Here is a 50,783-nt window from a genome sequence, read left to right as displayed (position 1 = left end):
ATCGACGAGGTCAAGGCGAAGCTGGCCGGCATGGGCCTGGCCCTCAAGGACAGCCCGCCCGGATTCGACCCGACCGCCGCCGCGGACGCCTTCGGTGCGGACGACGACGCGGACGCCGGGTTCGTCGAGACCGAGCAGTACTGACAGCTCGGACCCGACGGGTTCGATGTCGACTGCGGACCGGCCGTGGCCGGTCCGCAGTTCCCCGCGCTCCTCTGGGGCGCGGGGTCTCCGACGAGCAAACCCGCTCGCTCGGATACTGACCCCGGTACCTGATACGGCCGGGGCAGACACACAGGAGAAAGAACATGCCGAAGCCCACCAAGGGTGCCCGTCTGGGCGGCAGCGCCGCGCACGAGAAGCTCCTCCTCGCGAACCTGGCGAAGAGCCTCTTCGAGCACGGCCGGATCACCACCACCGAGGCGAAGGCCCGCCGTCTGAGGCCGTACGCCGAGCGTCTGATCACCAAGGCGAAGAAGGGCGACCTTCACAACCGCCGTCAGGTGCTCCAGGTCATCACGGACAAGGGCATCGTCCACACGCTCTTCACCGAGATCGGCCCGCGGTACGAGAACCGTCCGGGTGGCTACACCCGGATCACCAAGGTCGGTAACCGTCGTGGCGACAACGCGCCCATGGCTGTCATCGAGCTGGTCGAGGCGCTGACGGTCGCCCAGGAGGCCACCGGTGAGGCCGAGGCCGCCACCAAGCGTGCCGCCAAGGACTCCGAGGCCGCCGAGACCAAGGTCGACACGACCAAGGCCGACGAGGCTCCCGCCGAGGAGCCGAAGGACGCCTAGTCCGGGGCTGTTCGATCGCGGGTCCGTCCCTTCCGGGGGGCGGGCCCGCTTTCGTGTCGCTGAGAGGATCTACGGGTGAGTGACGAAGTGGGACCCGGATACGTACGGCTGCGCCTCGACCTGTCGTACGACGGCACCGAGTTCTCCGGGTGGGCCAAGCAGGCCGGCGGGCGACGGACCGTGCAGGGGGAGATCGAGGACGCGCTGCGGACCGTCACACGGTCCGGGGACACCACGTACGAGTTGACCGTCGCGGGGCGGACGGACGCCGGGGTGCACGCGCGCGGGCAGGTCGCGCACGTGGACCTGCCGCGCGCGGTGTGGGCCGAGCACAGCGAGAAGCTGCTCAAGCGGCTCGCCGGACGGCTGCCCAGGGATGTGCGGGTGTGGGCGCTGCGCGAGGCGCCCGCCGGATTCGACGCCCGGTTCTCCGCGGTGTGGCGGCGGTACGCCTACCGCGTGACCGACAACCCCGGGGGCGTCGATCCGCTGCTGCGCAACCACGTCCTGTGGCACGACTGGCCGCTCGACGTGGACGCCATGAACGAGGCGGCCCGGCGGCTCCTCGGGGAGCACGACTTCGCGGCCTACTGCAAGAAGCGGGAGGGCGCCACGACCATCCGCACCCTCCAGGACCTGAGCCTGGTGCGCGGGGACGACGGGATCGTCACGGCGACCGTGCGGGCGGACGCGTTCTGCCACAACATGGTGCGCTCGCTCATCGGGGCGCTGCTGTTCGTGGGGGACGGGCACCGGCCCCCCGACTGGCCCGGCAAGGTGCTCGCCGCCGGTGTCAGGGACTCCGCCGTGCACGTCGTACGGCCGCACGGGCTGACCCTCGAAGAGGTCGGCTACCCGGCGGACGAGCTGCTCGCCGCGCGGAACAAGGAGGCGCGCAACAAGCGGACGCTGCCCGGCGCCGGCTGCTGCTGAGCTCAGTCCCGGTCCCAGGTGGCCAGCGTGTCGACGAGGGCGTCGGCGGCGTCGTCGGCGTCGGGGCCGTCCCCGCGGGCGACGGGGGCGAGCTCCACGTGCAGGAACAGGGCGTGCCGGCGCTCGGCGGACCTGCCCTGCACGTTGGCGGTGCCCTCCAGCGGGCAGCGGGCCGACCAGCCGCGGCAGACCCGCAGGCCGTCGGCCTCCAGCCGGTCGGCCAGGGCCGTGGCCACGCCGGGCGCGCTGCCGGCCGCGCCGCCGGACACGATGGCCTCGTAGGGACGCTCGCGGTTCCGGGCGAATCCGTGCAGCTGGAGGCCGGGCACCCCGCGCTTCTGCAGTTCCTCGACGACCGTGTGGAAGGCGCTGTCCTCGCGGTGGGCCACGTCCGCGGCGCCGGAGCGGCCGGCCCTGCGGTGGGCGCCGGCCAGGACGAGCGCGCCGGACGGGGTGTCCTCCAGCAGCCGGACGCCCAGTTCCTCGGTGTCGCGGTCGGAGACCGGGTGGGGCACCTGGACGTTCCAGCGCAGGGTGGAGTCGGCGTTCAGATAGAGGCGTCCCCAGTGCGCGGCGTCGCCGTCCGGCCGGGTGGCGGCTATCTCGTCGTAGCGGCGGCCGGAGTCGGTGTCGGTGAGGCGGGCCACGGAGAGGCCGAGCGGGGCGAGCCGGCGCTCCGCCTCCGCGGCGTCCCCGTCGAGCAGGGCCCCCACGCCGTCCGCCAGCCGCTCGCGCTCGGCGTCGCCGGGCGGGGCGTAGTCGCCGTCGGGGGCGAAGTCCGCCGTGTACGTGAGGATGCGGCTGCGCAGATCGACGAGTTCGCGGGCCTGCGGAGCCGATTGTTCCGGGCGCTCGGCGGACGTTGAGTCGCAGGCGGCCAGTGCGAGCGTCAAAACCGCTGGAGCAAGAATGCGAGTGAAACGTGATGTTCTTGTGATGAACGAGAGCGATCGAGATGTGAGTGGCATGTGAGTATGTCGCGGTGACATTCCGTAAGTCTCTCCGTATAGGTCGCTCGGTGGCGGTTCTGGGGGCTTTGGCGGGCCTGGTGGCCGCCTGTACCTCCTCCGAGCCGTCCGGGGCCCAGGTGAAGCCGGGGGGCCGCTCGTTCACCGTCGCCGCCGCGGGTGATGTGCTCATCCACCCCGAGCTGATCGACCAGGCGGCCAGGGACGCCAAGAAGACCGGCAAGGGGCGGGCCGGGCTGGACTTCGGACCGCTGATGGCGGGTGTGAAGCCCATCATCAGCAAGGCCGACCTGGCCATCTGTCACATGGAGACGCCGGTCGGCACTCCCAGGGGACCCTTCGAGGGGTACCCCGAATTCCTGGTCCCGCCGCAGATCCTCACGACCCTCAAGGACGTGGGGTACGACACCTGCTCGACGGCCTCCAACCACACCTTCGACCACGGCCTCAAGGCCGTGAAGCGCACCCTGGACGCGATGGACAAGGTGGGTCTGGGACACACCGGGTCCGCGCGGACGCCCAAGGAAGCAGAACAGATCAACATCCGGGACGTCAACGGCGTCAAGGTCGCTCACCTGGCCTTTTCGTGGGAGTCGTTCCTGAACCCCACGCCCGAGAAGCAGAAGTGGGCGTTCAACCGGATCGGCATCGACGAGATCAAGAAGGCCGAGGCGCGGGCCCGCAAGAAGGGCGCCGAGGTCGTGATCCTCTCCGTGCACTGGGGTCTGGAGCACTACAACGAGCCCAGCGTGCCGCAGCTGAAGCTGGCCGAGCGGATCACCAAGGAGACCGGCGTCGACCTGGTGATCGGCCACCACGCCCACGTCGTGCAGCCCATCCAGAAGGTCAACGGCACCTGGGTCGCCTACAGCCTCGGCAACCAGGTGGCCCGCCACTCCTCGCCGACCGGCCTCACCGAGGAGGGCGCGATCGGCTGGTTCGAGTTCAAGGAGACGACGGACGGCTGGAAGGTCGACGCGCGCTACCGGACCACGCTGGTCGACATCCCGCCGGAGCTGGAGGCGGGGGAGAAGGCCCCCGAGGGCGCGGTCGTCGACCACCGGCTGGTGGACGTGCAGGACGCGCTCGACCATCCCCGAGGCCTGTCCGAGGACAGGATCGCCCGCTACCGGCTGGCCGCCGACCGGACGCGAGGCTTCCTCTACAACCGGGGCGCACCCGGCGGCGACGGTCTCGAGCCGCTGTCCCTCGGGAAGTGACGAGGGACACAACAAGCTCTTACGTGCCGGAGCCCAACCCCAGCGCGTGTCGGAAGTCTTTAAGAGGGACGGCGTCTCATGCCCGCGTCAGCGGTGGCTCCTGCGAGCGCCTGAGTAGTGAAGAGGCGAAGGAAACCACCGGTGACTCCAACCCAAGCATCCGCGCGTCCCGGACGCGGCGGTCGGCGGCGCATGCGCAGACGCGCTGACATGCCGCTGCTGGGCGGCGTTCGACCGCCGATCGCGCTGCTGTGCCTGCTGATCGTCGCCCTGGCCGGGCTGACCGCGAAGGTGCTGGGCCCGGGCGGCGACCCCGTCGTGCCGAAGGCGGTGCTGGGCTCCCAGCAGCACTTCGCGGAGGACGGCGCGATCGCCCTACGCGCGTCGATCGACGAGCGGGTCACCGACCTGGACCGCACCGCGGCCGTGCTGACCGCCGGCAGGTCCGCGGACCCGGAGCGGGTGCTGTCGGACCTGAGCAACACGTACCAGAAGTGGACCGGCACCACGGTGCTGGACCTGGAGAGCGGCAAGGTGCTCGCCGCCAGAGGGGAAACGATTCCTCTCGGCTGGCTCGACAAGGACGTGCTCCAGGGCGAGAACGCCCTCACCCCGCGCATGGTCCGGCTCAAGACCGGTGACGTCCGGCTGATGACCATGGCGCTCCTCGACTGGAAGGACCGCCCGCAGCAGCTCCTCATCGCCTCCAACAGCCTGTCCGTGCCCGCCATCAACCTGGGCCCCTTCCGCTCCATGGCGGTCGTGGCCCGGGGCGGCGAGGTCCTCGCCACGGCCGGTTTCGAGCAGGCCGAAGCGCTGAACTCCGACGCCGAGCGCGACGAACTGGTCTTCCTCCAGAAGCAGATGAGCCGCCTCTCCGAGGAGGCCGCCAAGGAGACCGAGCAGGACCCGGTCAGTGCCCGCGAGCCCGGCTCCCACGGCTACCCCGGCGTCAGCGGCACCCTGCTCGGCGACTCCTACAACGGCCGGATCGCCACCGCCGGCTACGCCTCCCTCGCCTCCGCCGACCCCGAGCAGCGCAAGAGCGTCGGCGCGGGCCTCGGCCTGACCGTCGTGGCCATGCTGCCCGTGGTGCAGGAGGAGGCCGCCGGTCAGGAGCGAGAGCTGTACGGGCTGATCACGGCGGGCGTGCTCGTCGTCGTCGGCCTGCTCGCGGCCGCCCTGCTCTGGAGAGCCGTGCAGCACCCCCTGCTCGCCCTCTTCCTGGAGTCCCGCCGGCTCGCCCGCGGCGATCTGACCCGGCCCGTCGCCGTGCCCCGCTGGGGCGAGGCCGCCCGGGTCGGCGCCGCCCTGGAGCGGCTGCGCGCGCAGCTCGCCGGCGGGGGCGTGGAGCCCTCGACGCAGCGCACCGGCCGCCGCGGCCGGTTCGGGCTGCGGGTGCCGCTCGCCCTGACGGCCGTCCTGCTCCTGCTGTGGTGCGTCCCGGTAGGCCTGCTGCTCAACCGCACGGACGCCTCGGTCAGCGTGCCCAGCACCATGGTCAACGACCAGCGCGACCGCACCGACCTCGTCGCAGACCGGGTCCGCCGGGCGCTGAACGAGGCCCAGGCCGACCTCGTGTCCATGACCCGGCTGATCGACCCGACCGACCCCCGCGCCGCCTCCGACGTGCTCTCCGGCGCCCTGCGCGAGCACACCCGCTACGGCTCCCTGTACGTCATCGACCGGGGCGGCGAGGTGATCGCGCGCGCCGGCGCCGATCCGCAGGCCGGCTGGGGCGGCGACGAGGAGACCGAGGGCCGGGACGCCCGGCTCATCCGTGTGACCGGCGAGGGCGGCAAGAAGCCGGTCATCCAGGCCGCGGCCGCCGTGCCGGACCAGAAGGGCATGACGCTCGTCGGCGAGATCCGCGTCGAGTTCCTGAACTCGCTGCTGGCCCGGCCGGGCCTCGGTGAGGTCCGCGTGGTCGACGCCCGGGCCAGGACCATCGCCGCGAGCGACGGCTTCCTCGCCTTCGAGGACCTGCCGCGCGACGCGCTCACCGACCTCGTGCGGGCCGGTGGCGTCAAGGTCGGCGCCGGACCCGTGGAGAACGGCCTGCTCATCCGCGAGGGCCGCTCCGTCACCGTCGCCGCGGCGGCGCCGTTCTCCGGCGGCGGTGTGGCCTCCGACGTCGGCTGGACCGTCGTGAGCTGGCAGAACGCCAAGCACTTCGAGATCGCCGCGTACGAGCGCGAGGACCGCAGCGTGCTCGCCGGGATGCTCGGGCTCGCCCTGATTGTGGTCTGCCTGGGCTGGATCCACCTGGTCGTGGTCCGGCCGCTGCGCGCCCTCGCGAGCAGCGCCGAGAAGCTGGCCGAGGGCGACCTCAAGACCGTGCTGTACCCCCGCTACCACGACGAGGTGGGGGCCGTCGTCCGCAGCCTCGAACTGGTCCGCCAGCAGTTGCAGGCCCGCAGGCAGAACCAGGCGCGCCGGAGTGCCGAGCCCCGGCTCGGCGCCGGAGGAAGGTGACCGGACGTGCTCTATCTCTACGTCGTGCTGCTGATCGGCGGGGTGTCCCTGCTGGTGGCCGGCATCATCGAGCAGCGCAGGCACTACGCCGCACTGCACACCATCCCCTCGCGGGTGCTGGTCAACGGCATCCGCGGCAAGTCCTCCATCACCCGGCTGTGCGCGGGCGCCCTGCGCGGCGGTGACCTGGTGACCGTGGCCAAGACGACGGGCACCGCGGCCCGCTTCATCCACCCGGACGCCACGGAGGAGCCGGTCTACCGCAAGTTCGGCATCGCCAACGTCGTCGAGCAGATCGGCATCGTCCGCCGGGCCGCCACCTACCGCCCCGACGCCCTCGTCATCGAGTGCATGGCGGTCATGCCGGCGCTCCAGGAGGTCAACCAGAGCAAGCTGATCCGCTCGACGATCGGCGTGCTGTGCAACGTCCGCGAGGACCACCTCGCCGAGATGGGCCCGACCCTGGACGACGTGGCGCGCTCGCTGTGCCGCTCCATGCCGGAGGACGGCATCTGCGTCACCGCGGAGAAGGAGCGCTTCCACATCCTCCAGGAGGAGGCGGACGCCCGGAACTGCAAGCTGATCTACGCGGACCCGGAGACCGTCAGCGACGAGGAGCTGCGCGGCTTCAGCTGGTTCACCTTCAAGGAGAACGTGGCGATCGCCCTGGTCGTCGCGGAACTGCTGGGCGTCGAGCGCGAGGTCGCGCTGCAGGGCATGTACGACGCCCCGCCGGACCCGGGTGTGCTCTCCGTGGAGCGCTATGTCGCCCCCGACGGCAAGCGGCTCGCCTTCGCCAACGTGTTCGCGGCCAACGACCCCGAGTCGACGCTGATGAACATCAACCAGCTGCTCGACCTCGGCGCGATCCGCCGCCCGCTGAACGTCGTGATCAACTGCCGCCCGGACCGGGTGGAGCGCAACGGGCAGATGGGCGAGATCATCCCGGACCTGCAGCCGGACAACGTCTTCGTCATCGGCCACCCGTCCAGGAGCGCCATCGACGCCATCCCCGCCGACTGGCGCGACCGCGCGGTCGACCTCGGCGGCGAGCGCCGCCCGGCGGACGAGTTCATGCCGGCCCTGCTGGACCGGATGGCCGACGGCTCCTCCCTGGTGGCCATCGGCAACATCCACGGACAGGGCGAGGAACTGCTGGAGTACCTGGCCGAGCTCCCCGCCGACGAGAGCGCGGTGGAGGAGGTCCCCGAGGCGGTGGCCAGCGCACCGCAGCAGGCCCAGCGCCTCGACCCGTACGCCTCCTACCCCACGGCCTACGAGGAGCGGTACCAGGCCTCGCAGACCCAGGAGATCCCGGTGGTCCGCATCCCGCAGCAGCCGGCCGCGCCGTACGGCGACACCGCGGCGGCCCACGCCGGCGCGCCCGGTCGGCAGCGGGCCGACGGCCGGCACGCGCGCGACGGGGCGCAGGGCGGACACGGCCCGGCGGCGCCGTACGGACAGCAGCCGGTCCAGCGGCAGCCGGGCCCCGGCGCGGAGCCCGTGCCCGGGCAGGCCGGCTGGTTCCAGTCCCCGCCGGTGCGCCGGCCGGGCGCGCCCCAGCAGCCCGCGCGTCCGCAGCTGCCGCAGGGCACCGGCCCGGACGGGCACCCCGGGCAGCCCTACGGCACGGGCCGGGCACCGCGGCAGCCGCACCCCGACGAGCACCAGGGCCGGCCACCGCGCCCGCCGGCCGGCGACGGCGGACACCACCCGCGCGCCTGATCCCGCGGGGCGGCCGCCCCGCAGGCCGCCCGCCCCGCCCACGAACCCGCACCCCTCTGTCCGGAGACCCCGTTGACCACCGCCGCCCTGACCCCCGAGATGGCCGCCCTGGGCATCGCCATCGGCCTGTTCTTCTCGCTGCTGTGCTATCTCACGACCAATCTGTCGCCCGGCGGAATGATCACCCCCGGCTGGATCGCGCTCACCCTCATCGAGGACCTCCAGCGCGCGGCCATGGTGGTCGGCGTCACCGCCCTCACCTACGGCGGCACCAAGATCATGCAGCGACTGGTGATCCTCTACGGCAAGCGGCTGTTCGCCGCGGTGGTGCTGCTCGGCGTACTCCTGCAGGCCACGGTGATGATCGTGCTCTCACTGGAGTTCCCGCTGCTCTACGGCAACCAGACGCTCGGCTTCATCGTGCCGGGCCTGGTCGCCTACCAGATGGTGCGCCAGCCCAAGGGGGCCACGCTGCTGGCCACCGGAACGGTGTCCCTGATGGCCTACATCGTCGTCGCCGCCGGCCTGCTGCTCGGCGTCATGCCGACCGTCTGAGATCCGAGGAGCAATCGATGGCAGGGAAGAAGAAGTCGAGGCCCGTCGTCACCGGCCTGGTGCTGCTGGCGCTGGTCGGCACCTCCGGCTACCTCACGGTGGAGCTGCGCAAGCAGGAGGACCCGGGCATCACCGAGGTGCGCAACGTCGGCGTCCTGGAGGGAGGCCGCAGCACGGGGGACAGTGAGGGCAGGACGACCTGGTCGCGGCTGGAGAACCCGGCGCGCTCGGTGCTGCGCGGAGCCGACGGCCAGATCAAGGCCGTCTTCACGGACGGCGCGCGCATGGCGACGCTGACCGGCCCGGCCCGCACCTTCCAGGAGCCCGCGTCGACCGCGTCCAAGGTCAGCACCACGGACTGGGTGCGGCTGATGCCGGAGCCGTGGACCAAGGGCGCGGAGAAGAAGAAGTGGTTCAAGGACTGGTACGCCGAGTACCAGGACAGCAAGGAGGACGACATCTTCGCGTTCGCCTTCCAGTACGTGGCGGGCGCCCCGGAGAAGAAGGACGAGCAGGGCGTCGTCTACGCCGGTGACGCCAACTTCGGGCCGCTGAACACCACCGGCGCCGAGGGCGGCGACCTGCGTCTGGAGCAGTCCGACTTCTACGACTACCTCCAGGTGCCCTACCCCTTCCGGGACGGCACCGTCGGGCAGCCGGAGGCGATGCGCACCAAGTCCATCGACTGCTCGGGCTTCATCCGCATGGTGCTCGGCTACCGGGCCCGCTTCCCGCTGATGTCCACCGACACCTCCGGCGACGGCCTGCCCCGCACCGCCAACGGCATGGCACGCTCCAAGGTGGGTGTCGACATCCTGCCGCTCACCGGAATCTCCGCGAAGGACCGGCCCTCCGCGATCGACCAGCTCCAGCCGGGCGACCTCGTCTTCTTCAAGCTGGACACCCGCACCGGCGAGCGTCTGGACCACGTCGGCATGGTCCTCGGTCACGACACCGAGGGGCACCTGATCTTCGTGTCCAGCCGCGAGGAGGTCAACGGACCCACCATCGGCGACGTCGGCGGTGTCTCCCGGCTCGACGGCAACGGCTACTACGCCAAGACGCTGCGCAGCGCCAAGCGGCTCTGAGCCGGGCCGGGGTCCCCGGCCCGGTGGAGCCCGCCGGTGCGGCGGCCGGTCACTCGCCGGCCGCCGCCGACGCCTGCGCCTCGCCGCGCCGGCGGATCTGACGGAAGGTGAACTCCGCGAGGTCGTCACCGGCCTTGAAGGCGGCGGTGTCCTTGTCCGTCATGTTCCGGCCGTTGGTGAACCCGGTGATGGTGAAGTAGGCGTACCGGCCGTAGGAGTTGGACGTCGAGCGGCAGACCGCCGCGGTGCAGAAGTCCTTGACGCCCTTGCCGGACAGCGACCGGACGATGTCCTTCTTCGTGTCGACCTTGCCCTTGACCTTCTGGGCCTTCGCCTCGGTGTCGAAGACGGCCACGCCGACGGTCACCGCGATGCCGTCCTTGACGTAGGAGACCCGCATGAAGCGGGTGCAGCCGCCCTCGGCGAGGAGCTTCGGCAGCCCGCCCTTGGTGGCGGCGGAACAGTTCTTCGTGTCGTCCGTCGCACCCTTCTTGTAGACCGTCTCCCCCATGGTCAGCTGGGTGCCGGGGAAGAGGATCTGGGCGCCGAGCGGGGCCGTGTCCTTGTTCTTGCTGGCGATGAAGTCCTTCGGGTCCAGCGGCGGCGGGGCGCTGGTCGGCGCGAACGACGGGACGGCCGCCGACTCACCCGGCAGGTCGGCCGTCGAGGGCACGCCGGAGGCCGGCTTGCCGGACGCCGAGTCGTCCCCGTTCGCCGACACCACCGCCACGGCGACGGCCGCGCCGATGGCGACGGTGGCCAGTGCGCCACCGCCGATGAACAGCAGCCGGCGCCGCTTGTTGCGGGTCTCCGACGCCTCGGCGAGCGCCGCCCAGTCCGGGGTCTGGTCGGTGCCGCCGTCCCACGGCTGCTGGGAATGCGGTTTCCAGGGATCCCACTGGGACGGGGGTCCCCCCTGCTGCCCGTAGCTCATGGGGCGCATCTTAGACGGACCTCGGGTGTGCCGGTCCGCCCCAAAGGGCCCTTCGGCACCTAGCGTTCAGGGCGTGAGCGAGCGCAAAAGCGACATCTCCGGGTGGTTGGTGCGACGGGCGTCCTGGCCGCTGTGGGTCGCACTGGCCGCCGTGCTGGGAGCCCTCGTGACGCGCACGGCCCGGCTGACCTCGCGCGGAGGGATGGACAACGCCATCGTCGTGCGGGCGGCGAAGGCGTGGCTGGACGGCGGCTCGCCGTATGACGACCCCCACTTCCTCTATCTGCCCAGCGCGGTGCTGGCCGCGGCCCCGCAGGTGCTGGTGCCGCGGGCCGTGCTGTGCGTGCTGGCGCCCCTCGTGGTGACCGGGTGCCTGGTGGGCGGGTGGATCTGCGCGCTGCGGCTGCACGGCGTCCCCCTGCGCAGCCGTTTCGCGGCCCTCGGCCTGCTCGCCCTCGCGGCGGGCTTCGCCCCCTTCGCCCACCTCGTCTGGCTGGGCAACTGGACGGCGACCGCGGCCCTGGCCCTGCCCCTGGCGCTGCTGCTCGCGGGGCGCGGGCGATGGGTGGCCGCGGCGGCGGTGCTCGGGGCGGCGGTGGCGCTGAAGCCGCTGCTCGCGCCGATGGGCCTGCTGTTCGTGTTCGCCCGGCGGTGGCGGGCCCTGGGCGTGCTGGTCGCGGTGCCGGTGGCGGCCTCGGCCGGCGCGGCCCTGACGTTGCCGGACCCCGCCGGGTTCTTCACCCGGACCGTGCCGTTCCTGCTCAGCGGCGACGACCGGTTCGTCCGGCTCTACGAGGCGTCCCCGGCGGCCGTGCTGCCCCGGCTGGGGGTGCCCGCGGCGCCGGCCGGCGCGCTGGCCCTCGCACTGGCCGCGGCGGGCCTGGTGTGCGCCCACCGGCGCTGGCGCGGCGGCGGGGGACCGCTGCGGTACGCGGAGACCGGGGCGCTGCTGATGCTCTCGGCGTTCCTGGTCTCCAGGCCGTCGTACGACCACTATCTGCTGGTCCCGGTGCCGCTGCTGCTGGCGGGGCTGCCCCACGCGGCGTCGGTGACCCGCACGGTCTGGTTCTGGATGGCCCTGGTGCCGCAGCTGCCCGGGGTGACCTGGCCCTATCTGGAGGCGGGGGAGCGGCGGGCCTTCCGGGACGCCGTGACGCTGTGCGCCCTGGCGGTGACGCTGGGCCTGCACTCCTGGCGCCGGGCCGGCCGGGAGGCGGCGCCGGCCGTGCCCGTCCCGTCCTCGCGGACGGCGGCGGCGCCGAGCGGCGCGTCCGGCGTGTGACCGGGCGGGCCCCGGGTCGTCTACTCTGGACCCGGAACAGTGGCGCCGGCCGCGGGCAACCCGTTTTGACCCGGCTGGGGCGCCGCAGGTATCCTGCATGTTCGTTGTGTATTGGCTTGCTCATTCTCACGGGACGGGCCCTTACACCGGTCCACCGGGCCGATGACCAGCAACCCCACGTACGCGGTATGCGTCGCCGCAGTGGCTCAGGCTGTCGTGATCGTTTCGGTGACCTGTTCAGGACCATTCACTCGAAGCGAAGGCTACGAACCGTGCGTACGTACAGCCCCAAGCCCGGCGATGTGACGCGCCAGTGGCACGTCATCGACGCTCAGGACGTCGTCCTGGGTCGTCTCGCCACCACTGCCGCGACGCTCCTCCGGGGCAAGCACAAGCCGATCTACGCGCCGCACGTCGACGCTGGTGACTTCGTCATCATCATCAACGCCGACAAGGTGCACCTCTCCGGCAACAAGCGGACCCAGAAGATGGCGTACCGCCACTCCGGCTACCCGGGTGGTCTGCGCTCCGTCCGTTACGACGAGCTCCTCGACAAGAACCCCGAGAAGGCCATCGAGAAGGCCGTCAAGGGCATGCTCCCCAAGAACACGCTGGGCCGTCAGATGCTCTCGAAGCTGAAGGTCTACAAGGGTGACCAGCACCCGCACGGCGCGCAGCAGCCGCAGCCGTACGAGATCACCCAGGTCGCGCAGTAAGTCCGGCCACCCCCTAAGACTGAAGAGAATCTGAGGAGAATCGTGGCCGAGACCACTGCCGAGCAGCCGCTCGAAGAGCTTGACATCGACAGCTACACCACCGAGTCCGAGGTTCCGGTGGAGGGCGAGTACACCTCCGAGTCCCTCGCCTCGCGCTTCGGTGAGCCCCAGCCGGCCGCCGGCCTGGGCCGTCGCAAGAACGCCATCGCCCGTGTCCGGATCGTCCCGGGTACCGGCAAGTGGAAGATCAACGGTCGCACCCTCGAGGACTACTTCCCGAACAAGGTGCACCAGCAGGAAGTCAACGAGCCCTTCAAGGTGCTCGAGCTCGAGGGCCGCTACGACGTCATCGCCCGCATCGCGGGTGGCGGTGTCTCCGGTCAGGCCGGTGCGCTCCGTCTCGGTGTCGCCCGTGCGCTGAACGAGGCCGACGTCGACAACAACCGCGGCCCGCTGAAGAAGGCCGGCTTCCTCAAGCGCGACGACCGTGCGGTCGAGCGCAAGAAGGCCGGTCTCAAGAAGGCCCGCAAGGCCCCGCAGTACAGCAAGCGCTAAGCGCCAGCTGCCTCTGCACGTACTCCGGTACTCCGAACGCCCCGGCGGCACGCCACTGTGCCACCGGGGCGTTCGTCTTATCACCGGACGCGGGCGTATAACGGCACAAGGCGTTCAAGGGCTTGTGTGATCCGATGCTCAGGCATGGAATGCCTGGAAGCGGGAGCCACCGGCGGCAGGCGGCAGGGCGCGCGCCGGCTCCGCTTCCCGGGTAGTGAAGTTTCCTCAGGAGGACAAGTGGGACGACTCTTCGGCACGGACGGCGTGCGGGGTGTCGCCAACGCGGATCTGACGGCCGAGATGGCTCTCGGTCTCTCCGTGGCGGCGGCGCACGTACTGGCCGAGGCGGGCACCTTTGCAGGCCACCGGCCGACCGCGGTGGTCGGGAGGGACCCGCGCGCGTCCGGGGAGTTCCTGGAGGCCGCCGTGGTCGCCGGCCTCGCGAGCGCCGGGGTGGACGTCCTGCGTGTCGGTGTGCTGCCGACGCCCGCGGTGGCGTATCTCACGGGCTCGCTCGGCGCCGACCTCGGTGTCATGCTCTCCGCCAGCCACAACGCCATGCCCGACAACGGGATCAAGTTCTTCGCCCGCGGCGGCCACAAGCTCGCCGACGAACTGGAGGACAGGATCGAGTCCGTGTACGACTCGCACCGGCACGGCGAGCCGTGGGAGCGGCCGACGGGCGCGGGCGTCGGCCGGGTGCGCGACTACGACGAGGGTTTCGACGACTACGTCGGGCACCTCCTCGGGGTGCTGCCCAACCGCCTGGAGGGCCTGAAGATCGTCCTCGACGAGGCGCACGGCGCCGCGGCCGGTGTGTCGCCGGAGGCGTTCCGGCGGGCCGGTGCCGAGGTCGTCACCATCGGGGCCGAGCCGGACGGGCTCAACATCAACGACGGCTGCGGGTCGACCCACCTGGACAAGCTGAAGGCCGCCGTCGTCGAGCACGGCGCCGACCTCGGTGTCGCGCACGACGGGGACGCCGACCGCTGCCTGGCCGTGGACCACACCGGTGACGAGGTGGACGGCGACCAGATCCTCGCCGTGCTGGCGCTGGCCATGCGGGAGCGGTCCGTTCTGCGGTCCGACACCGTGGTGGCGACCGTCATGTCCAACCTGGGCTTCAAACTGGCGCTGGAGCGCGAGGGCCTGAAGCTGGTGCAGACGTCCGTCGGCGACCGGTACGTGCTGGAGGAGATGAAGGAGCACGGCTACGCCCTCGGCGGCGAACAGTCCGGGCACGTCATCATCCTCGACCACGCCACCACCGGCGACGGCACGCTGACCGGGCTGCTGCTGGCGGCCCGTGTCGCGCAGACCGGACGCTCGCTGCGGGAGCTGGCCGGGGTGATGGACCGGCTGCCGCAGGTGCTGATCAACGTCCCCGACGTGGACAGGTCGCGGGTGAGCACGTCGGCGGAGCTCTCGGCGGCCGTCACCGAGGCCGAGCGTGAACTCGGGGCCACCGGACGGGTGTTGCTGCGTCCCTCGGGCACCGAACCGCTGGTGCGTGTGATGGTCGAGGCGGCCGACATCGAGCAGGCGCAGTCCGTGGCCGGACGGCTGGCCGACGTGGTGAAGTCCGCGCTCGGCTGACCCCGTGCCGGAGGAGTGCCGGACCGCGCGGCCACCAAGGGCCGCGCGGTACCGAGCGCCCAACGGGCGCCGTCCTAGACGGCGTTGACCTTGCGCGGCTGCCGCGACCAGGACCACTTCTGCAGCAGCAGCGTGAGCGTGCCTGCCAGGATGATGCCCAGCAGGTTCAGCAGGAGCTGTTGCGAGGAGCCCAAGGTCTGCCGGGTGTCGCCGTAACTGAGGGCGACGGCCGCGTTGGCGGCGGCCGGCACCGTCGTCACCGAGATGGCCACGCCCACCAGGGCGCCGGACTTGGCCGAGGTCAGCGAGAGGGTGCCGGCGATCCCGGCGAGGACCGCCACGATGAACGAGAACCAGTCGGGGGCGTAGACGAAGGCCGTGTTGGGCCGGTCGGCCTCCAACTGCCGTTCGGAGAACAGCCCCAGCGCGTCCATGAACCAGCTGAAGCCCACGGTGACCGCCATCGCGACGGCGAAACCGGAGATGAGCGCGATCACCGAGCGCAGGGCGAGCCGGGGCGCACGCTGCACCATCGCCGTGGAGATCCCGGCCAGCGGACCGAACTCCGGGCCGACCGCCATCGCGCCCACGATCAGCACCGCGTTGTCCAGCACGACACCGCAGGCCGCGATCATGGTGGCCAGCGTGATGAACGCCAGATAGGTCGCGGAGAGCGTCGACTCCTCGTGCGTCTCCTCCGTCAGGTGGTCCCACAGCACCGCGTCCGCCGCCTCGCCGGGCGCGTCCTTCTCGGCCTGTTCGGCCCGCCGGGACAGCGACAGGTCGACGTCCTCCACGGCGATGGCCCCGTCGTCCTCGATGCCCAGGCGCTGGAGCCCGGTGAGGAGCGCGTCGGCCGCCTCGCGCGCCACGTCGCACAGGACGAGGTCCCCGGCGGGGTCGCGGGCGGCACCGGTCAGGACGACGAGATGGGCCGTCCCCACCGTCCGCTCGATCAGCCGGACGACGTCCTCGGTCCGTTCGGGCGGCGTGATCAGCCGGAAGTGGAGCATGGGAGCAGCGTAGCCGTCACAGTTTGCGCAGGCTCAGCCGCTGCACCTTGTGGTCGGGGCCCTTGCGCACGACGAGGGTGGCCCGGCCGCGGGTGGGGGCGATGTTCTCCACCAGGTTCGGCTTGTTGATGGTCCGCCACATCGTGCGCGCGTAGTCCAGGGCCTCGTCCTCGGACACCTGGGTGTACTTGCGGAAGTACGAGGACGGGTTCTGGAAGGCGGTCTCGCGCAGCCGCTTGAAGCGGTGGAGGTACCAGCTCTCGATGTCCTCGGTGCGGGCGTCGACGTACACGCTGAAGTCGAAGTAGTCGGCGAGACCGACCCGGGTGCGGCCGTCCTTGCCCGGGAGGGCGGGCTGGAGCACGTTCAGGCCCTCGACGATCAGGATGTCGGGCCGGCGCACCGTGAGCCGCTTGTCCGGGACGATGTCGTAGATCAGGTGCGAGTAGACGGGGGCGGTGACCTCGCCCTTGCCGGCCTTGATGTCGGCGACGAACCGGGTGAGCGCCCGCCGGTCGAAGGACTCCGGGAACCCCTTGCGGGACATCAGGCCGCGCGCCTGGAGCTCCCGGGTGGGCAGCAGGAAGCCGTCGGTGGTGACCAGTTCGACGCGCGGGTGCTCGGGCCAGCGCGACAGCAGCGCCTGCAGCAGACGGGCCACCGTGGACTTGCCCACCGCGACCGAGCCGGCGACCCCTATCACGAAGGGGGTGCCGGACTGGGAGCCCTGCTCTCCGAGGAAGGTGTTCAGCGCGCCGCGGAGGCCGTCGGTGGCACCGACGTAGAGGTTGAGGAGGCGGGAGAGCGGGAGGTAGATGTCCCGCACCTCGTCGAGGTCGATGACGTCGCCGAGGCCGCGCAGCTTCTCGACCTCCTCCGCCGTGAGCGGCAGCGGGGTCTTGTCGCGCAGCGCGCTCCACTCCGAGCGGGTGAGGTCCACGTAGGGAGTCGCCTCCGGCCGCTGCCGGTGGGCGCTCCGGGGGATCGAGGAGACCGGAGAGATCACAGTCCATTGTTACGGCAGTACGAACGGACGGCAGGGTGGGATCCGTCACTCGGCGGCGATCCGGCTGCTTCCGGGCGCAGAAGGCGTTCGTACCACCGTAGGAATTTCCGAAATCGGGCACGATTCGACCCTTCGCGCCCAGGCCCCGGCCGTAAGCTGCCGCGCATGTGCGGAATCGTGGGTTACGTGGGGTCGCAGTCGGCGCTCGACATCGTGATGGCCGGACTGAAGCGGCTGGAGTACCGGGGGTACGACTCGGCCGGGGTCGCCGTGCTCGCGGACGGCGGGCTGGCGGCCGGGAAGAGGGCCGGGAAGCTCGTCAACCTGGAGAAGGAGCTGACGGAGCGGCCGCTGCCGACGGGCACGACGGGCATCGGGCACACCCGCTGGGCCACGCACGGCGGACCCACGGACGCCAACGCCCACCCGCACCTCGACAACGCCGGACGGGTCGCCGTCGTCCACAACGGCATCATCGAGAACTTCGCCGCCCTGCGCGCCGAGCTGGCGGAGCGCGGCCACGACCTGGTCTCCGAGACGGACACCGAGGTGGTCGCCCATCTGCTCGCCGAGGAGTTCTCGGCGACGGCCGATCTCGCCGAGGCCATGCGGCTGGTGTGCCGCCGGCTGGAGGGCGCCTTCACGCTGGTGGCCGTGCACGCCGACGAGCCGGACGTCGTGGTGGGCGCGCGGCGCAACTCGCCGCTCGTGGTGGGCGTCGGTGAGGGCGAGGCCTTCCTCGCGTCGGACGTCGCCGCGTTCATCACCCACACCCGCTCGGCGATCGAGCTGGGCCAGGACCAGGTGGTGGAGCTGCGCCGGGACGCGGTGCGGGTCACCGGGTTCGACGGGCGGCCTGCGGACGTGCGGTCCTACCGGGTCGACTGGGACGCCGCCGCCGCGGAGAAGGGCGGCTACGACTACTTCATGCTCAAGGAGATCGCCGAGCAGCCCAAGGCGGTCGCCGACACCCTGCTGGGACGCGTCGACGCGGCCGGCTCGCTCCGGCTGGACGAGGTGCGGATCAGCGCCTCCGAGCTGCGCGAGGTCGACAAGGTCGTCATCGTCGCCTGCGGCACCGCCTTCCACGCCGGGCTCATCGCCAAGTACGCCATCGAGCACTGGACGCGCATCCCGTGCGAGGTGGAGCTGGCGAGCGAGTTCCGGTACCGGGACCCGATCATGGACCAGCAGACCCTGGTCGTCGCCATCTCCCAGTCCGGGGAGACCATGGACACCCTCATGGCGCTGCGCCACGCCCGCGAGCAGGGCGCCCGGGTGCTGGCGATCTGCAACACCAACGGGTCGACGATCCCGCGCGAGTCGGACGCCGTGCTGTACACGCACGCCGGGCCGGAGGTGGCGGTCGCCTCGACGAAGGCGTTCCTGACGCAATTGGTCGCCTGCTATCTGGTGGCGCTGTACCTGGGGCAGGTGCGGGGCACCAAGTGGGGCGACGAGATCCGGGCGGTCGTCCGGGACCTCTCGCAGATCTCCGGCGCGGTCGAGCGGGTGCTGGAGACCATGGAGCCCGTGCGGGAACTGGCGCGCGGCCTCGCCGCGAAGAACACGGTGCTGTTCCTCGGCCGGCACGTGGGCTACCCGGTCGCCCTGGAGGGCGCCCTGAAGCTGAAGGAGCTCGCCTACATGCACGCCGAGGGCTTCGCGGCGGGCGAGCTGAAGCACGGTCCGATCGCCCTGATCGAGGACGACCTGCCCGTCGTCGTGGTCGTGCCGTCGCCGCGGGGCCGGTCGGTCCTGCACGACAAGATCGTCTCCAACATCCAGGAGATCCGGGCCCGGGGCGCGCGCACCATCGTCATCGCGGAGGAGGGGGACGAGGCGGTCGTGCCGTACGCCGACCACCTCATCCGCATCCCGGCCACCCCGACCCTGCTCCAGCCGCTGGTGGCCACGGTGCCCCTGCAGGTCTTCGCCTGCGAACTGGCGACGGCCCGCGGCAACGAGGTGGATCAGCCGCGCAACCTCGCGAAGTCGGTGACGGTGGAGTAGGCGGAAAACCCCCGGCGTGCGGGGAGCCCGCTGCCTACGCTCGTGGCATGACGATCACGTACGCGTGGCGGGGCGACTTCGAGGACGCGGCCGTCGACGCCCTGCACGCGGAGGCGTTCGGGCACGGTCCGACGGCCACGGACTGGCGCGCGCGGGTGGACCGGCACAGCCTCGGCTGGGTCTGCGCGCGCCGGGGCGGCCGGCTCGTCGGGTTCGTCGACGTCGTGTGGGACGGCGGCGCACACGCCTTTCTCCTGGACACCATGGTGGCCCTGGAGCTGCGGGGGAGGGGCGTCGGGACCTGGCTCGTGGCCGTCGCCGCCGAGGGGGCGCGCTCGGCGGGCTGCCACTGGCTGCACGTCGACTTCGAGGGACGGCTGCGCCCCTTCTCCTTCCAGGCGTGCGGCTTCAGGCCGACGGATGCGGGACTGATCGCCCTGGGCTGACCCGGCGGCCCTCCCCCCGGAGTCACCCCAGCACGTCCCGCCACGCCCGCGGGATGCCCTCCGCCACGTCATGCGCGGCCAGCGGGGCGCCGTCCGCCGCGAACCGGGCCGACAGCCCGTGCAGATAGGCCCCGGTGCTCGCGGCGTCCAGCGGGGCGAGGCCCGCCGCCAGCAGCGAGCCCGTGAGGCCCGACAGGACGTCGCCGCTCCCGGCCGTGGCCAGCCAGGAGGTGCCCGTGGGATTCACCCGGACCGGACCGGTGCCCCCGGCCCCGGCCACCAGGGTCGTGGACCCCTTCAGCAGCACGGTCGCCGTGTAGCGCGCCGCCAGCTCCCGGACCGACGTCAGCCGGGCCGCCTCGACCTCCTCGCGGGTGACACCGAGCAGCGCCGCCGCCTCCCCGGCGTGCGGGGTCATCAGCGTCGGCGCCGTCCGCTCCCGTACCGCCTCCGGGTCCGCCAGCCGCAGACCGTCGGCGTCGATCAGCACCGGCACGTCCGTCGACAGGACCTCGGCGACCGTCGCCGCGTCGTCCCCGGCGCCCGGCCCGACCACCCAGGCCTGCACCCGCCCGGCCTTCCGCGGCCCCCGGTCCGACACCAGGGTCTCCGGGAACCGGGCGATCACCGCGTCACCGGCCGGGCCGACGTACCGCACCGCACCGGCCCCGCCGCGCAACGCCCCCGACACCGCGAGCACGGCGGCCCCCGGATAGCGGGCCGAGCCGGCCGCGATGCCGACGACGCCCCGGCGGTACTTGTCGGACTCCGCCGCCGGCACCGGCAACAGCCGCGCGACGTCCGCGTGTTGCAGCGCCTCCAGCTCCACCGCGTCGTGCGGCAGCGCCAGCCCGATGTCGACGAGCCGCACCACACCGGCGTGTTCACGTGCCGGGTCGATCAGCAGCCCCGGCTTGTGCGTGCCGAACGTGACGGTGAGGTCCGCCCGCACCGCCGTTCCCCGCACCTCACCGGTGTCGGCGTCCACACCGCTCGGCAGGTCCACCGCGACCACCGGCACCCGGGCCCGCTCCGCCGCGTGTGCCAGCGCCGCCGCCTCCGGGCGCAGCCCGCCCTTGCCGCCGATCCCGACGATGCCGTCCACGACGAGGTCGGCGCGCTCGATCAACTCCCGGCCCGCGTCGGCGACGGCGCTGCGGCCGCCCGCCTTGCGCAGCGCGGCCAGGCCGCCGGGGTGCGCCCGCTCCGGAGAGAGCAGCACCGCCGTGACGCCCGCCCCGCGCCGGGCCAGCCGGGCCCCGGCGTACAGGGCGTCGCCGCCGTTGTCGCCGCTGCCGACCAGCAGCACGATCCGGCGGCCGTACACCCGGCCCATCAGGTCCGCGCAGGCGGCGGCGAGTCCGGCCGCCGCCCGCTGCATCAGTGTGCCCTCGGGGAGCCGTGCCATCAGCTCCCGTTCGGCCGCCCTCACCGTCTCCACGCCGTAAGCAGTCCGCATACGACCGAGTCTGACGCACAGGGCGCGGCCCGGCGCATCGAATCAGCCCTCGGCGATCACCACCGCCGAGGCGACCCCGGCGTCATGGCTGAGGGACACGTGCCAGGACCGCACGCCGAGTTCGGCCGCGCGGGCCGCCACCGTGCCGCGCACCCGCAGCCGGGGCCGTCCGCTGTCCTCGACGTAGACCTCGGCGTCGGTCCACAGCAGGCCCGCCGGCGCGCCGAGCGCCTTCGCGAGGGCCTCCTTGGCGGCGAAGCGCGCGGCGAGCGAGGCGATGCCCCGGCGTCCACCACCGGGCAGCAGCAACTCGCTTTCCAGGAACAGCCGTTCGGCCAGCCCGGGCGTGCGGCGCAGCGCCGCGTCAAACCTGTCGATCTCGGCCACGTCGATGCCGACCCCGATGATGCTCATGGCGAGCACCTTACGGTTCCTCCTTCGGGTGACCCCGCCGCGCGGCGCCTCCCACTGGGCCCGCCTCGCACGCTTCCCTGTGCGCATGATCAGCGGACGTATCGCCTGCCGGAGCATCGCCGTGATGCTCGCGGCGGCCTCCCTGCTGCCCGTTGGCAGCGCCTCGGCGGACCCCGAGCCCCCGGCCACCGGACCGGGTGCCGGCCTCGTACCGGGTGTCCCCCTCGACATGCTCCCGCTCGCCCCGGCCGACACCTCGGACCAGGCCCTGCCGCCGAAGGTGTACGAGCCGAGCGCCGAGGAGGACGCCGTCGAGCCGAAGGACGCCCCCGACGCGACGCACGACCTCGTCGAGTACGTCACCCCGATGGACGCCCTCGGGGGCGTCAAGTGCAGCGACGAGACGGGGCCGTACCAGCGGGAGGCCGAGCGGTGGCTCGGGCTGAAGGCGGACGGCGAGCAGTCGGCCGCCGACTGCCGTGCCGTCCGCCGCTTCCAGCTCAAGCACAAGATCAAGCCCGCCATCGGCTTCGCCGGGCCCGTCACCTGGGCCACCATGCGGCTGGAGTCCGCCCGCAAGAACCCCAACGCCGCCGGGAAGTGCCCGGTGCGGGCGTACCGGGTCGCCTGCGTGGACCTCGACCGGCAGATCGCCTGGGTGCAGACGGGCCGCGAGGTCGTCTTCCAGCCGGTGTCCGTGCGCAGCGGACGCAAGGGCTACGGCACCCGCACCGGATGGCACCGCGTCTACTGGCGGCACAAGAACCACGTGTCGACGCTCTACAACAGCCCGATGCCGTACGCGCAGTTCTTCGACGGTGGCCAGGCCTTCCACGGCGTCTACGGCAGCATCTTCACCGAGGTCGGCTCCATGGGCTGCGTCAACCTGCGCCTGGACGACGCCCGCGCGCTGTGGAAGCTGCTGAGGAACGGCGACCGCGTCTACGTGTGGGGCCACCGCACGGAGGGCTGAGAGGTGCCCGAGGGGGTCCGGCACGACGGCGTCGCCGGGCCCCTCTGAGACACTGGGGGCGCGATGACGAACACAGCACCACAGCGGACCGCGCCCGCGCGTGCCCGCGCCGAGATCGATCTGGCCGCCCTGCGGGCCAACGTGCGGACCCTGCGCGGCCGCGCCCCCGGCGCCGCCCTGATGGCCGTCGTCAAGGCGGACGCGTACGGCCACGGGGCGCTGCGCTGCGCCCGCGCCGCGCTGGAGGCCGGGGCGACCTGGCTGGGCACGGCCACCCCCGAGGAGGCCCTCGCGCTGCGGGCCGCCGGGATCCAGGGCGTGCGGATGATGTGCTGGCTGTGGACGCCCGGCGGACCCTGGCAGGAGGCGATCGAGGCCGACCTCGACGTGTCCGTCAGCGGTATGTGGGCGCTGCGCGAGGTCACCGAGGCGTCCCGGCGCGCCGGGACGCCCGCGCGGGTGCAGCTCAAGGCCGACACCGGCCTGGGGCGGGGCGGCTGCCAGCCGGGGGACGACTGGGCCGAGCTGGTCCGTGAGGCGCTGCGCGCCGAGGCCGACGGGCTGATCCGGATCACCGGGCTGTGGTCCCACTTCGCCTGCGCCGACGAGCCGGGCCACCCCTCCATCGCTCCCCAGCTCGACCGCTTCCGGGAGATGACCGCGTACGCCGAGGAGCGGGGCGTGCGCCCCGAGGTGCGGCACATCGCGAACTCGCCGGCCACGCTCACGCTCCCCGAGAGCCACTTCGACCTGGTGCGCACCGGCATCGCGCTCTACGGCATCTCGCCGAGCCCCGAGCTGGGCAGCCCCGCCGACCTGGGGCTGCGTCCGGTGATGACCCTCTCGGCATCCCTGGCCCTGGTCAAGCACGTGCCCGGCGGGCACGGCGTCAGCTACGGGCACCACTACGTCACCCCGGGCGAGACCACCCTCGGCCTCGTCCCGCTCGGCTACGCCGACGGCATCCCGCGGCACGCCTCCGGTGCCGGGCCCGTCCTGGCCGGCGGCAAGTGGCGGACGGTCGCCGGGCGGGTCGCGATGGACCAGTTCGTCGTCGACCTCGGCGGGGACGAGCCGGAGGCGGGCGCGCGGGCCGTGCTGTTCGGGCCGGGCGACGGCGGGGAGCCCACGGCCGAGGACTGGGCGCAGGCGGCGGGAACCATCGCCTACGAGGTCGTCACGCGCATCTCCGCGCGCGTTCCCCGCGTCTATGTGGACGAGGGCCGGTAGCCGCGGCCGCCGGTTCCGGGCGAACCGCGGGGTGTGCGGCCACGCGGTTGCTACCACTGAGTACATTCATGTGAAGGAGGAACGAGAGGGGTACCCCGTAGCGGGACCCCTCTCGGACCACGGGCACCGTCCACCACCGTCGCCAACCGGCACCGGACCCAGCGAAGAGGAGCGGTACGTGAGCGAGAGCAGCGCGGAGGCCGCCGTCGCGGCCGTCGCCTCCGCGACGGGGGCGGCCGCGAGCTGGCGCAGGGCGACCGGTCTCGCCGGCGCGGCGATAGGCGTGGTCGCGGCAGGCGCGGCCGCCGGCGTCGCCATAGAGCGGATGACCGTGGGCCGCGGCATGCGCCAGAAGGCACGCCTCGCACTGGACTCGGCGGGACCGTACGGCTCGCTGCGCGGCACGCCCGGCAAGGCGTACGCCGACGACGGCACCCTGCTCTACTACGAGGTCGACGACGTCGACCCCGAGTCCGCCCCCGCGCTCAGCCCCCGCCGGCGCCGGCTGTTCGGGCGCAAGGCGCCGGCCCCCGTCACCGTCGTCTTCAGCCACGGCTACTGCCTCAGCCAGGACTCCTGGCACTTCCAGCGGGCGGCGCTGCGGGGCGTCGTGCGCACCGTGCACTGGGACCAGCGCAGCCACGGCCGGTCCGGGCGCGGGGTCGCCCAGACGCAGGAGGGCCGGCACGTCGACATCGAGCAGCTGGGCCGGGACCTGAAGGCCGTCATCGACGCGGCGGCGCCCGAGGGACCCCTCGTCCTGGTGGGGCACTCCATGGGCGGGATGACCATGATGGCGCTGGCCGACCAGTACCCGGAGCTGATCCGGGAGCGGGTCGTCGCCACCGCCCTGGTCGGCACGTCGTCCGGGCGGCTCGGCGAGGTCAACTTCGGCTTGCCCGTCGCGGGGGTGAACGCCGTGCGCCGTGTGCTGCCGGGTGTCCTCAAGGCGCTGGGGCAGCGCGCCGAGCTGGTGGAGAAGGGGCGCCGGGCCACCGCCGACCTGTTCGCGGGGATCATCAAGCGGTACTCGTTCTCGTCGCGGGACGTGGACCCGGCCATCGCCCGGTTCGCCGAGCGGATGATCGAGGGGACCCCGATCGACGTGGTCGCCGAGTTCTACCCGGCCTTCACCGACCACGACAAGACCGAGGCGCTCGCCCTGTTCACCGAGATGCCCGTGCTCGTCCTCGCCGGCGTGGGCGACCTGGTCACACCGAGCGAGCACAGCGAGGCCATCGCCGACCTGCTGCCGGACGCCGAACTGGTGCTGGTGCCGGACGCCGGGCACCTGGTGATGCTGGAGCACCCGGAGGTGGTCACCGACCGCCTCGCGGACCTCCTCACCCGCGCGGGCGCCGTGCCCGCAGGGGCTACGGTTAGTGGCTATGGAAGCACCAGCAGCACCGCACAACGCGGGTGACCTACAGCTGACCGTCACCTCCCCCGAGCAGATGCGGGAGCTCGGCCGGCGACTCGCCAAGCTGCTGCGCGCCGGCGACCTCCTGATGCTCAGCGGGGAGCTCGGCGCGGGCAAGACGACCCTGACCCGGGGGCTCGGCGAGGGCCTGGGGGTCCGGGGCGCGGTGACGTCCCCGACCTTCGTGATCGCCCGGGTGCACCCGTCGCTCGGTGACGGCCCGCCGCTCGTCCACGTCGACGCCTACCGGCTGTCCGGCGGCCTGGACGAGATGGAGGACCTCGACCTGGACGTCTCGCTGCCCGAGTCGGTCGTCGTCGTGGAGTGGGGCGAGGGCAAGGTCGAGGAGCTGACCGAGGAGCGCCTCCAGGTCGGGATCCACCGGGCCGTCGGCGACACGACGGACGAGGTGCGGCACGTGACGGTGACCGGGCTCGGCGAGCGCTGGGCCGCCGTGGACCTGAGCGTGCTGTCCGCCTGACGCGCCCGGGCCGGGGCCGGCCCGCGAGGCCGTTCCGACAACGTGTCGGGAAAACGTTGCGTTCGAGGTCGTGGGCGTGGTCACATGGTATTCAGCCCGTGGTTAGGCGTGCCTAACCACACCCGCCCCCGACCTCAGGAGGCGTCCCATGCCGGCACCGGAGAACACGCCCCACGGTGAGGCGCGGCCGCACCCGCCGGCCCACGGCGCTTCGCTGTCCGTGCGCGACCTGCTGGCGGCCAACGCCGCAGCGCGGCTCGTCTCGACACCTCCGCGCGCGCCCGAGCCCCGCCCGGTCGCCGAACCCCGGCCCGAGGCGGCCTGACCAGGGCGGTCAGGGGACCACGACCACCGGGCGGCCGATCGTCGCGAACTCCCACATGGCGGTCCCGTCACCACGTGACTGGCGGATGCCGCCCGTCCGCGCGGTCGGGTCCGGCTGCGGGGTGCCGCCCGGCACGGCCGCGCTGAAGCCGATCGTCACGCCGTCCACCGCCGCGAACCGCACCACGTGCTCCACCGGCAGCCCGTCGGTCCCGGTGACCGAGCCGGAGCGCGACCCGACCGGGTAGATGCCCGGTGGCGGGTCGACCGATCCGGGGGTCACCCGGAACGTCCGCTTGACCTTGCCGCCGACCCCCACCAGCCACACCCGGTCCTCGCCCAGGGAGTAGACGACCCGCTCCCCGGTCCCGGAGAGGGCGGGCAGCGCCTCGGGGTCGCCGTCGTCCCGGGGGGCCTCGGAGGTACTCGCCGCGAGCGTGCCGCCGGGACGCTCGCCCAGGTCGGGCGGGACGTTCGCGGCGGCCTGGAAGGTGAGGAAGGCGACCGCGGCGAGGGCGGCCGCGCTCAGGCCCACGACGAATCCGGAACTGCTGCCCGCCACCGTCACCACCTCAGCGTTCGCTCGCGCCACGTGATCATGCCGACCGTAGCAGTCACCGCCCGCCCGACCGGGGCGGCACTTCCGGAGCCCCGGGCGCCGTAGGCTGTTTGCGTGCTCTTGCTCGCTCTGGATACCGCCACCCCCGCCGTCACCGTCGCGCTGCACGACGGCACGGACGTCATCGCCTCCTCGAGCCAGGTGGACGCGCGCCGGCACGGCGAGCTGCTGCTGCCGGCCGTCGACCGGGTCCTCGCCGAGGCCGGTGTGCGGCTGGACGCCGTCACCGGCGTCGTCGTGGGCGTCGGCCCCGGCCCCTACACCGGGCTGCGGGTCGGCCTGATGACCGCCGACACCTTCGGGTTCGCCCTCGGCGTCCCCGTGCACGGCGTGTGCACCCTGGACGGTCTCGCCTACGCCGCCGACATCGAGAAGGGCCCCTTCGTCGTGGCGACCGACGCCCGGCGCAAGGAGGTCTACTGGGCCCGGTACGCCGACTCCCGCACCCGGCTGACCGATCCGGCCGTCGACCGGCCCGCCGACATAGCGGCCGAGGTGGCCGGACTGCCGGCCGTCGGCGCCGGCGCGCTGCTCTACCCCGACACGTTCCCGTCGACCCACGAGCCCGAGCACGTGTCGGCGGCCGCCCTGGCCGCCCTGGCCGCCGAGCGGATGGCCGCGGGGGAGGAGCTGCCCGCGCCGCGGCCGCTGTATCTGCGCCGCCCCGACGCCCAGGTCCCCAAGAACTACAAGGTGGTCACCCCCAAGTGACCGGACCCGTGACCGCCCCCGGCGGCGCCGAGGGCCCCGAACTGCGCGAGATGCGCTGGTGGGACATCGACCCCGTCCTGGAGCTGGAGAAGGCGCTCTTCCCCGAGGACGCCTGGTCCCGGGGCATGTTCTGGTCCGAACTGGCCCACGCCCGGGGGGCCGAGGCCACCCGCCGCTATGTCGTCGCCGAGCAGGACGGGCGCCTGGTCGGCTACGCCGGGCTCGCCTCCGCCGGCGACCTGGGGGACGTCCAGACCATCGCCGTCGCGCGCGACCACTGGGGGACCGGCCTCGGCGGGCGGCTGCTGGCCGAGCTGCTGCGCGCGGCCACCGAGTTCGAGTGCGCCGAGGTGATGCTGGAGTGCCGGGTGGACAACGTCCGCGCGCAGAAGCTCTACGAGCGCTTCGGTTTCGAGGCCATCGGCTTCCGGCGCGGCTACTACCAGCCGGGGAACGTGGACGCCCTGGTGATGCGACTGACCACAGCGCCCGACAGCGGCAGTGCCGCGGGTGACGACTCCGTACAAGGAACTGAGATCAATGGCTGACTCGCGGGACGAACCCCTCGTTCTGGGCATCGAGACCTCGTGCGACGAGACCGGCGTCGGCATCGTCCGCGGCACCACCCTGCTCGCCGACGCCGTGGCCTCCAGCGTCGAGGAGCACGCCCGCTTCGGCGGCGTCGTGCCGGAGGTCGCCTCCCGGGCCCATCTGGAGGCGATGATCCCGACCATCGACCGGGCGCTGAAGGAGGCGGGCGTCAGCGCGCGCGACCTCGACGGCGTGGCGGTCACGGCCGGTCCCGGCCTCGCGGGCGCGCTGCTGGTCGGCGTGTCGGCGGCCAAGGCGTACGCCTACGCGCTCGGCAAGCCGCTGTACGGCGTCAACCACCTCGCCTCGCACATCTGTGTGGACCAGCTGGAGCACGGGCCGCTCCCGGAGCCGACGATGGCGCTGCTGGTGTCCGGCGGGCACAGCTCGCTGCTGCTGTCCTCCGACATCACCTCCGACGTCCGCCCGATGGGCGCGACCATCGACGACGCGGCGGGCGAGGCGTTCGACAAGATCGCCCGCGTGCTGAACCTGGGCTTCCCCGGCGGACCGGTCATCGACCGCTACGCCCGCGAGGGCGACCCGAACGCGATCGCGTTCCCGCGCGGTCTGACCGGCCCGCGCGACCCGGCGTACGACTTCTCCTTCTCCGGCCTGAAGACCGCCGTCGCCCGCTGGATCGAGGCGAAGCGGGCCGCGGGCGAGGAGGTGCCGGTGCGGGACGTCGCGGCCTCCTTCCAGGAGGCGGTCGTCGACGTGCTGACCCGCAAGGCCGTACGGGCCTGCAAGGACGAGGGCGTCGGCCACCTGATGATCGGCGGCGGCGTGGCCGCGAACTCCCGGCTGCGGGCACTGGCGCAGGAGCGCTGCGAGGCGGCCGGCATCCGGCTGCGGGTGCCCCGGCCGAAGCTGTGCACGGACAACGGCGCGATGGTCGCCGCGCTCGGCGCCGAGATGGTCGCGCGCAACCGGGCGGCCTCCGACTGGGACCTGTCGGCGGACTCCTCGCTGCCGGTGACGGAGCCGCATGTGCCGGGCGCCGGGCACGACCACGTGCACGAGGTGAGCAACGAGAACCTGTACTCGTGAGCGTCGTCGCCCTGATGTGGGAGGCGCGGGCGGTGCCCGGGCGGGGCGGGGACCTGCTCGCCTGGGCGCGGGCGCAGGAACTGCCGCGGCCGCCCCTGCGCCGGGAGACCCTCCGGGCGGCGCAGGACCGGGTCCTCGTCATCACGTGGTGGGAGGCGGACGCCGACGCCGAGGTCCCCGAACTGCCGGAACCGGACGGCGATCTGGTCACCCGGGCCGTGCACCGGTGGCGGTTCGAGTCGCTCGGTACGGAGGGTCCCGGCCGGTCCGGCGGCTGAGAGAACCGTCGCGGGGCGGTCCCGTGGCTCGAAGGTTTCGTGGTGCGTGCCGAATGTTCCGGCATACGGACTGGGCCGGAAAGGTTCGTCACCGGGCCGGGCGGGGTTACGATCGCCGCCATGACAGCCCGTGAGACCGCCGCATCCCGGACGGCCGAGCCGGAGAACCGGTCGGCAGCGACGACCGGCCGGTCCGGGCGGACGGCCACGCTCGCCGAGATCGCCCGCGAGGCCGGCGTCTCGGCGCCGACTGTTTCGAAGGTCCTCAACGGACGCGCGGACGTGGCCCCGGGTACCCGCAGCCGTGTCGAGGAGCTGCTGCGCGCCCACGGCTACCGCCGCCGGCGGACCGAGACCGGCCGCTCGCCCCTGATCGACCTGGTCTTCCACGAGCTGGAGAGCGCGTGGGCGATGGAGGTCATCCGGGGCGTCGAGAACGTGGCCCGCGACGCGGGGCTGAGCGTCGTGCTCAGCGAGAGCGCGGGGCGCCTCACTCCGGGCCGGACCTGGGCCGACCAGGTCGCCGCCCGCCGCCCGTACGGCGTGATCCTCGTGCTGTCCGACCTCGACGAGTCCCAGCGCGCGCTGCTGACCAGCCGTTCGATCCCGTTCGTGGTGATGGACCCGGCGGGCGACCCGGGCGCCGACGTGCCGTCCATCGGCGCGACCAACTGGCAGGGCGGCCTCGCCGCCACCCGGCATCTGATCGAGCTCGGGCACCGGCGGATCGGCGCGATCACCGGACCGTCCCGGATGATGTGCAGCCGCGCCCGCCTCGACGGCTACCGCGCCGCCCTGGAGACGGCCGGGCTGACGGCCGACCAGGACCTGGTCAGGACCGGCGACTTCCACCACGAGACCGGCTACCGGCAGGGCCTGGAACTGCTGCGCCGCCCCGACCGGCCCACCGCGGTCTTCGCCGGCAACGACCTGCAGGCGCTCGGGCTGTACGAGGCCGCGCGGGAGCTCGGCCTGCGGGTGCCGGAGGACCTGAGCGTGGTCGGGTTCGACGACCTGCCGGTCGCGCGGTGGGTCGGGCCGCCGCTGACGACCGTGCGGCAGCCCCTGACGGAGATGGCGGAGGCGGCGGCGAAGCTGGTGCTGGACCTCGCCCGCGAGCAGGGCACCCCTACGGCGACCAGGGTGGACCTGGCGACCAGCCTGGTGGTGCGGAGCAGCACGGCCCCGGCGCCCGGGCTGTGACGCCCGCCGGGGCTCGGCGCGAAACTTTCGGCTCCTTTCTGAGAGAAGTCTGAGAATTTCGCGAGAAAAGCCGCCCTGGGCTCCCTGGCCGTAATAATTCGGACGTACGTTCCTACCTATGAGGGGACGCGGGCGGGGAACGGGCGGGGACGACGGGGGACGCGGGGAACGCCGGGCGTCGGTGTCGCGAAGGGCGGGGATCGCCCTCGCGGCCTTACTGGCCCTGGCGATCGGGGCGGCGGCCTGGGCCTACCGGCATCTCGACGACAACATCACCGGTGTCGACATCGACCAGGCACTGGGCGACGACCGCCCGCCCCGGGCGATGACGACCCCGGCGCCGTCGGCGTCACCGCTGCCGACGGACGCGCTGAACATCCTGGTCCTCGGCTCGGACTCACGCAGCGGCGCCGCCAACAGGAAGCTCGGCGGGGGCGACAGCGGGGGCGCCCGCTCGGACACCGCGATGGTGTTCCACATCGACGCCGGCCGCACCACGGCCACGGTCGTGAGCATCCCGCGCGACACCCTGGTCACCCGGCCGTCCTGCCCGCTGCCGTCGGGCGGGTCGACCCGGCAGGCGTACCAGGCCATGTTCAACAGCGCCTACGCGCTGGGCGGTCCGGTCTGCGCCGTCAAGACGGCCGAGTCCCTGACGGGCGTGCGGATGGACCACTACGTCGAGCTCGACTTCTCCGGGTTCGCGAAGCTGGTGGACGCCCTCGGCGGGGTCACGGTCACCACGGACGAGGACATCCAGGACGAGGACAGCCATCTGGACCTCGCGGCCGGCACGCACCACCTGGACGGCGAGCAGGCGCTGGCCCTGGCCCGCACCCGGCACGGCATCGGCAACGGCAGCGACCTGGGCCGCATCGAGCTCCAGCAGAAGCTGGTGAAGGCGCTGCTCGACCAGATCTCCGCCACCGACCTGCTCACCGATCCCGCCCGGCTCTACCGGGTCGCCGACGCGGTGACCGGCGCCCTGACCACGGACACGGGACTGGACTCGCTGAGCGAGCTGACCGGCCTCGGGCAGAGCCTGCGGGGGCTGACGTCGGACGGCGTCAGGACCCTGACCATGCCGGTGGTGCCGGCGCCGTCCAACCACAACCGGGTGGTGGCGGACGAGCCGGAGGCGGGGAAGCTGTGGGAGTCGCTGCGCTGAGAGAAAACTTCTCACAGATCCCGGGGGACGTGTCGATCCGGCGGCCGGCCGTTCGACGCAGGGGTGAGAGGCCGGGAAGGGCCCGGCCACCGCAGCACGAGGAGTCACCATGCCCCGATACCTGTCGCTCGTGAAGATCGACGAGGCGTCCGCCCCCGCCGACGGCCCGAGCCCCGAACTGATGCGGCGCATGGGGGAGCTGATCGAGGAGGTCACCAAGGCCGGCGTCATGCTCGACACCGCCGGGCTGCTGCCGTCCGCGCAGGGCACCCGGGTGCACTGGGAGGGCGGCCGGATCTCCGTCACCGACGGGCCCTTCACCGAGGCCAAGGAGGTCGTCGGCGGGTACGCGATCATGCAGTGCAAGGACAAGGCCGAGGCCATCGAGTGGACCACCCGGTTCCTGAAGGTGCACGAGGAGTTCTGGACCGTCACCTGCGAGGTGCGGGAGATCGCCGAGGGGTGACCGCGCCCGCTGGGCCGCCGGACGGGCAGGGTGTTCGATGGTGGGCTGTGGAGACACCGCGCGCCATCGACACCCGGTCCACCCTGGAGACCGTCTTCCGGCTGGAGTTCCCCCGCGTCGTCGCCGCCGTCACCCGGGTCGTCCGGGACGTCGGCATCGCCGAGGAACTCGCCCAGGACGCCCTGGTCGCCGCGCTGGAGAAATGGCCGCGCGACGGCGTGCCCGACCGGCCGGGCGCCTGGCTCACCGCCGCCGCCCGCCACCGCGCCGTCGACCTGGTCCGCCGCCGGGAGAACTACGCCCGCAAGCTCCGGGAGATCGGCCGGAACCTGGAGGACGTGCCGCCGCCGGAGCCCGCCGACCCCGACGCCATCGACGACGACCTGCTCCGGCTCGTCTTCACCACCTGCCATCCCGTGCTGTCCCCGCAGGCCCGCACGGCACTCACCCTGCGCCTGGCCGGCGGTCTGACCACGGCTGAGATCGCCCGCGCCTACCTGGTCCCCGAGGCCACGGTCGCCCAGCGCGTGGTCCGCGCCAAGCGCACCCTGGCCGCCCGCAACGTCGCCTTCGAGGTGCCGTACGGACCCGACCGCGAGGCGCGGCTCGGCTCCGTCCTCGACGTCATCTACCTGATCTTCAACGAGGGGTACGCGGCGACCGCGGGCGACGACTGGCTGCGCCCCGCGCTGTGCGAGGACGCGCTGCGGCTGGCCCGGCAGCTGGCCGCGCTGATGCCGAAGGAGCCCGAGGTGCACGCCCTGGCCTCGCTGCTGGAGTTCCAGGCGTCCCGCACGTCCGCCCGCACCGCCCCCGACGGCACGCCCGTCCTGCTGCGCGACCAGAACCGGCGCCGCTGGAACCGCATGCTGATCGCCCGGGGCATCACCGCCCTGGACCGGGCGGGCGCGACGGCGACGGGCGCCCCCGGCCCGTACGCCCTCCAGGCCGCCATCGCCGCCTGCCACGCGCACGCGTTCCGCTACGAGGACACCGACTGGCGGTCCATCGCCACGCTGTACCGGCTGCTCGCCGCCCGGTCGCCGTCGCCGGTGGTGGAGCTGAACCGGGCGGTCGCCGTCTCGATGACCGAGGGCCCCGGGCCCGCCCTGGAGATCGTCGACGGCCTCGCGGGCGAACCGGCGCTGCGGGCCTACCACCTGCTCCCGAGCGTGCGCGGCGACCTGCTCCTGCGCCTCGACCGCAGGGCCGAGGCGCGGGCGGAGTTCGAGCGCGCGGCGGCGCTGACGCGCAACGAGGCGGAGCGGGAGATGCTGCGCCGACGGGCGGCGGAGGCCGGGCCGTGACTACGCGGGGTGCCCCACCAGCATCGTCGGCGCGCCTGCCACCCGGGTCAGGAACACGGTGGCCGCGTTCGGCCCCTGCGGCTTGACCTTGCGGCGCAGTTCCTCCGGCTCGACGGCCGAGCCGCGCTTCTTCACGGTCAGCGTGCCCACCCCGCGCTCCCGCAGCAGCGCCTTCAGCCGCTTCACGTTGAACGGCAGCCGGTCGGTGATCTCGTACGCGGTGGCGTACGGGGTGGGGCGCAGCGCGTCCGCCGTGATGTACGCGATGGTCGCGTCGACCAGCCCGCCGTCCAGCGACTCGGCGGCCTCGGCGACCAGATGGGCCCGGATGACGGCGCCGTCCGGCTCGTACAGATACCGCCCGACGGGCCGCACCGCCGGATCGGGCAGGCCGCGGGAGAGCAGCGAGCGCGGGCCCGGCAGCAGGGTGGCGCGGACGGCCCCGGGGGCCGTGCCGAACCACAGCACCGCCTCCTTGACGTCCCCGCCGTCGGAGATCCACTCGGCCTCGGCGTCGCCGGGGACCGCCTCGTGCGGGATGCCGGGCGCGACCTTCAGGGCGGCGTGGGGTGCGGTGCGGGCCGCCTCGACGGCCCAGGACAGCGGCGGCGAGTACGCCTCCGGGTCGAAGATGCGGCCGCGTCCGCCGCGCCGGGCCGGGTCGACGAACACGGCGTCGAAGCCGGCGGTCGCGACCTCGGTGACGTCGGCCTCGCGCACCTCGACCAGGTCCGCCAGCCCGAGCGCGGCCATGTTGGCCCGTGCCGCCGCCACCGTCACCGGGTCCCGGTCGACGGCCAGCACCCGGATGCCGGCCCGCGCGAGCGCGATCGCGTCGCCGCCGATGCCGCAGCACAGGTCGGCGACCGAGCCGATGCCCAGCTCCCGCATCCGGGCCGCCCGGTACGCCGCCACGCTCGCCCGCGTCGACTGCTCGACGCCGTTGGCCGTGAAGTACATGCGCCCCGCGTCCTCGGCGCCGAACTTCGCCGCCGCCCGCTGCCGCAGCCGGGCCTGCCCGAGGGCCGCGGACACCAGCCCGGCCGGGTGCTCGCGGCGCAGCCTGGTCGCGACGGCGAGCTCGTCGGCGGGGTCGGTGTCGCGCACGGCGTCGAGGAGGGCGCGGCCCTCGGGGGCGAGCAGGGCGGTGAAGGCGTCGAGGTGGTCGTTCACCGGGTCATTGTCGGCCAGTCGGAGGATGGTCGGCTCCATGGCGGCGCTGTCGGCCCGCTCCGGGCGGGGGCGCCTGTCAGGATCCGGCTCCATGCGACTTGTAGGACAAAATGACAAAAAGGGGCTGCTGGGGATCGCGGCCTGGAGCCGTCCCGTCGCCCGGGCGGTCCGGCGGACGCGGCTGCGGAGTGCCGTCGCCGGGCTCGCGGTCGCCGCCGTCGCCTCGGGCTGCGCGCAGGGCGGTATCGCCGACCCGGCGGTCGGCACCTCCCCGGCCGCGGGTCCCGTGCCGAGCCGCTCCGCCGCACCCGCGTCACCTCCGACCGCCACCCGGGCGCCGGACGGCAGGAAGCCGCAGTCCGCCCAGCAGGCCCAAGCCGCCCGGGTCGCCGCCGCCCGGCGCTGGCGGCTCGCCCGCGTCCCCCTGGTGCCCCCGCCGCCGCCCGCGGTCAAGCCGCGGATCACCACCCGCAAGGGCTTCGAGGTCGACGGGCACGAGGAGCTGGGCCTCCCGCCGGTCTTCACGACCGTCCCCACGAACCGGAAGGTCGTCTTCCTGACCATCGACGACGGCGCCGAGAAGGACCCCGCGTTCCTGCGCATGATGAGCGACCTGAAGGTGCCGTACACCGCCTTCCTCAGCGACTACGTGATCAAGGACGACTACGGCTACTTCCGGCGGCTGCAGCGCGCGGGGGCCGATCTGCAGAACCACACCCTCCACCACCGCTACCTGCCCGCCCTGTCCTACCGCCACCAGCAGTACGAGATCTGCGGCATGCAGGAGGTCATGGAGGAGCGCTACGGCGAACGCCCCGTGCTGTTCCGGCCGCCCTTCGGCAACTACAACCGCGACACCCTGCGCGCGGCCAGGTCCTGCGGGGTGCGGTACGTCGCCCTGTGGAACGAGGAGGTCTTCGTCGACCGCTGGGACCACCGGGAGGACGACCACCGGATCCGTCCGGGTGACATCGTGCTCAGTCACTTCCGGGGCCGGGACGAGTGGAAGGGCACAATGCCCGACATGATCCGCCGGTTCCTGGACAGGGTCACGGCCGAGGGGTTCGCGGTGGCCCGGCTGGAGGACTACCTGTGACGCCCCCGCCGCGGACACGTGCGCCCGTCGCCGTGGCCCTGGCGACCCTCCTGCTCGCCGGATGCGCCGCCGGCACCTCCGCCACCGGCCCCCGCGCCGGGACCGCGCACGAAGCGACGCGCTCGGCGAAGAACGCCACGCACGCCGCGCAGCCGTACCGCCGCTGGGGCCTGAGCGACCCGCTGCCCGCGCCGCCCCCGTCACCCGCCCGGCGGGTGGCGCGGCGCCCCGGCGGCCCGCCGCCCGTCCTGCACCGCGTCCCCACCCGCGACCGGGTCGTCTTCCTCACCTACGACGACGGCGCCGAGAAGGACCCCCGGTTCATCGACATGGTCCGCGAACTGCGGCTGCCGGTCAGCATGTTCCTCACGGACAGCGTCGTCGGCCCCGGATACGGGCACTTCGCGCGGCTCCGCGCGGTCGGCGCGTCCCCGCAGAACCACACCCTCGACCACGCCGCCCTGCGCGGACTGCCCTACGCCGGCCAGCGCGCCGAGATCTGCGGCCAGCAGGACAAGCTGCACGCCCGCTTCGGCGTCCGCCCCCGGCTCTTCCGGCCGCCCCACGGCACCTACGACGCCACCACGCTGCGCGCCGCCGCCGACTGCGGGGTCACCGCCGTCGTGCTGTGGCGGGCGGCGATGGCGGGCGACGGCCGGCTGACGTTCGCGAAGGGGCCCGCGCGGCTGCGCCCCGGCGACGTCGTCTCCGTCCCCTCGGGCGAGCCGGGCGGGCTGCCGCTGCGGGAGCGCACCACCCTGCTGCTGCGGGCGGTTCAGGAGCGGGGGCTGACCGTGGGCCGCCTCGAGGACTACGTCTGACTCCGCTGTCCGCGGCGCGCCGCGCCACGGCGAATTGGCACTCCGCTTGACCGAGTGCTAACCGCGGTCATAGTCTCGGTCCTGGCACTCCCCACTGGAGAGTGCCAACCACGCGACGGGCAGGTCCGGCACCCGCGACGACGGATCGACCTGGTCGCCACCTCAGACAGTTAACCCCGTGAGATCTCCGAAGGGGGAGGTCGGATCGTGACGACCACCAGCTCCAAGGTTGCCATCAAGCCGCTTGAGGACCGCATCGTGGTCCAGCCGCTCGACGCCGAGCAGACCACCGCCTCTGGCCTGGTCATCCCGGACACCGCGAAGGAGAAGCCCCAGGAGGGCGTCATCCTCGCCGTCGGTCCGGGCCGCTTCGAGAACGGCGAGCGTCTTCCGCTCGACGTGAAGGTCGGCGACATCGTGCTGTACAGCAAGTACGGCGGCACCGAGGTGAAGTACAACGGCGAGGAGTACCTCGTCCTCTCGTCCCGCGACGTGCTCGCGGTCATCGAGAAGTAAGACACCTCGAAGCTCTTGCTTCCAGCTGCGCCCCTGGCCCCCGCGACCACATAAGAACCGGGCGCCCGGGGCGCAGTGTCTTTTGTTGAGAACCCACAGAATCCGAGAGGGCTCCCGCTGTCATGGCGAAGATCCTGAAGTTCGACGAGGACGCCCGTCGCGCCCTCGAGCGCGGCGTCAACAAGCTTGCCGACACGGTCAAGGTGACGATCGGCCCCAAGGGCCGCAACGTCGTCATCGACAAGAAGTTCGGCGCTCCCACCATCACCAACGACGGCGTGACCATCGCCCGTGAGGTCGAGGTCGAGGACCCGTTCGAGAACCTCGGCGCCCAGCTGGTGAAGGAGGTGGCGACCAAGACCAACGACATCGCGGGTGACGGCACCACCACCGCCACCGTGCTCGCCCAGGCGCTGGTACGCGAGGGCCTGAAGAACGTCGCCGCGGGCGCCTCCCCGGCCCTGCTGAAGCGGGGCATCGACGCCGCCGTCGCCGCCGTCTCCGAGGACCTCCTCGCGACCGCGCGCCCGATCGACCAGAAGTCCGACATCGCCGCCGTCGCCGCGCTGTCCGCCCAGGACCAGCAGGTCGGCGAGCTCATCGCCGAGGCGATGGACAAGGTCGGCAAGGACGGTGTCATCACCGTCGAGGAGTCCAACACCTTCGGTCTGGAGCTGGACTTCACCGAGGGCATGGCCTTCGACAAGGGCTACCTGTCGCCGTACTTCGTGACGGACCAGGAGCGCATGGAGGCCGTCCTGGAGGACCCGTACATCCTCATCAACCAGGGCAAGATCTCCTCCATCGCCGACCTGCTGCCGCTGCTGGAGAAGATCATCCAGAGCAACGCCTCCAGGCCGCTGCTGATCATCGCCGAGGACGTCGAGGGCGAGGCCCTGTCGACCCTGGTCGTCAACAAGATCCGCGGCACCTTCAACGCGGTCGCGGTCAAGGCCCCCGGCTTCGGTGACCGCCGCAAGGCGATGCTGCAGGACATCGCGATCCTCACCGGCGCCACGGTCATCTCCGAGGAGGTCGGCCTCAAGCTCGACCAGGTCGGCCTCGACGTGCTCGGCTCCGCCCGCCGCGTCACCGTCACCAAGGACGACACCACGATCGTCGACGGCGCCGGCAAGTCCGAGGACGTCCAGGCCCGCATCGCCCAGATCAAGGCCGAGATCGAGAACACCGACTCCGACTGGGACCGCGAGAAGCTCCAGGAGCGTCTCGCGAAGCTGGCCGGCGGCGTGTGCGTCATCAAGGTCGGCGCCGCCACCGAGGTGGAGCTGAAGGAGAAGAAGCACCGTCTGGAGGACGCCATCTCCGCGACCCGCGCCGCGGTCGAGGAGGGCATCGTCTCCGGTGGTGGCTCCGCGCTCGTCCACGCCGTGAAGGTCCTCGAGGACAACCTCGGCAAGACCGGCGACGAGGCCACCGGTGTCTCCGTGGTCCGAAGGGCCGCCGTCGAGCCGCTGCGCTGGATCGCCGAGAACGCCGGCCTGGAGGGTTACGTCATCACCTCCAAGGTCGCCGAGCTCGAGAAGGGCCACGGCTTCAACGCCGCCACCGGCGAGTACGGCGACCTGGTCAAGGCCGGCGTCATCGACCCGGTCAAGGTCACCCGCTCCGCCCTGGAGAACGCCGCCTCCATCGCCTCCCTCCTGCTCACGACCGAGACCCTGGTCGTCGAGAAGAAGGAAGAGGAGGAGCCGGCCGCGGCCGGCCACGGGCACGGCCACGCCCACTGAGTGAGCGGCTCCCAGGACGACGCACGAGGGCCCGGCACCCCCGCCACGGGGGTGCCGGGCCCTCGCCGCACCCTGCCCGGTGCGACCCCGGCCCAGGACGCGACGCTCACCCCTCGGACCGACAAAGGCCCCGCCCCGTCCTCAGGACGGGAGCGGGGCCTTCCCCTTCGCGGTCATGCGCCGAGTACCCCCAACTGCTCCATCAGTCCCGCGCGGTCGTAGATCCAGTGGCCCTCGCGGATGCGGCCGTCCCGGAAGCGCTGCCAGGTCATGCCCTGCATCCTCACGTCCTGGCCGGTCGGCGGGATGCCCAGGAACTCGCCCTTGTGGTGGCCCGTCAGGGTCCAGCGGCTGCACACCCGCTCGCCCTCGGCCACCTGGTCGTCGATGCGGAACGTGAAGTCGAAGGCGCCGTACCAGCCCTCCAGCACCGCCCGCATCCCGTCCAGGCCCTGGACGGGGCGCGGGGAGGACGGGTCGTGGTCGACGTAGTCGTCCGTGAGGTGCTCGATGATGTGCTCCGGGGGCCTGCGGCCCAGCGCCGTGAAGAAGGCGCGCGCGGTGAGGACGTTCACCTGCTCGTCCCGCACCACGTCCAGGTCGGTGAAGACCGGCGGCCCGTCGCACAGCGCCACCATCTCCTCGTAGATCCGCCCGGTCTCGGGGAGGTGGGAGTTGCGCATCGCCTCGTCGTACGACGGGAACTCCACGATCTCCACGAAGTGCGAGGCGTCGGACCGGTCCCGGGCGATGACGTCGTGCGTGGCCGTCCGCTTCCCCCTGGTCTGCTCGACCCACCTGTCCATCAGCCGGTTCATCTCGTCGAACCGGTCCGTCCTGCAGTCGATGAGCTGTAGGAAGGTCATGACGCCGGCGCCTCCCGGTCCTCCTGGGTGCGGCTGGACAGCATCATTCTCCTCGCCGGGGCCGCCCGGCGCCTCCCGCCGGGACCGCCCGCTACTGCGGCCCGTACTTGCGGCCCGTCCGCGACGAGATCGTGCCGAGCATGCCCCGCGGCACCAGCTTCGCCGCGCCCAGCAGCACCTTGTAGCGCGGGTCCGGGACGGACAGCGTCCGCCCCCGCGCCAGGTCCTCCAGCGCGGCGGCCGCCACCTTGTCGGCGTCCAGCCACATCCACCCGGGGATGTTGTCCGTGCCCATGCCCGCGCGCTCGTGGAACTCGGTCCGTACGAACCCCGGGCACAGCGCCATCAGCCGCACCCCGCTCCCGGCCAGGTCCCGCGCCGCGCCCTGGGTGAACTGCACGACCCACGCCTTGGACGCGCCGTACGTCCCGCGCGGCACGAAGGCGGCCACCGAGGCGACGTTCACGACACCGCCCCGGCCCCGCTCGCGCATCGCCCCGGCCGCCGCCGAGGTCAGCCGCAGCACCGCCTCGCAGTGCACCTTCAGCATCCGCAGCTCGTCGGCCATGGACACGTCGAGGTAGCGGCCCTTGTTGCCGAACCCCGCGTTGTTGATCAGCAGGTCGACCGGGTTGCGGCGGTCGCCGAGGCGGGCGGCGACCGACTCGATGCCGGAGTCCTCGGCGAGGTCCGCCGTCAGCACCTCCGCCTCGACGCCGTGCCGGTCGTGCAGTTCGGTGGCCTGCTCGCGCAGCCGCTCGGTGTCCCGGGCCACCAGGACGAGGTCATGTCCGTCGGCGGCCAGCCGTCGCGCGAACGCGGAGCCCAGGCCCGCCGTCGATCCCGTGATCAATGCCGTTGTCATGGCGCAAGGTTAGTGACCCGGACCGGCCCGTTCCGCTCCGCGGCCGCCCGGCGGGCCATCGGCCGCGGCCGTACCCGGCGGCAACCCGCTCCCGCGGCCCTTCACGCGGCGTCGCGTCAGGACCCGTGCGTCGCCACGTACTTCCTCGCCGTCCGCACCGCCTCCGGGTGCAGCCACTCGGCCGCGGCCAGGACGCGCGGCAGCAGCGTCCGCTCGGTCGTGACCGCCCGGAACTGGAACGCCACCGTCACCTCGTGGTCCGGCCGGTGGACGATCTCGATCGCGTCGCCCGCCCGGATCTCTCCCGGCTCGATCACCCGCAGATACGCCCCCGGCGCGGCCTGTGCCGTGAACCGCTTGACCCACTGCCGTTCACCCAGATGGCCCTGGAAGGTGCGGCAGGGGATACGGCCGCTCGTGACCTCCAGCAGCAGATCGGGCCCCACCCGCCAGCGCTCGCCGATCAGCGCCCCGGAGACGTCCACCCCGGACGTCGTGAGGTTCTCGCCGAACACGCCGTTGCGCAGCGGGCGCCCCAGCTCGCGCTCCCAGGCGTCGAGGTCCTCCCGCGCCACCGCGTACACGGCCTGGTCGTCTCCGCCGTGATGCTGCCTGGCGCACACCGCGTCCCCGGCCAGACCGCTCCCGCCGACGCCCTTCGCGCCGGGTGCCGTCACCCGCACCGGGCCCTCGACGGGGCGCTTGTCGATGCCGGTCACACCCTCGGCATGGTCCGTGTACGGCACCGCCTGAGGGCGGCCGAGATTGACTGACAGAAGCTTCATGGCGGCACGGTAGGCGACCGGTGGTCAAAGTGTCGATGCGATATTCGGTGCGCTCTCCAAGCGCGGCTTATGCTCGATGACGTGCTCGAAGCCCGTCACCTCCGTGTCCTGCGCGCCGTCGCGACCACCGGCTCCTTCTCGGCGGCCGCCCGCGAGCTGGGCTGCACCCAGCCCGCCGTGAGCCAGCAGATGAAGGCGCTGGAGACGGCCGTCGGCACCCCGCTGCTGATCCGCACCGGGCGCGCGATGCGGCTGACCCAGGCCGGCGAGGCGCTCGTGCGGCACGCCACCGGCATCCTGGCCGGACTGACCGCCGCCGAGGAGGAGGTCGCCGCCATCGCCGGTCTGCGCGCCGGACGGGTCCGGCTCGTCTCCTTCCCCAGCGGCAGCTCCACCCTCGTCCCGACGGCCCTCGCCGCCCTGCGCGCCGCCCACCCCGGCACCCGTGTCTCCCTGGAGGAGGCCGAGCCGCCGAAGTCGGTCGAGATGCTGCGCGAGGGCGACTGCGACGTGGCCCTGGCCTTTCGGTACGAGAGCGCCGCCGGCGTCGAGGAATGGGACGACCTCGTGGTCCGCCCGCTGCTCACCGACCGCCTGGTCGGGCTGGTCCCGGAGCGGCACCGGCTCGCCCGCGCGGCGTCACCGGCGTCGGTCGCCATCGGCGATCTGGCGGCCGAGCCGTGGATAGCCGGGTGTCCCCGCTGCCGCGGTCAGCTGGTCGAGGTGTGCGCGAGCGCCGGCTTCACCCCGCGCATCGACTTCGCCACCGACGACTACCCGGCGGTGGTCGGCCTGGTCGGCGCCGGTCTCGGCGTGGCGGTCCTGCCCCAGCTGGCCGTGGAGTCCGTACGGCCGCGGGGCGTGCGCGTGGTGGCCCTGGAGCCGGCGGTCCGCCGCGAGATCGTCGCCCTCACGCTGCCGGACCTCGCCCAGGTGCCGGCCGTGGCCGCGACCCTGGACCAGCTCGCCCGCGCCGCCGGAGGCCCGGGGGAGCCCCGGGCATGAGAGAGGGCACGCAGTGCGTGCCCTGATCGGAGAAACGTTCCTTCAGCGGTCTGGACCCGCGTCCCCGCCGGTGGTCGACGCCGACACCAGCCGGTTGCGTGCCCGCCCCATGAGCTCTTCGCGCTCGTCCTCGGTCAAGCCGCCCCATACGCCGTACGGTTCGCGTACCGCCAGCGCGTGCGCCGCGCACTGTGCGCGCACGGGGCACCTCATGCAGACCTCCTTGGCCGAGTTCTCTCGAGCGCTCCGGGCCGCCCCGCGCTCGCCCTCCGGATGGAAGAAGAGGGAGCTGTCCACCCCGCGGCATGCAGCCAGCAGCTGCCAGTCCCACAGGTCCGCGTTCGGTCCGGGAAGGCGGGAGAAATCTGCCATTGCGTGACCCCTTGTAGCCGTTCTGGGCGGATACGGTGTCTACGACCGTACATCTACGATCTAAGAAGATGAAAATATGACTCATTGCGAATCTAGCCCCAAACGCTGTGAAACAGGAAGAAAAAGGGCTAAATGGGGCACCGCTTGTGATGAAACGGGGAGGGTCCGCCCCGCATGTGTGCCCTGTATCCGCCCCCTCACGTAGAGTGCTGAAGACGACACATGCCCCCGTAACTCTTTCGAGTGACCGTCGTTGAGAGGGCGGAGGCGGTTGAAAGAAGAAGCGCTCGGGCAGGCGTCCGAGACGGTCGACCGCACAGGTGACATTTCGTACCAGCCTGGAGGCTCAAGGTGACGTGCATCAGCTGCGGAGGGCGGCCATGACATCCGTCCTCGTCTGCGACGACTCCCCGCTTGCCCGAGAAGCGCTCCGTCGCGCGGTCGCGACCGTGCCCGGCGTCGAGCGCGTGACGACGGCGGCCAACGGCGAGGAAGTCCTCCGCCGCTGGGGGGCCGACCGCTCGGACCTGATTCTGATGGACGTACGCATGCCCGGACTGGGCGGCGTCGAGACGGTCCGGCGGCTGCTGTCCGCCGACCCCGGTGCGCGCATCATCATGCTCACCGTCGCCGAGGACCTGGACGGCGTGGCCCTCGCGGTCGCCGCCGGTGCCCGCGGCTATCTGCACAAGGACGCCTCCCGCGCGGAACTGCGCGCGACGGTGACGCAGGCACTGGCCGACCCGACCTGGCGGCTCGCCCCGCGCCGGCTGCGCTCCGCCGAGATGGGCGCCGCGCCGACGCTGACCGCACGGGAGATCCAGGTGCTGGAGGGCATGAGCCACGGCCGCTCCAACGCCGAGATCGGCCGCGAGCTCTTCCTGTCCGAGGACACCGTGAAGACCCACGCCCGCCGGCTGTTCAAGAAGCTCGGCGCCTCGGACCGGGCCCACGCGGTGGCGCTCGGGTTCCGATGGGGCCTGGTGCGCTGAGCGTCCCGCCGTGGGGCCGGCGTCGCATCGCCGGTGACCCCGGGTTCGTCGTGGCTGGTCGCGTGCGCGCGGCACGGCCGCACCATGTCTCGGCCCGCGCCCCCGTGGGGGCGCGGCTTCGAGGCCGGGCAACGGGTCCGGTCGGTGCCCGGTGCTCGTTTCGCCGCGGATGCCGCATCCTTGAGGTGTGGAGTCTCTCGGGGACGAGTCGGTCGAGCGGAAGGGGAGGGCGCAGGAGATGAGTTCCGGCGCACCTGCTCATAACGCTTCGGTGCACAACGACGGCCGCGATGCCGCGGACGCCGCGGCCGCAGGGCACCATGGACCGATGCGCGACGACGAGGCGGCTCACGCCGCAGGGGCGATCGGTGCACTCGTCCATCGCGCGGTGGACGGGGACGAGCAGGCCACCCACGACCTTCTCGCGCATGTCCACCCGCTGGCCCTGCGGTACTGCCGCACCCGGCTGTCCCGCCTGCCGGGGGACGCCCGGCACTTCGTCGAGGACCTCGCCCAGGAGGTCTGCGTCGCCGTCCTGCTGGCGCTGCCGCGCTACAAGGACACGGGCCGCCCCTTCGAGGCGTTCGTCTTCGCCATCGCCGCGCACAAGGTCGCGGACCTCCAGCGTGCGGCGATGCGGCACCCCGGCTCCACGGCCGTCCCCTCGGACGAGATGCCCGAGCGGCCGGACGACTCGCTGGGCCCCGAGGAGCGCGCGCTGCTGAGCAGTGACGCCGAGTGGGCCAAGAAACTCCTGGCCAACCTGCCCGAGAACCAGCGGGAGCTGCTGCTGCTGCGGATCGCGGTGGGGCTGACCGCGGAGGAGACCGGCCAGATGTTGGGAATGTCACCCGGGGCCGTCCGGGTCGCCCAGCACCGGGCCCTGAGCAGACTGCGGGCACTCGCCGAGCAGTAGTCCCGTCGGGTGAACGGGCATTGCCCGGATTCCGTACGAACATACGAAGCCGACGGCCGCCCGGAACCGTGGAATTTGCCACGGCGGCTTCCCGTTAGCATGGACATCCGCACCGATCAAGGCCATTTGGGGAAGGTGTCATGACTGCCAACGTCGACGGAGTGCCCGCCAAATTCGCGACACTCGGGCTTACCTACGACGATGTGCTGCTGCTGCCGGGCGCCTCCGAGGTCCTGCCCAACGCGGTCGACACCTCGTCCCGCATCTCCCGCAATGTACGGGTCAACATTCCCCTGCTCTCCGCCGCCATGGACAAGGTCACCGAGTCCCGCATGGCGATCGCGATGGCCCGCCTGGGCGGCGTCGGTGTGCTGCACCGCAATCTCTCCGTGGAGGACCAGGTCAACCAGGTCGACCTGGTGAAGCGGTCCGAGTCCGGCATGGTCACCGACCCCATCACGGTGCACCCGGAGGCGACCCTCGGCGAGGCGGACGCCCTGTGCGCCAAGTTCCGCATCAGCGGCGTCCCGGTCACCGACCCGGCCGGCAAGCTGCTCGGCATCGTCACCAACCGCGACATGGCTTTCGAGTCGGACCGCTCCCGCCAGGTGCGCGAGGTCATGACCCCGATGCCGCTGGTCACGGGCAAGGTCGGCATCTCCGGCGTCGAGGCCATGGAGCTGCTGCGCAGGCACAAGATCGAGAAGCTGCCGCTGGTCGACGACCAGGGCACCCTCAAGGGCCTGATCACGGTCAAGGACTTCGTCAAGGCCGAGAAGTACCCCAACGCCGCGAAGGACGCCGAGGGCCGCCTCCTGGTCGGTGCCGCCGTCGGCGCCAGCCCCGAGGCGCTGGAGCGGGCGCAGGCGCTCGCCGAGGCGGGGGTGGACTTCCTCGTCGTGGACACCTCGCACGGCCACAACAGCAACGCCCTCAGCTGGATGTCGAAGATCAAGTCCAGCGTCTCCGTCGACGTGATCGGCGGCAACGTCGCCACCCGCGACGGCGCGCAGGCCCTGATCGACGCCGGTGTCGACGGCATCAAGGTCGGTGTCGGACCGGGCTCCATCTGTACGACCCGTGTCGTCGCCGGTATCGGCGTCCCGCAGGTCACCGCCATCTACGAGGCCTCCCTCGCCGCCCGCCCCGCCGGCATCCCGCTGATCGGCGACGGCGGCCTGCAGTACTCCGGTGACATCGGCAAGGCGCTCGCCGCCGGTGCCGACACCGTGATGCTGGGCTCGCTGCTCGCGGGCTGCGAGGAGTCCCCCGGCGAGCTGCTCTTCATCAACGGCAAGCAGTTCAAGTCCTACCGCGGCATGGGCTCGCTCGGCGCCATGCAGTCCCGCGGCCAGGGCAGGTCGTACTCGAAGGACCGCTACTTCCAGGCGGAGGTCTCCTCCGACGACAAGCTGGTGCCCGAGGGCGTCGAGGGCCAGGTGCCCTACCGCGGCCCCCTGGCCAACGTGCTCCACCAGCTCGTCGGCGGTCTGCGCCAGACCATGGGCTACGTCGGCGCGGCCACCATCGACGAGATGGAGTCCAAGGGCCGCTTCGTCCGCATCACCTCGGCGGGTCTGAAGGAGAGCCACCCCCACGACATCCAGATGACGGTCGAGGCGCCGAACTACAGCAACAAGTAGCCGCCGGCTCCCGCGACAGGGCGGCTCCGGACGTATCCGGGGCCGCCCTCGTCGTGCCCGTCGGCGATACTGGAAGACGCTGCAACGCATCAGGGAAAGGCCACAGACGTGACTGAGATCGAGATCGGGCGCGGCAAGCGCGGCCGCCGGGCGTACGCCTTCGACGACATCGCCGTCGTCCCCAGCCGCCGTACGCGGGACCCGAAGGAGGTCTCGATCGCCTGGCAGATCGACGCCTACCGCTTCGAGCTGCCGTTCCTGGCCGCCCCCATGGATTCGGTCGTCTCCCCGGCCACCGCCATCCGCATCGGCGAGCTCGGCGGCCTCGGCGTGCTGAACCTCGAGGGCCTGTGGACCCGGTACGAGGACCCGCAGCCGCTGCTCGACGAGATCGCCGAGCTGCCCACGGAGGCCGCCACCCGCCGCCTCCAGGAGGTCTACGCCGCTCCGATCAAGGAGGAGCTGATCGGGCAGCGCATCAAGGAGGTGCGGGACTCCGGCGTCGTCACGGCCGCCGCGCTCTCTCCGCAGCGCACCGCCCAGTTCTCCAAGGCGGTCGTCGACGCGGGCGTCGACATCTTCGTCATCCGCGGCACGACGGTCTCCGCGGAGCACGTCTCGTCCTCGCACGAGCCGCTGAACCTGAAGCAGTTCATCTACGAGCTCGACGTCCCGGTGATCGTCGGCGGCTGCGCCACCTACACCGCGGCCCTGCACCTGATGCGCACCGGCGCGGCCGGCGTCCTGGTCGGCTTCGGCGGCGGCGCCGCGCACACCACACGCAACGTCCTCGGCATCCGCGTCCCGATGGCCACGGCGGTCGCGGACGTGGCCGCGGCGCGGCGCGACTACATGGACGAGTCCGGCGGCCGGTACGTCCACGTCATCGCGGACGGCGGAGTCGGCTGGTCCGGCGACCTCCCCAAGGCGATCGCCTGCGGCGCCGACGCCGTGATGATGGGCTCCCCGCTGGCCCGTGCCACGGACGCGCCGGGGCGCGGCTGCCACTGGGGCATGGAGGCCGTGAACGAGGAGCTGCCGCGGGGCCAGAAGGTCGACCTGGGCACGGTCGGCACGATCGAGGAGGTCCTGACGGGCCCCTCGCACACCCCCGACGGCTCCATGAACTTCTTCGGCGCCCTGCGCCGCGCCATGGCCACGACCGGCTACAGCGAGCTCAAGGAGTTCCAGCGGGTCGAGGTCACGGTGGCGGACTCCCAGCACCAGCGCTAGCCGACACCCGTACGCCCGGAGGGGCCGGTCGCCCGAGCGGCGACCGGCCCCTTTCGCATGCGCTGAGCGCCACCCGGGCCACCGGCCGCGGGTCGGCGTCCGCCTGTGCTGTGCGCCCCTCCTCACAACCGGTGCGCCGCCCCTGTGGGGGCCGCGCCCCGGGTGTCGAGGAGTAGCTGGGCCTTCACCGACAGGCCCTGGAGGTCGTAGGTGCGGTGCTGCTGGAGCAGGATCGTCAGGTCGGCGTCGGCGGCGGCCTCGTAGAGGGAGTCGGCGCGGGGGACCGGGCGGTCCAGGACGCTCCAGGACGGCACGTACGGGTCGTGGTAGCTGATGGACGCGCCCAGTTCCAGCAGGCGGACGGCCACCTCCTGGGCGGGGGTGGACTGCTGGTCGGCGAGGTCCGGCTTGTACGTGACGCCGAGGAGGAGGATGCGGGCGCCGCGCGCGGACTTGCCGTGCTCGTTGAGCAGGGTGGCGGCGCGCTGGACGACGTAACGGGGCATCTGGCTGTTGACCTGCTGAGCCAGTTCGACCATGCGCAGGGAACGGCCCGTGTGGGCGGTCAGTCCCTGCGGTACGGCGTGCCCGCCGACGCCGGGGCCGGGACGGAACGCCTGGAAGCCGAAGGGCTTGGTCTCCGCGCAGCGCACGACGTCCCACAGGTCGACACCCAGGTCGTGGCAGAGCACGGCCATCTCGTTGACGAGGGCGATGTTCACATGCCGGAAGTTGGTCTCCAGCACCTGCACGGTCTCCGCCTCGCGCAGGCCCCGCGCGCGGACCACCTTGTCGGTGAGGCGGCCGTAGAAGGCGGCCGCGGACTCGGTGCAGGCGGGGGTGAGGCCGCCGATCACCTTGGGGGTGTTGGCGGGATGGAAGTCGCGGTTGCCGGGGTCGACGCGGCTGGGCGAGTAGGCCAGGTGGAAGTCGCGGCCGGCGCACATCCCCGAGCCCTCCTCGAGCAGGGGCCGCAGCACGCTCTCCGTCGTGCCGGGCGGGACCGGCGACTCCAGGATGACCGTCGAGTGCGGCCGCAGCCGGGCCGCGAGGGCGCGCGCGGCGGCCTCCACCTCGCTCAGGTCCAGCGTGCCGTCCGCCCCGAGCGGCGTCGGCGAGCAGATGACGGCGGTGCGGACCCGGCCGAGGTCGGCCGGGCCGGTGGCGTGCCGGAAGCCCCCCGAGAGCATCCGGCGCAGTTCGGCGGGACTGAGAGAGGCGGCCTCCGGACCGGTGCGGTAACCGAGTGTGGGGATGCCGGCGGCGACGGCGGCCTTGGCCAGGGGCAGGCCGTACGGGCCTAGTCCGATGACGGCGAGATCTGCGGGCATACGTGGGCCGTCCTTCCCAGTAACCGACATGGGGCTGGTGCGCAACCCCGGTGGACAGGACGAGGGAGCGCAATGTCAGACTAGGAGTAAATATGACCGATTTGCCGCATTGAATGATCGCGTTTCCGGGAGTGTTGTCCACAAGCCGGGGTACATGGTGGCCGAACTCGGGCAACCCGGTCAGAATTCTGGGCAGGGGGAACGAGACGGGCTTCGCCCCACGGGTGCGGCTTACCGACCGATCATCGGGAGGCAGCGGTGAGGACAGCGACACTGGGGCCGGAGGAGCGGGCCGCGTCCCTGGCGGACATGACCGAGCACGAGCTGGACCTGCTGGTCGTGGGCGCCGGAGTGGTCGGCGCGGGCACGGCTCTCGACGCGGCGACCCGCGGACTCTCCACCGGGCTGGTCGAGGCCCGCGACTGGGCGTCCGGCACCTCCAGCCGGTCCAGCAAGCTCATCCATGGCGGCCTGCGCTATCTGGAGATGCTCGACTTCGCCCTCGTCCGGGAGGCCCTGAAGGAGCGCGGGCTGCTCCTGGGGCGGCTGGCCCCGCACCTGGTGAAGCCGGTGCCGTTCCTGTACCCCCTGCAGCACAGGGGCTGGGAGCGCCTGTACGCGGGCGCGGGCGTCGCCCTCTACGACGCGCTGTCGATGGCCAGCGGCTATGGCCGGGGCCTGCCCGTGCACCGGCACCTGACCCGCCGTCAAGCCCTGCGCGTGGCCCCCGCCCTGAAGAAGGACGCACTGGTCGGCGCCCTGCAGTACTACGACGCCCAGATGGACGACGCCCGCTATGTGGCCACCCTGGTGCGGACCGCGGCGGCCTACGGTGCGAAGGTCGCCAACCGCGCGCGGGTCACCTCGTTCCTGCGGGAGGGCGAGCGCGTCGTCGGGGTCCGCGTCCAGGACGCCGAGGGCGCCGGGGAGTACGAGATCCGTGCCAAGCAGGTCGTCAACGCCACCGGGGTGTGGACCGACGACACCCAGGCGATGGTCGGGGAGCGCGGCCAGTTCCACGTCCGCGCCTCCAAGGGCGTCCACCTGGTCGTGCCCAAGGACCGCATCCACTCCACGACCGGGCTGATCCTGCGCACCGAGAAGTCCGTGCTGTTCGTCATCCCCTGGGGGCGGCACTGGATCGTCGGCACCACCGACACCGACTGGGACCTCGACAAGGCGCACCCGGCGGCGTCCAGCGCCGACATCGACTATGTGCTCGACCATGTGAACTCGGTGCTGGCGGTCCCCCTGACCAGAGCCGACGTCGAAGGCGTGTACGCGGGACTGCGTCCGCTGCTCGCCGGTGAGTCCGACGCCACCAGCAAGCTCTCGCGCGAGCACACCGTCGCCCACCCCGTGCCGGGCCTCGTCGTCGTGGCCGGCGGCAAGTACACGACCTACCGCGTGATGGCCAAGGACGCCGTGGACGCGGCGGTGCACGGCCTCGACATGCGGGTCGCGGAGTGCGTGACGGAGGACATCCCGCTGCTGGGCGCCGAGGGCTACCGCGCCCTGTGGAACGCCCGGGCGCGCCTCGCGGAGCGGACGGGTCTTCATGTGGTGCGCGTGGAGCACCTGTTGAACCGGTTCGGGTCGTTGACCGAGGAGATCCTGGAGCTCATAGCCGCCGACCCGGCCCTCGGTGAACCGCTCCAGGCCGCCGACGACTATCTGCGGGCCGAGATCGTCTACGCCGCCTCCCACGAGGGCGCGCGGCATCTGGACGACGTCCTGACCCGGCGCACCCGCATCTCCATCGAGACCTTCGACCGGGGCACCCGGAGCGCCCGCGAGGCGGCCGAGTTGATGGCGCCGGTGCTGGGCTGGGACGCGGAGCAGATCGAGCGGGAGGTCGAGCACTACCACAAGCGCGTGGAGGCCGAACGCGAGTCGCAGCGCCAGCCCGACGACCTGACCGCGGACGCGGCCCGTCTGGGAGCGCCGGACATCGTGCCGCGGTAGGGGAGGGGGCCGGGCCCGAAGTCGCCCTCCCTCCGCACGTCGTGGGCGGTCCGGCCACTCCGGCCGGCGCCGCCCCACCGTGCGGGGGGAGCGCGCGGTTCGGAGGGCTCCGCCTCCCTGGGCTCCCGGCGCCCGGGTGCATTCGAACAACTTGCGGCACGAGGGGCACCCTGGGCGTCGGGCGCTTGTCGGGTGAGGGACAATGAAGGCTCTGTCAGGGCGGGTTGTATGAGGGGACGCATGTCGGAGGCGGAGCGGGCGGGCACATCTCGTCAGGAGACTCGTCAGGACGACCACGAGCGTCTCCTCGCGGGGCGGTATCGGTTGGGAGGCGTGCTCGGCAGGGGCGGCATGGGCACGGTGTGGCGTGCCGTCGACGAGACGCTCGGGCGGACCGTCGCCGTCAAGGAGCTGCGCTTCCCGTCGAACATCGACGA

The 50,783-nt window shown here is 72.6% G+C and carries 50 protein-coding genes and 1 pseudogene (1 of these 51 cut by a window edge); 38 read left to right on the top strand and 13 right to left on the bottom strand.

Annotation, left to right across the window (positions count from 1 at the left end):
- The 3 genes and pseudogenes from ABZ899_RS20095 to truA form a co-directional block, all read left to right on the top strand.
- A pseudogene (locus ABZ899_RS20095) lies at positions 1 to 144 on the top strand (DNA-directed RNA polymerase subunit alpha); the annotation flags it as partial.
- Between the two features lie 164 nt (positions 145 to 308).
- A complete protein-coding gene (gene rplQ, locus ABZ899_RS20090) occupies positions 309 to 800 on the top strand; it encodes a 50S ribosomal protein L17 (protein ID WP_361347729.1) in 492 nt (163 codons plus the stop codon).
- A gap of 75 nt (positions 801 to 875) precedes the next feature.
- Positions 876 to 1,733, top strand: coding sequence for a tRNA pseudouridine(38-40) synthase TruA (gene truA, locus ABZ899_RS20085; protein ID WP_361347726.1), 858 nt, complete (start codon positions 876 to 878; stop codon positions 1,731 to 1,733).
- A gap of 2 nt (positions 1,734 to 1,735) precedes the next feature.
- Here the strand turns inward: truA and ABZ899_RS20080 are convergent, their stop codons facing one another.
- Positions 1,736 to 2,626: a hypothetical protein gene (locus ABZ899_RS20080; RefSeq protein ID WP_361347723.1), complete on the bottom strand. Its 891-nt coding sequence runs from the start codon at positions 2,624 to 2,626 to the stop codon at positions 1,736 to 1,738.
- Positions 2,627 to 2,751: 125 nt separating this feature from the next.
- Here ABZ899_RS20080 and ABZ899_RS20075 point away from each other — a divergent pair, with 125 nt between their 5' ends.
- From ABZ899_RS20075 to ABZ899_RS20055, 5 genes are all read left to right on the top strand, one after another.
- Positions 2,752 to 3,921 carry a CapA family protein gene (locus ABZ899_RS20075; protein WP_361347720.1) on the top strand — a complete coding sequence of 390 codons (1,170 nt, stop codon included), beginning with the start codon at positions 2,752 to 2,754 and terminating at the stop codon, positions 3,919 to 3,921.
- A gap of 210 nt (positions 3,922 to 4,131) precedes the next feature.
- Positions 4,132 to 6,396 (top strand): HAMP domain-containing protein, encoded by a 2,265-nt coding sequence (locus tag ABZ899_RS20070; protein ID WP_361347763.1) that lies wholly within the window; start codon positions 4,132 to 4,134, stop codon positions 6,394 to 6,396.
- 6 nt (positions 6,397 to 6,402) lie between these two features.
- Positions 6,403 to 8,121, top strand: coding sequence for a poly-gamma-glutamate synthase PgsB (gene pgsB / locus ABZ899_RS20065; RefSeq protein WP_361347717.1), 1,719 nt, complete (start codon positions 6,403 to 6,405; stop codon positions 8,119 to 8,121).
- A gap of 72 nt (positions 8,122 to 8,193) precedes the next feature.
- The gene (locus tag ABZ899_RS20060; RefSeq protein ID WP_062664017.1) at positions 8,194 to 8,676 is read left to right on the top strand and encodes a poly-gamma-glutamate biosynthesis protein PgsC/CapC; all 483 of its coding nucleotides are present in this window, start codon (positions 8,194 to 8,196) and stop codon (positions 8,674 to 8,676) included.
- A gap of 17 nt (positions 8,677 to 8,693) precedes the next feature.
- Complete coding sequence (locus ABZ899_RS20055) at positions 8,694 to 9,764, top strand: NlpC/P60 family protein (RefSeq protein ID WP_361347714.1); 1,071 nt, start codon at positions 8,694 to 8,696, stop codon at positions 9,762 to 9,764.
- Positions 9,765 to 9,813: 49 nt separating this feature from the next.
- On the opposite strand, the gene ABZ899_RS20050 is transcribed toward ABZ899_RS20055, so the two are convergent.
- Entirely contained in the window at positions 9,814 to 10,698 is an 885-nt protein-coding gene (locus tag ABZ899_RS20050; protein ID WP_361347711.1) for a hypothetical protein, read from the bottom strand.
- A 73-nt stretch (positions 10,699 to 10,771) separates the two neighbouring features.
- Here ABZ899_RS20050 and ABZ899_RS20045 point away from each other — a divergent pair, with 73 nt between their 5' ends.
- The 4 genes from ABZ899_RS20045 (at position 10,772) to glmM (ending at position 14,847) form a co-directional block, all read left to right on the top strand.
- Positions 10,772 to 11,980, top strand: a complete 1,209-nt coding sequence (locus ABZ899_RS20045; protein WP_361347708.1) for a glycosyltransferase 87 family protein — start codon at positions 10,772 to 10,774, stop codon at positions 11,978 to 11,980.
- A 272-nt stretch (positions 11,981 to 12,252) separates the two neighbouring features.
- A complete protein-coding gene (rplM, locus tag ABZ899_RS20040; protein ID WP_010036634.1) occupies positions 12,253 to 12,696 on the top strand; it encodes a 50S ribosomal protein L13 in 444 nt (147 codons plus the stop codon).
- 42 nt (positions 12,697 to 12,738) lie between these two features.
- On the top strand, positions 12,739 to 13,251 hold the full coding sequence (rpsI, locus tag ABZ899_RS20035) for a 30S ribosomal protein S9 (protein ID WP_103812805.1): 513 nt from the start codon (positions 12,739 to 12,741) through the stop codon (positions 13,249 to 13,251).
- 237 nt (positions 13,252 to 13,488) lie between these two features.
- On the top strand, positions 13,489 to 14,847 hold the full coding sequence (glmM, locus tag ABZ899_RS20030) for a phosphoglucosamine mutase (protein WP_361347705.1): 1,359 nt from the start codon (positions 13,489 to 13,491) through the stop codon (positions 14,845 to 14,847).
- Between the two features lie 74 nt (positions 14,848 to 14,921).
- Here glmM and ABZ899_RS20025 read toward each other — a convergent pair whose 3' ends face one another.
- Positions 14,922 to 15,860 (bottom strand): DUF389 domain-containing protein, encoded by a 939-nt coding sequence (locus ABZ899_RS20025; protein ID WP_361347702.1) that lies wholly within the window; start codon positions 15,858 to 15,860, stop codon positions 14,922 to 14,924.
- A 16-nt stretch (positions 15,861 to 15,876) separates the two neighbouring features.
- The gene (coaA, locus tag ABZ899_RS20020) at positions 15,877 to 16,866 is read right to left on the bottom strand and encodes a type I pantothenate kinase (protein WP_361347699.1); all 990 of its coding nucleotides are present in this window, start codon (positions 16,864 to 16,866) and stop codon (positions 15,877 to 15,879) included.
- 165 nt (positions 16,867 to 17,031) lie between these two features.
- On the opposite strand from coaA, the gene glmS reads away from it, so the two are divergent.
- Complete coding sequence (gene glmS, locus ABZ899_RS20015) at positions 17,032 to 18,879, top strand: glutamine--fructose-6-phosphate transaminase (isomerizing) (RefSeq protein ID WP_361347696.1); 1,848 nt, start codon at positions 17,032 to 17,034, stop codon at positions 18,877 to 18,879.
- 47 nt (positions 18,880 to 18,926) lie between these two features.
- On the top strand, positions 18,927 to 19,325 hold the full coding sequence (locus tag ABZ899_RS20010) for a GNAT family N-acetyltransferase (protein WP_361347693.1): 399 nt from the start codon (positions 18,927 to 18,929) through the stop codon (positions 19,323 to 19,325).
- A 22-nt stretch (positions 19,326 to 19,347) separates the two neighbouring features.
- On the opposite strand, the gene ABZ899_RS20005 is transcribed toward ABZ899_RS20010, so the two are convergent.
- Both ABZ899_RS20005 and ABZ899_RS20000 read right to left on the bottom strand, forming a co-directional pair.
- Positions 19,348 to 20,784, bottom strand: a complete 1,437-nt coding sequence (locus tag ABZ899_RS20005) for an NAD(P)H-hydrate dehydratase (protein ID WP_361347691.1) — start codon at positions 20,782 to 20,784, stop codon at positions 19,348 to 19,350.
- Between the two features lie 42 nt (positions 20,785 to 20,826).
- The gene (locus tag ABZ899_RS20000) at positions 20,827 to 21,198 is read right to left on the bottom strand and encodes a holo-ACP synthase (RefSeq protein ID WP_361347689.1); all 372 of its coding nucleotides are present in this window, start codon (positions 21,196 to 21,198) and stop codon (positions 20,827 to 20,829) included.
- Between the two features lie 85 nt (positions 21,199 to 21,283).
- Here ABZ899_RS20000 and ABZ899_RS19995 point away from each other — a divergent pair, with 85 nt between their 5' ends.
- From ABZ899_RS19995 to ABZ899_RS19975, 5 genes are all read left to right on the top strand, one after another.
- On the top strand, positions 21,284 to 22,171 hold the full coding sequence (locus ABZ899_RS19995; RefSeq protein WP_361347687.1) for a L,D-transpeptidase: 888 nt from the start codon (positions 21,284 to 21,286) through the stop codon (positions 22,169 to 22,171).
- Positions 22,172 to 22,234: 63 nt separating this feature from the next.
- Positions 22,235 to 23,401, top strand: a complete 1,167-nt coding sequence (gene alr, locus ABZ899_RS19990) for an alanine racemase (RefSeq protein ID WP_361347684.1) — start codon at positions 22,235 to 22,237, stop codon at positions 23,399 to 23,401.
- Positions 23,402 to 23,579: 178 nt separating this feature from the next.
- Entirely contained in the window at positions 23,580 to 24,824 is a 1,245-nt protein-coding gene (locus ABZ899_RS19985; protein ID WP_361347681.1) for an alpha/beta hydrolase, read from the top strand.
- Positions 24,790 to 25,302, top strand: a complete 513-nt coding sequence (gene tsaE, locus ABZ899_RS19980; protein WP_361347678.1) for a tRNA (adenosine(37)-N6)-threonylcarbamoyltransferase complex ATPase subunit type 1 TsaE — start codon at positions 24,790 to 24,792, stop codon at positions 25,300 to 25,302. Before ABZ899_RS19985 ends, tsaE begins: the two co-directional genes overlap by 35 nt.
- A gap of 148 nt (positions 25,303 to 25,450) precedes the next feature.
- A complete protein-coding gene (locus ABZ899_RS19975; RefSeq protein ID WP_361347675.1) occupies positions 25,451 to 25,627 on the top strand; it encodes a hypothetical protein in 177 nt (58 codons plus the stop codon).
- Positions 25,628 to 25,636: 9 nt separating this feature from the next.
- Here ABZ899_RS19975 and ABZ899_RS19970 read toward each other — a convergent pair whose 3' ends face one another.
- Positions 25,637 to 26,188, bottom strand: coding sequence for a hypothetical protein (locus ABZ899_RS19970; RefSeq protein WP_361347672.1), 552 nt, complete (start codon positions 26,186 to 26,188; stop codon positions 25,637 to 25,639).
- A gap of 111 nt (positions 26,189 to 26,299) precedes the next feature.
- On the opposite strand from ABZ899_RS19970, the gene tsaB reads away from it, so the two are divergent.
- The 8 genes from tsaB to ABZ899_RS19930 all read left to right on the top strand — a co-directional run bounded on the left by tsaB (position 26,300) and on the right by ABZ899_RS19930 (position 33,019).
- Positions 26,300 to 26,956, top strand: a complete 657-nt coding sequence (gene tsaB / locus ABZ899_RS19965; RefSeq protein WP_361347669.1) for a tRNA (adenosine(37)-N6)-threonylcarbamoyltransferase complex dimerization subunit type 1 TsaB — start codon at positions 26,300 to 26,302, stop codon at positions 26,954 to 26,956.
- Positions 26,957 to 27,006: 50 nt separating this feature from the next.
- A complete protein-coding gene (gene rimI, locus ABZ899_RS19960) occupies positions 27,007 to 27,504 on the top strand; it encodes a ribosomal protein S18-alanine N-acetyltransferase (protein ID WP_361347760.1) in 498 nt (165 codons plus the stop codon).
- Positions 27,497 to 28,597 (top strand): tRNA (adenosine(37)-N6)-threonylcarbamoyltransferase complex transferase subunit TsaD, encoded by a 1,101-nt coding sequence (gene tsaD, locus ABZ899_RS19955; RefSeq protein WP_361347666.1) that lies wholly within the window; start codon positions 27,497 to 27,499, stop codon positions 28,595 to 28,597. Before rimI ends, tsaD begins: the two co-directional genes overlap by 8 nt.
- 14 nt (positions 28,598 to 28,611) lie before the next feature.
- A complete protein-coding gene (locus ABZ899_RS19950; RefSeq protein WP_361347757.1) occupies positions 28,612 to 28,875 on the top strand; it encodes a hypothetical protein in 264 nt (87 codons plus the stop codon).
- Between the two features lie 120 nt (positions 28,876 to 28,995).
- Positions 28,996 to 30,078, top strand: coding sequence for a LacI family DNA-binding transcriptional regulator (locus ABZ899_RS19945; RefSeq protein WP_361347663.1), 1,083 nt, complete (start codon positions 28,996 to 28,998; stop codon positions 30,076 to 30,078).
- Between the two features lie 118 nt (positions 30,079 to 30,196).
- Complete coding sequence (locus ABZ899_RS19940) at positions 30,197 to 31,246, top strand: LCP family protein (RefSeq protein ID WP_361347659.1); 1,050 nt, start codon at positions 30,197 to 30,199, stop codon at positions 31,244 to 31,246.
- Between the two features lie 109 nt (positions 31,247 to 31,355).
- Positions 31,356 to 31,712: a YciI family protein gene (locus tag ABZ899_RS19935; RefSeq protein WP_361347656.1), complete on the top strand. Its 357-nt coding sequence runs from the start codon at positions 31,356 to 31,358 to the stop codon at positions 31,710 to 31,712.
- A gap of 47 nt (positions 31,713 to 31,759) precedes the next feature.
- The gene (locus tag ABZ899_RS19930; protein ID WP_361347653.1) at positions 31,760 to 33,019 is read left to right on the top strand and encodes a sigma-70 family RNA polymerase sigma factor; all 1,260 of its coding nucleotides are present in this window, start codon (positions 31,760 to 31,762) and stop codon (positions 33,017 to 33,019) included.
- On the opposite strand, the gene ABZ899_RS19925 is transcribed toward ABZ899_RS19930, so the two are convergent.
- Positions 33,020 to 34,231 (bottom strand): class I SAM-dependent methyltransferase, encoded by a 1,212-nt coding sequence (locus ABZ899_RS19925; RefSeq protein ID WP_361347650.1) that lies wholly within the window; start codon positions 34,229 to 34,231, stop codon positions 33,020 to 33,022.
- A gap of 52 nt (positions 34,232 to 34,283) precedes the next feature.
- Between ABZ899_RS19925 and ABZ899_RS19920 the strand changes: the two genes are divergently transcribed.
- The 4 genes from ABZ899_RS19920 to groL all read left to right on the top strand — a co-directional run bounded on the left by ABZ899_RS19920 (position 34,284) and on the right by groL (position 38,373).
- Positions 34,284 to 35,288: a polysaccharide deacetylase family protein gene (locus ABZ899_RS19920; RefSeq protein WP_361347647.1), complete on the top strand. Its 1,005-nt coding sequence runs from the start codon at positions 34,284 to 34,286 to the stop codon at positions 35,286 to 35,288.
- On the top strand, positions 35,285 to 36,109 hold the full coding sequence (locus tag ABZ899_RS19915; RefSeq protein WP_361347644.1) for a polysaccharide deacetylase family protein: 825 nt from the start codon (positions 35,285 to 35,287) through the stop codon (positions 36,107 to 36,109). Before ABZ899_RS19920 ends, ABZ899_RS19915 begins: the two co-directional genes overlap by 4 nt.
- 207 nt (positions 36,110 to 36,316) lie before the next feature.
- Positions 36,317 to 36,625 carry a co-chaperone GroES gene (gene groES / locus ABZ899_RS19910; protein ID WP_013001368.1) on the top strand — a complete coding sequence of 103 codons (309 nt, stop codon included), beginning with the start codon at positions 36,317 to 36,319 and terminating at the stop codon, positions 36,623 to 36,625.
- 122 nt (positions 36,626 to 36,747) lie between these two features.
- Entirely contained in the window at positions 36,748 to 38,373 is a 1,626-nt protein-coding gene (gene groL / locus ABZ899_RS19905) for a chaperonin GroEL (protein ID WP_361347641.1), read from the top strand.
- Between the two features lie 173 nt (positions 38,374 to 38,546).
- Here the strand turns inward: groL and ABZ899_RS19900 are convergent, their stop codons facing one another.
- The 3 genes from ABZ899_RS19900 to ABZ899_RS19890 all read right to left on the bottom strand — a co-directional run bounded on the left by ABZ899_RS19900 (position 38,547) and on the right by ABZ899_RS19890 (position 40,889).
- Positions 38,547 to 39,239 carry an ester cyclase gene (locus ABZ899_RS19900; protein ID WP_361347639.1) on the bottom strand — a complete coding sequence of 231 codons (693 nt, stop codon included), beginning with the start codon at positions 39,237 to 39,239 and terminating at the stop codon, positions 38,547 to 38,549.
- Between the two features lie 91 nt (positions 39,240 to 39,330).
- Positions 39,331 to 40,104 (bottom strand): SDR family oxidoreductase, encoded by a 774-nt coding sequence (locus ABZ899_RS19895; RefSeq protein ID WP_361347637.1) that lies wholly within the window; start codon positions 40,102 to 40,104, stop codon positions 39,331 to 39,333.
- Between the two features lie 116 nt (positions 40,105 to 40,220).
- Positions 40,221 to 40,889 (bottom strand): MOSC domain-containing protein, encoded by a 669-nt coding sequence (locus ABZ899_RS19890; RefSeq protein ID WP_361347634.1) that lies wholly within the window; start codon positions 40,887 to 40,889, stop codon positions 40,221 to 40,223.
- Between the two features lie 81 nt (positions 40,890 to 40,970).
- Here ABZ899_RS19890 and ABZ899_RS19885 point away from each other — a divergent pair, with 81 nt between their 5' ends.
- Positions 40,971 to 41,894, top strand: coding sequence for a LysR family transcriptional regulator (locus ABZ899_RS19885; protein WP_361347631.1), 924 nt, complete (start codon positions 40,971 to 40,973; stop codon positions 41,892 to 41,894).
- A 42-nt stretch (positions 41,895 to 41,936) separates the two neighbouring features.
- Here ABZ899_RS19885 and ABZ899_RS19880 read toward each other — a convergent pair whose 3' ends face one another.
- Positions 41,937 to 42,266 carry a WhiB family transcriptional regulator gene (locus ABZ899_RS19880; RefSeq protein WP_055622497.1) on the bottom strand — a complete coding sequence of 110 codons (330 nt, stop codon included), beginning with the start codon at positions 42,264 to 42,266 and terminating at the stop codon, positions 41,937 to 41,939.
- A 380-nt stretch (positions 42,267 to 42,646) separates the two neighbouring features.
- On the opposite strand from ABZ899_RS19880, the gene ABZ899_RS19875 reads away from it, so the two are divergent.
- The 4 genes from ABZ899_RS19875 to ABZ899_RS19860 all read left to right on the top strand — a co-directional run bounded on the left by ABZ899_RS19875 (position 42,647) and on the right by ABZ899_RS19860 (position 47,050).
- Entirely contained in the window at positions 42,647 to 43,258 is a 612-nt protein-coding gene (locus ABZ899_RS19875) for a response regulator transcription factor (RefSeq protein ID WP_003948568.1), read from the top strand.
- Between the two features lie 328 nt (positions 43,259 to 43,586).
- A complete protein-coding gene (locus tag ABZ899_RS19870) occupies positions 43,587 to 44,174 on the top strand; it encodes a sigma-70 family RNA polymerase sigma factor (protein WP_055622496.1) in 588 nt (195 codons plus the stop codon).
- 140 nt (positions 44,175 to 44,314) lie between these two features.
- Positions 44,315 to 45,817: an IMP dehydrogenase gene (gene guaB, locus ABZ899_RS19865; protein WP_361347627.1), complete on the top strand. Its 1,503-nt coding sequence runs from the start codon at positions 44,315 to 44,317 to the stop codon at positions 45,815 to 45,817.
- A gap of 108 nt (positions 45,818 to 45,925) precedes the next feature.
- Entirely contained in the window at positions 45,926 to 47,050 is a 1,125-nt protein-coding gene (locus ABZ899_RS19860; RefSeq protein ID WP_361347625.1) for a GuaB3 family IMP dehydrogenase-related protein, read from the top strand.
- A gap of 122 nt (positions 47,051 to 47,172) precedes the next feature.
- Here ABZ899_RS19860 and ABZ899_RS19855 read toward each other — a convergent pair whose 3' ends face one another.
- Complete coding sequence (locus tag ABZ899_RS19855) at positions 47,173 to 48,381, bottom strand: nucleotide sugar dehydrogenase (RefSeq protein WP_361347623.1); 1,209 nt, start codon at positions 48,379 to 48,381, stop codon at positions 47,173 to 47,175.
- Between the two features lie 258 nt (positions 48,382 to 48,639).
- Here ABZ899_RS19855 and ABZ899_RS19850 point away from each other — a divergent pair, with 258 nt between their 5' ends.
- Both ABZ899_RS19850 and ABZ899_RS19845 read left to right on the top strand, forming a co-directional pair.
- Positions 48,640 to 50,346, top strand: a complete 1,707-nt coding sequence (locus ABZ899_RS19850; protein WP_361347620.1) for a glycerol-3-phosphate dehydrogenase/oxidase — start codon at positions 48,640 to 48,642, stop codon at positions 50,344 to 50,346.
- 240 nt (positions 50,347 to 50,586) lie between these two features.
- Positions 50,587 to 50,783: the beginning of a serine/threonine-protein kinase gene (locus ABZ899_RS19845; RefSeq protein WP_361347618.1), read on the top strand. Its footprint extends 1,840 nt past the window's final position; only the first 197 of its 2,037 coding nucleotides appear in the window; the start codon lies at positions 50,587 to 50,589; its stop codon lies off the right edge, out of view.

The sequence above is a fragment of the Streptomyces sp. NPDC046859 genome (genome assembly GCF_040645135.1).
Classification (GTDB): domain Bacteria; phylum Actinomycetota; class Actinomycetes; order Streptomycetales; family Streptomycetaceae; genus Streptomyces.
This window is presented reverse-complemented; position numbering and strand designations above follow the sequence as displayed.

What these genes read in the sequence shown, in the direction of transcription:
- ABZ899_RS19890 (WP_361347634.1), bottom strand. Translation starts at nt 40,889, where the DNA reads ATGAAGCTTCTGTCAGTCAATCTCGGCCGCCCTCAGGCGGTGCCGTAC.
- ABZ899_RS19935 (WP_361347656.1), top strand. Translation starts at nt 31,356, where the DNA reads ATGCCCCGATACCTGTCGCTCGTGAAGATCGACGAGGCGTCCGCCCCC.
- ABZ899_RS20050 (WP_361347711.1), bottom strand. Translation starts at nt 10,698, where the DNA reads ATGAGCTACGGGCAGCAGGGGGGACCCCCGTCCCAGTGGGATCCCTGG.
- ABZ899_RS20070 (WP_361347763.1), top strand. Translation starts at nt 4,132, where the DNA reads ATGCCGCTGCTGGGCGGCGTTCGACCGCCGATCGCGCTGCTGTGCCTG.
- ABZ899_RS19945 (WP_361347663.1), top strand. Translation starts at nt 28,996, where the DNA reads ATGACAGCCCGTGAGACCGCCGCATCCCGGACGGCCGAGCCGGAGAAC.
- ABZ899_RS20010 (WP_361347693.1), top strand. Translation starts at nt 18,927, where the DNA reads ATGACGATCACGTACGCGTGGCGGGGCGACTTCGAGGACGCGGCCGTC.
- rplQ (WP_361347729.1), top strand. Translation starts at nt 309, where the DNA reads ATGCCGAAGCCCACCAAGGGTGCCCGTCTGGGCGGCAGCGCCGCGCAC.
- alr (WP_361347684.1), top strand. Translation starts at nt 22,235, where the DNA reads ATGACGAACACAGCACCACAGCGGACCGCGCCCGCGCGTGCCCGCGCC.
- ABZ899_RS19995 (WP_361347687.1), top strand. Translation starts at nt 21,284, where the DNA reads ATGATCAGCGGACGTATCGCCTGCCGGAGCATCGCCGTGATGCTCGCG.
- glmS (WP_361347696.1), top strand. Translation starts at nt 17,032, where the DNA reads ATGTGCGGAATCGTGGGTTACGTGGGGTCGCAGTCGGCGCTCGACATC.
- rimI (WP_361347760.1), top strand. Translation starts at nt 27,007, where the DNA reads ATGCGCTGGTGGGACATCGACCCCGTCCTGGAGCTGGAGAAGGCGCTC.
- ABZ899_RS19920 (WP_361347647.1), top strand. Translation starts at nt 34,284, where the DNA reads ATGCGACTTGTAGGACAAAATGACAAAAAGGGGCTGCTGGGGATCGCG.
- ABZ899_RS19940 (WP_361347659.1), top strand. Translation starts at nt 30,197, where the DNA reads ATGAGGGGACGCGGGCGGGGAACGGGCGGGGACGACGGGGGACGCGGG.
- ABZ899_RS19895 (WP_361347637.1), bottom strand. Translation starts at nt 40,104, where the DNA reads ATGACAACGGCATTGATCACGGGATCGACGGCGGGCCTGGGCTCCGCG.
- ABZ899_RS19975 (WP_361347675.1), top strand. Translation starts at nt 25,451, where the DNA reads ATGCCGGCACCGGAGAACACGCCCCACGGTGAGGCGCGGCCGCACCCG.
- tsaE (WP_361347678.1), top strand. Translation starts at nt 24,790, where the DNA reads ATGGAAGCACCAGCAGCACCGCACAACGCGGGTGACCTACAGCTGACC.
- guaB (WP_361347627.1), top strand. Translation starts at nt 44,315, where the DNA reads ATGACTGCCAACGTCGACGGAGTGCCCGCCAAATTCGCGACACTCGGG.
- ABZ899_RS19925 (WP_361347650.1), bottom strand. Translation starts at nt 34,231, where the DNA reads ATGGAGCCGACCATCCTCCGACTGGCCGACAATGACCCGGTGAACGAC.
- ABZ899_RS19900 (WP_361347639.1), bottom strand. Translation starts at nt 39,239, where the DNA reads ATGACCTTCCTACAGCTCATCGACTGCAGGACGGACCGGTTCGACGAG.
- ABZ899_RS19950 (WP_361347757.1), top strand. Translation starts at nt 28,612, where the DNA reads ATGTGGGAGGCGCGGGCGGTGCCCGGGCGGGGCGGGGACCTGCTCGCC.
- ABZ899_RS19875 (WP_003948568.1), top strand. Translation starts at nt 42,647, where the DNA reads ATGACATCCGTCCTCGTCTGCGACGACTCCCCGCTTGCCCGAGAAGCG.
- ABZ899_RS20025 (WP_361347702.1), bottom strand. Translation starts at nt 15,860, where the DNA reads ATGCTCCACTTCCGGCTGATCACGCCGCCCGAACGGACCGAGGACGTC.
- groL (WP_361347641.1), top strand. Translation starts at nt 36,748, where the DNA reads ATGGCGAAGATCCTGAAGTTCGACGAGGACGCCCGTCGCGCCCTCGAG.
- ABZ899_RS19880 (WP_055622497.1), bottom strand. Translation starts at nt 42,266, where the DNA reads ATGGCAGATTTCTCCCGCCTTCCCGGACCGAACGCGGACCTGTGGGAC.
- ABZ899_RS20005 (WP_361347691.1), bottom strand. Translation starts at nt 20,784, where the DNA reads ATGCGGACTGCTTACGGCGTGGAGACGGTGAGGGCGGCCGAACGGGAG.
- ABZ899_RS19870 (WP_055622496.1), top strand. Translation starts at nt 43,587, where the DNA reads ATGCGCGACGACGAGGCGGCTCACGCCGCAGGGGCGATCGGTGCACTC.
- ABZ899_RS20000 (WP_361347689.1), bottom strand. Translation starts at nt 21,198, where the DNA reads ATGAGCATCATCGGGGTCGGCATCGACGTGGCCGAGATCGACAGGTTT.
- ABZ899_RS20055 (WP_361347714.1), top strand. Translation starts at nt 8,694, where the DNA reads ATGGCAGGGAAGAAGAAGTCGAGGCCCGTCGTCACCGGCCTGGTGCTG.
- ABZ899_RS19855 (WP_361347623.1), bottom strand. Translation starts at nt 48,381, where the DNA reads ATGCCCGCAGATCTCGCCGTCATCGGACTAGGCCCGTACGGCCTGCCC.
- tsaD (WP_361347666.1), top strand. Translation starts at nt 27,497, where the DNA reads ATGGCTGACTCGCGGGACGAACCCCTCGTTCTGGGCATCGAGACCTCG.